This is a genomic window from Pseudoalteromonas galatheae, assembly GCF_005886105.2.
Lineage (GTDB): Bacteria > Pseudomonadota > Gammaproteobacteria > Enterobacterales > Alteromonadaceae > Pseudoalteromonas > Pseudoalteromonas galatheae.
The window spans coordinates 2,249,116-2,306,786 of the sequence record NZ_PNCO02000001.1; the positions used below are offsets into that span (position 1 = coordinate 2,249,116).

The window sequence follows — 57,671 nt, forward strand, 5'->3', positions numbered from 1 at the left end:
CAAACTCATCCCACTCTGGTGGTGAAAATAGAAAGTCATTATCTTCACCATGGACAAAACTCTTTAAGCCATGGTGTGTAGCAACCGCGGCGCAGCACGAATCAGCAGTGTCATGAGAAAGAATAGCGTAACCCAGTATTTCATCTTTACGATGTTTGGCACGGCTGGCAGAAAAAGATTCGCTCGCAGCAGCTGCAATCATTTTTGATAATTTATCCACGTCTAACATGTGAATCCTTGAGTAATTTAGTATCAAAAGGTTTATCAAGGCAAAGGGATGGAGTTGAGAATAGGAATTAGATGCCCACGAGGGGGATATAAAATGAGAAACAACGGTAAGGAAGAAGCTGCGCTAAAATGTGCATACAGCCTCCACACTTTAAGCCCTTACCTTATTCGTTGGCCATATCTTCTGAGTAAACCGTTACTCGATTTCTTCCACCTTCTTTCGACACGTACAAAGCGCTGTCTGCCGCCTCAATCCATTGCTCATGTTTTTCAAAAGACTCTTCGTACACGGCAACACCAAGGCTAACCGTTATCTTAATTTGTTGCTCATCGTAATAAATCGATGAATTTTCTATTAGCGAACGTAGTCTTTCAGCAAATGTGATTGCACCTTTTACATCCGTGTCGAGCAAAGTTACTGCAAACTCTTCACCACCGTAGCGACCTGCGGTATCTGTTTCTCGCAGTGTTTTACGCAACAAATCTGAAATATGGCGAATAGCCTCATCCCCTCCGCTGTGACCATATTCATCATTAATACGCTTAAAGTGGTCAATATCAAACATAAGCAATGCACTTTGACCTTGATTACGCTTTAAACGCTTAAACTCTTGTTTTAAAGTTTCTTCCCAAAACCCACGATTATGTAACTGAGTTAAACTGTCTGTGCGGCTGATCTTCTCTAATTGTTTATTCAGAGACTCAAGTTCTAGCTTATTAATTGCTTCATCGGTTACATCATAAATAATCACACAGATATGCCCAACATCGCCTGTTACGGTAGTTAGTGGGATAAACGTTGCGTTCTGATACATATAATCCGCTTTACCCGTGATAGGTCGATAGTTTTTGAAACGGAAAATATACGGCTGCTGCTCCCAAATAGTAAATGAGCGATTTTTTAACACAAATACAGGCTCAGCTTTTGACCTAAACCATTGCTCATCAATACTTGGAAACAAATCAAAAATATCTTTGTCTTTGACGGCACTTGGTAATAAACCAGAATGATTTTCCATAAAGCCGTTCCAAATGCAGACCTTATAATCGCGATCAAGCACCACTAAGCCTACATCTACGGTGTTAAACATATCCATTAACCAATGGATTTCATTCATATCAAAATCGGCTGCAGGCATAGTTAATCATCCAATAAATAGGCTACTTTATATTTTAAGGTTTTAAGCGAGTCTTCCGTGAATAACAGCATAAGGTCACAATTAATGTTGTGATGCTCTATGCCATAGCTAATCTCAATCGCGAGTGTTCTTTGCCATCTCGCCTTGTTAGCTTTCACAAGCTCTGCAACATCGCAATGCTGACCAAGCACAACTGGGTGACCTTGGCTAAACGACATATCAAGCTGCCGTGATAGCCCTGTTAATATTGCACCGATCAAGATATTGCTAATATCCATTAATAGCTCAAGCTCAACCTTGGTATTAAGTTCGCCATGATAATTCATCAAAGACGCGATTTCTTTAAAACTTGAGTCATTGAGTAAGAGCAACGCCTCTCCAGAAACACCACCGCCAATAAAACCTTGGCAAACACCCGACGTAGTTGCACTAGCATCAATGGCTTGCAGTGCCATATGTAACTCGTTGACTTCGAGTACGTTAACGTTTGGAATGGGTAATTCGACAAATACGTTGAGTAACCGTGCCAGCAAATCGCCGGCTTGTCCCATAGCTACGTTGGTAAGTTCTTGATAGATATCACGGATCTCTGGGTCTAGCTGCTCACCAAGTTTATGAACTAAGCTTTCTCGAATAGCTTTATCTTTTATCCCATGATGTTCGATAATTTCAGCAAGCTTAGCTGCATCGCAAGGCTTTCGAATAAAGTCTATAGCGCCGAGCTCAATCACTCGTTGATGTGCGTTGGGCTGAATATCCCCGGAAACAACGACGGTAAGTACCGACAACCCCTGCTCAGTAATGGCTTGCAGCACTTCATAGCCATCCATTTGTGGCATGTTAAGGTCGAGAAATAGAATCTCTGGAGAGAGTGCTTTTATTTGCTTGATACAATCGAGTCCATTCTCTGCAAATTCTACTTTAATATCCCAGTCGTCCGGCAGTGAACGCGCCAGCTGCCGACGGGCAAGTTTTGAATCGTCACAAATTAGGACTAATGTTGACATACAAGCTCTCTTTCTGTTTCCCATGCGTATCGGCACGATGCCGGGAAGTTTTAGTTATAATTATGAGATAAAAGCTTAAAATTGCGACACATGGTAGTAAAACAACGCCACATTTACAATCTAAATGTCACTTAAGCTTGGTTAGTTACTGTCAGTATAATACACTCGAAACAATTAAGTTAACCTCAAAAGGAATACATTATGCTGAAAACTTTAGTTTTGGTGGGTGGATTGTTTAGCGCAGTATCTGTGGCTTACGATTTACCAGAGAATACGCTGGATATAGGTAAAGTAAAAGCAGACGGAAAAGCGGTAGTACTACTTGGAAAAGGTGTAAAGCAAGGTCAAGCCGCCCCAGATTTTAAGGTTGCCGACGCCGATTTCACTCCGGTTTCACTAAAAGATTTTGAGCATCGCGCCGTTTTAATCAGCGTTGTACCTAGCCTAGACACTGGCACTTGCAGCCTACAAACAAAGCACTTTAATGAAAAAGTAGCGAGTCAATTTCCAGATGTCGCTATGTTAACTATCAGTGCAGACTTACCTTTCGCGCAAAAACGCTTCTGTAAAGCTGAAAATATCGACAAAGTTAAAACACTATCAGACGCCGTGTGGCATTCTTTCGGTGAAAATTATGGTTTGTTGATTAAAGATATGGGCTTGCTTAGCCGAGCGATTTTTGTATTAGATAAAGAACACAAGGTTGTTTACAAGCAGCTGGTAGAAAACTTAGCAAAAGAGCCAGACTACAAAGAAGTCGTTGGCGCACTGAAGCGTCTATAATATATCTCTATGCGCTCGTAGATAAACACAAAAAAGCCGGTCACTTAACCATGACCGGCTTTTTCAATTCGTTATACCAATTTACTTAATTGATTTTACTTTTGTAGATCTAGCATTAGCTTGTTAAGACGACTTACAAAGCCTGCTGGATCTTTCAGGCTACCACGCTCTGCAAGCATTGCTTGGTCTAGTAGCACTTCTGCCCACTGTCCAAACTTGTCTTCGTCTTGCTCGTTATTTAAATGCTTAACCAATTGGTGCTCTGGGTTTAGCTCAAATACCGGCTTAGACTCGGGCACGGCTTGACCTACCTGCTCCATTAGCTTTTGCATTTGCGAGCTCATGTCATGATCGTCTGCAACCACACACGCTGGAGAGTCTGTTAGGCGGTGCGTAAAGCGTACTTCTTTCACTTTATCGCCAAGTGCTGTTTTCACGCGCTCAACTAAGCCTTCAACTTCTTTCTCACTTTCTTCGTGCGCTTTCTTCGTTTCTTCGTCATCCATATCACCTAAGTCAAGATCACCACGCGTGATTGACTGAAGTGGCTTCTCGTTGAATTCAGTGAGGTGGCTCATCATCCACTCGTCAACGCGATCTGACAGTAACAGAACTTCAATACCTTTCTTACGGAAGATTTCAAGATGCGGAGAGCTCTTTGCTGCTTCAAAGCTATCAGCCACAACATAGTAAATCTTATCTTGGCCTTCTTTCATGCGCTCAATGTACTGCTCAAGAGAAACATTTTGCGTTTTCTCATCAGTATGCGTAGAGCTAAAGCGCAATAGTTTCGCAATAGCATCTTTGTTTGCGAAATCTTCAGCTGGACCTTCTTTGATCACATTACCAAATTCATTCCAGAATGCTTGGTAATCTTCTGGTTTGTTTTTGCCCATGCGCTCAAGCATTTTAAGTACGCGAGACGTACAGCCTTTACGAATAGCTTGAGTGATCTTGTTATCTTGTAAGATCTCACGAGATACGTTGAGTGGTAGATCGTTAGAATCTAGTAAGCCTTTAACAAAGCGCAGGTAGCTCGGCATAAACTGCTCTGCGTCATCCATAATAAATACGCGTTGTACATAAAGCTTAAGCCCAGCTTGACGTTCACGATTATATAAATCGAAAGGTGCCTTTTTAGGGATGTAAAGTAAGCTGGTGTATTCAGTTTTACCTTCTACTTTATTGTGTGCCCAAGTGAGTGGCTCTTCCCAATCATGACCAACATGCTTATAAAACTCTTTATATTCCTCTTCGCTGATCTCTGATTTATCGCGAGTCCAAAGTGCAGTGGCTTTGTTGATAGCTTCCCACTCGCCAGGTTGCGCTTCAATTTTCTCGCCATCTGGGCCTTCAGATTCAGGAACTGGGTCTTTATAAAGTTCAACAGGAATTGAAATGTGATCCGAGTATTTAGTCACAATACCGCGAAGACGGTAAGTTTCAAGGAACTCACTTTCCTCTTCACGAAGATGTAGTGTGATCTCTGTACCACGCTCTGCTTTTTCAATTTCAGCAATTGTGAAATCGCCTTCACCTTGCGATTCCCATTCAACTGCTTCTGACTCACCCGCTTTACGCGTACGAACCGTTACTTTATCAGCAACAATGAATGCAGAATAGAAACCAACACCGAATTGACCAATCAGCTGCGAGTCTTTTGCTTGGTCGCCTGTTAGGTTTTTAAAGAAATCAGCTGTACCAGATTTTGCGATAGTACCAAGTGAACTGATCACTTCGTCACGCGTCATACCAATACCATTGTCAGAAATGGTGATGGTTTTTGCATCTTTGTTTACGCTTAAGCGAACACGTAGCTCTGCATCGCCTTCATAAAGATCGCCATTTTGCAAAGCTAGGTAACGTAGTTTGTCAGCTGCGTCTGAAGCGTTAGATACTAACTCGCGTAAAAAGATCTCTTTATTTGAGTATAAAGAGTGGATCATTAGGTTTAGTAATTGTTTGACTTCTGTTTGAAAGCCTAATGTTTCTTTTTGAGCTGCGGACATTGTTCTCTCCAATATAAGCAATTAATGCAGTGTTCTTACCAATATGCTAGGTATATGGGGGAGGAGAGAAAACTTTCAAGAGACTGAACAAAATTTTTAACAAGCCGCCCTGCTTTTTGGGTTAAACGATCAAAAATCAGGGCTTTTGACAACAAGAGCTAGATTAGAGTTTCTTCCGCCCACTAAACGCATGCATCAGCGTCATACCGTCTACCAGATCTAACTCACCGCCAACTGGCATACCGTGAGCAATACGAGACGCTTCAACTTGATATTTGTGACATAACTCGGAAATATAATGCGCCGTTGCCTCACCTTCTACCGTTGGGTTGGTCGCTAAGATAACTTCGTTAATATTGCCAGCACTTAGTTTACGCTCAAGAACATCAAGGCCAATTTCATTGGGACCAATGCCATCCAAAGGTGATAAATGTCCCATCAGCACAAAATATAAGCCGTTAAATTGCCCTGTTTGCTCTATCGCCAATACGTCCGTTGGTGATTCAACTACGCAAAGCAGTCCTGTGTCTTGGCGCTTGATACTTTGACAAATATCACACACCTCAACTTCACTAAATGTTCGGCAGCTTGAACAGTGACCAATAGCTTGCATCGCATGAGTCAGGCTCTGCCCTAGTTGACTGCCACCCTCTCTGTCTCGCTCTAATAAATGAAAGGCAATACGCTGCGCAGACTTAGGCCCAATGCCAGGTAAACAACGCAGCGCTTCAATAAGCGCCGTTAAACTTGGTGATAATTGCATAAATTCGTTTCTTGTGGTCAATACAGTACAACAGCACTGATAATAATGCCGAAATGATAAGGGATATTGCTATTGATTTAAAGCCTGATCCTATTTCACTCTCTGCTATACATTTTTCCTTTTGAAAGCACATTCTTCGTGAATTTCCCAACAATTCGACTCAAATGCTTGCAGCAAAAGCGTATTCACTCGACAATAGTTAAATTCCCGATAGTAAGTACAATAAGACAACTGTCGGGCCCACTTCTCGAACTAGGTAGAGACTACATAATGAAAAAAACGATAATAGCAAGTGCGCTTACAGCCATCATGCTGACGGCTTGCTCTGAGCCACAAGTAACAACAAGTGAAACCAAACAAGCAGAAAATGTGGCAGTAGCTACAGGTAAGGCAGAACTTGGTAGTTTTGGTGTTGACCTCAGTGCACGTGACGAAAGTGTAAAACCTGGCGATGATTTCTTTATGTACGCCAGCGGCACTTGGTACAAAAACTACGAAATGCCAGCAGACAAAACGCGTTTTGGTGCATTCTCAGCACTTGCTGAACGCAGCGAAGAACAAGTAAAAACCATTATCGAAGAAATAGCTAACGGTAAAAATCTAAATGCCGAAGAGCAGCTGATCGCCGATTTTTACAATGCTTATATGGATGTGGAAACCCTAAATAAGCTGGGTATTACACCTATTCAACCACTACTCGCTGACATTGACGCCATTAGTAACACTGACGGTCTCACCAAAGCATTTGGTCAATCTTGGTTAACTGGCGTAAAAGCGCCGATCGGTGGCGGTATGTGGTTTAACCGTCTAGATCCAAATAAATATGAGATGTCGATGGGTGCTGGCGGACTTGGACTACCAGACCGCTCTTACTATTTAGAACAAGCTGAACGTTTTGTTAAAACTCGCGAAGCATACGTTGCACATATTGCAGATATGCTTAAATTTGCGGGTAAAGACAAGCCGACTGAGCGCGCAGAAGCCATTCTAGCCCTAGAAACCAAAATTGCTGAGGGCCATTGGCCACGTGAAAAACGCAGAAACCGCGACCTCACATTAAATCAAGTCAAACGTGACGAGCTAGCAACACAGTACCCAGGCTTTAATTGGGATCTATATTTTACTGAAACGGGCTATAAAGTACCTCAACTAAATATCTCTCAGCCTGAGCCGATTAAAGCGATGATTGCACTTATCAACTCTGAAGACTTGGCCGTTTGGAAAGACTACCTAACCTATCATGCCATTAGCGGCAACGCATCGCTGCTGTCTGAAGATATCTTCAATACTAACTTTGAATTTTATGGCAAGCATTTAAGTGGTCAGCAAGAGCCGCGCGCTCGTTGGAAACGCGCAATCAGCGAAATGTCTGGTACTACTTCGCTTGGCTTTGCAATTGGTAAGGTTTACGTTGCCCGTTACTTCCCTGAGTCTTCTAAAAAACAAATGTCAGAATTGGTTGAAAATCTACGCACCGCCCTTGGTGAAAGGATTGAAAGCTTAGACTGGATGGGCGAAGAAACGAAAGTAAATGCTCAGGCAAAACTTGCCGCATTTACGCCTAAGATTGGCTACCCTGACAACTGGCAATCATTTGATGGGTTAACCTTAAGCCGTGATAACTTAATGACGAATGTGAAAAGCCTACGTGAGTTTTTCCGTAATGATAGCATCGCTAAAGAGCTTGAAAAAACCGATCGTAACCGCTGGGGCATGACACCACAACGCGTTAACGCTTACTACAACAGCTCGTTTAATGAAATCGTTTTCCCAGCGGCAATTTTACAACCGCCATTCTTCGACCCAAATGCAGATCCTGCAGTAAACTACGGCGGTATTGGCGCGGTGATAGGCCATGAAATGGGCCACGGCTTTGACGACCAAGGTTCTAAATCAGATGCCAAGGGTATTCAGCGTAACTGGTGGACCGATGCCGATCGCGCTGCTTTCGAAGAAAAAGCAGACAAGCTCGCAGCACAATACAACAAATATGAGCCTATTGAAGGTAACTTTGTAAATGGTCGTAACAGCCTTGGTGAAAACATCGGTGATGTGGGTGGCCTTGCGATGGCTTACCATGCCTATAAACTGAGTCTAAACGGCAAAGAAGCACCTGTGATTGATGGCCTGACAGGCGACCAACGTTTCTTCCTTGCTTGGGCACAAGTATGGAAAGAAAAGCGTACTGAGCAAAGTATGCTAAACCAGCTGCGCGCAGGTACACACGCACCGGGTCAATTTAGAGCCCTTGCGCCTCGCAACCATGATGCATGGTACAAAGCGTTTGACGTAAAACCGGGCGACAAACTTTACCTTGCACCAGAAGAGCGCGTTCGTATCTGGTAGTAACTTAAATCCCAGAGCATAACCTGCCGTCACTGGCAGGTTATGCTGTTTTAACGTCGCGTAATACGCTTTTGCTTGGTTAGGTATGCACCGCACAATCCGCTCAAAAACCCAAAAATATGACTTGAACTACTCGTCTGTGCAGAAAAATCAAGTAGCGTCGCTAAAAAGCTAATATTGGCATAGTAAGTCAAGACCAACAGCGCCATAAAACTAACGATGCCAAGCACATCGCGATTAAAAAGTGCAGCCCCAAGCAGTAAACCAAAATACCCCATCACAATACCTGACGCACCAATGTGATTAGCGTGCCCAGCAAATAGCCACACCAAAAGCCCCGTAGCAACTACAATAAAGAGCGTTGCTCGCTTGAACCTCGGTAATCTCGCTGCCAAATAACCGCTAATACTTAAGCCGAGCAAATTACTCAGCAAATGTCCCCAGCTGCCATGTATAAAAGGTGCAGTTAATACCCCACTTAAATGATCGACATTGTGCGGTACAATTCCAAATCGATAAACTGGTAAACCAAAAATACCACCTAACACCTGTACGAGGCACATCACCACCATGGCGTACAAAACCAGCTTAAAATTGTCAGGGAAGAGTAGCGCTCGCTTACTCATATTACTTCCTTATAACAGATAAAAAAATAGCGCCTTATTAAGCGCTATTTCGAATAGATTTGCAAACTCAGCCCCAGTGAACTTTAAATACTTAGTTTGTAGTTACGATCCGTCAGCTTTCATAGGATTAAGATGCGACCTTTGGGAGAAATGAAATATCCACATGGTATTTGCTCGGGTTTCCTTCTTCAATTAACACCGTTATCTCTTCTCGGTCTATGTGGTTGCTTGGATCAAACCATATATTATCACTATTAAAAATATGCAATTGCGATGTTGCGGGGTTTCTCCATTGTGCACAAATTTGGTAAGGATTTTTGCCGTTAAACTCTATTCTGCGGTTAACTTCAACACGCTGAAACTTAGCCACCACAGGTGTTCCTTTTTCTTTTAGATACTTCACTTTCTTATTTTTTGACGCGCCAAATAAGATAATTGAAAGTCCAATAAGAAAAAATACGGAGCCCATTCCTGCCAAAATCATAACCCCGCCCCATAGCGAGAACGTATCGTTAATTTCAGCTTTATCGATTGAATCTTCTAGATAAGCGACACTAACAACCTCTCCTATTGAGTAACTGTTCGGGCCGCCCCCGGTAGAGGACACAAACTCCACTATTTCGCCATTTTTAGTGCGGAATTTAACGAACGGAGTATAGGTATCCGAGTCTTCAGACTGGGAACGAATAAGGTCTATCACTGTGCCTTCGGTAATAACTGCACGGTCTAGAAAGTCTTGTGTACTGTTGTACATTACAAGTGACCCGATTAACAGTGCGGCCCCTATTAGAGTGAAGATATATTTGACTATCATGAGCAATTCCTTTTTGCTTGAATGTTTGTAAATCATATATGCATAGCATGCACAACACGTTTTTGGATCAGACTAAACTAGTTTGACCTAGAGGGTAGATGTTATTTACGTGGCGAGAATAGATTGAAGCAAGCGACTTCACTTGGATTGATTTACAAGTTATATCGTTACGGCGATGCTCATTCCCTGACCAAACATCGTATCTTTTGCGGCCTATTAGACCGTTTTTTATCATCAAATACAAGTGTCTTTGACAACGTTTTCGGTGATACAAATAAAACTTAAACCTAACACCCATTGCGGTTTCAACAGCATTGCTATCCGCTCATATAATTATTTAATCCAAGATAACCAATAAAATCTCACCATGGCGTACGGGCAAAATAGAGAGACAAATAATCTATCAATGCCCTCACGGTTGGAGACATATACTTTCTCGAAGAATAGAGCACGTATATATTCATATCGTTTGGCTTCCAATCAGGTAGTACCTGCTTAAGCTCACCAGATTTGATGTAGCGGTTAACCAAATAAGTGGGTTGAATTGCCAGACCAGCACCATTTAACGCTGCATGCAATAACGCGGTCGCCTCGTTCGCAGTTAAACGGCAGTTTACCGCTACCGACTGCTGTGAGTTACCTTTGCGCAAATGCCAGATATGCTGCTGAAAGTTCTTATACCCGAGACACAAGTGCTCAGCTAGGTCATCTGGTTTTTTGATTTCACTTGCATTCGCAAGGTACTGTGGGGACGCCACGATAACTGAGCTACATACTGCAATTGATTTACCAATCAAAGAAGGGTCCGGTGCAGAGGCAATACGAATAGCAAGATCTATCTGACTCTCAGTGAGATCGGCCACAGAGTCTTGCAAATCAATGTCAATATTTACGTCAGGATGTGCTGACATAAACTGTTGAATAGCGGGCACGAGTTGAGAAAAGCCAAAAGACATACTGGTTGCTAGTCGAACCGTACCAGACAGTTTGCCGCTGGTATCCGCCAGGCCGGTTATGGTGTCGGCTTGCCTTAGCCACTGTCTCACTTCTTCCAAGCAGGACTCCCCTGCTGTCGTTAAAGACACCTTTCTTGTGGTGCGGTGCAACAAACGAATGTTTAGCCAGCTTTCCATTGCTTCAATGTACCGAGTTACCATAGGGCGAGACATATCTAGCCTGTCAGCCGTCGCGGTAAAGCTACCCGTGATTGCAACGTCGGCAAATACCTTAGCAGCGATGAGTCTATCCATATATTTGCTCGATTTATGAAACAATGATGTTTAGTTTGGCATGTTTTTCTGAACCTATCAATTTCATATCATCTGCTCCGTACTAAACCTAAAGAGGCAAAAGAATATGAAACACCTAACGTTGATAGCAGCATCAATTTTATTAGCAAGCAATGCGATTGCAGCAAACACCGCCCCACTTACACTGGATGTTTATAACGCTGACAAAAACAGCTTCCACGTTAACTCAACGCTAGTGATTGGTGAGAGTGAAGTGATGGTCGTAGATACGGGTTTTACCAAAGCGGATGCACTACGCATAGCTGCCAAAGTGCTCGACAGCGGCAAAACCCTAAAAACGATTTTTATCAGCCAAGCTGATCCGGACTATTATTTTGGCGCGGAAGTACTACACACTTTGTTCCCAGAAGCTAAGATCCTAACCACAGCGGCCGTAAAAGCAGTGATTGAAGAAAAACTCGCGGGTAAATTAGCATTCTGGACACCAAAAATGGGGGAAAATGCACCTGTTAAGCCATACATCCCAACAGTTGTAGAAGGAAATACACTCTTTGTTGATGGGCACAAAATAGAGATCCACGGCACGCAATCTGAGCTGGCACACCGCCCCTACTTATGGATCCCGTCAAGTAAAGCGGTTTTGGGCAATGTTGCAGTCTATGGTAATGTGCACTTATGGATGGCTGATACACAATCCCAACGCAGTCAACAAGCGTGGAGTCGCCAATTAAAAGAGTTAAAAGCACTCAAGCCAGAGGTTGTAATACCTGGTCACATGAAAGCAGGCACCAAACTTGATTCAAGTACCATAAGCTACTCGCAGCAGTATTTAAGCGACTTTAGTCAGGCAAAAAGCAGCAGTAAAAATAGCGCTGAGCTGATTGATAGTATGTCTGCACGCTACCCTGATGCAGGATTACCTATGGCGTTGGGTATTGGTGCTAAGGTACATATGGGAGAGATGAAATGGTAAAAGTGCACTACTTCTTCGACCCCATGTGTGGCTGGTGTTACGGTGCGACTGCACTGTTGGATGCGATTGCAGCCAACAGTGACCTCAAGCTTGAATTGCATCCTGGAGGGATGATTGCCAACCAATCTATAGAGAAAGTGTTCCGCAATCACATTCTCACAAGTGATGCGCGTATAGCCAGCGTAACAGGCGCGCAGTTTGGCAAAGGTTACATTCAAAGGGTGAAGAGTAACGATCCGATGATCCTTGACTCATACATCACCGCTCGTGCCATCATAACCGCTGAGCAATTGGACATAACGCCACTTAACATGCTTAAAACGATTCAGCATGCCCACTATATAGAGGGCAAACAGGTTAACCGAGCTGAAGTCATAGAAGGACTCGCGGTAGAGCTTGGGCTAGATAAAAACCACTGGCAACGAGCTATGCTGGCAAACCAAGGTACTGAGCAAACAAAAATCGCGCAAAGCCGCCTATTAATGCAAAAGCTTCAAGTTACTGGCTTCCCAACCCTTATCCTTGAAAAGCATGAGAAACAGATAAAGCTTCCGCATACTGCCTATTACGGTAAGCCCGATGCTTGGCGCCAGTTGATTGATGACTATATACAGTAGTTACAAGCTTTGGGGTTGATGGATAGAAAAACACCCACCCTGCCAGCGAGTAAAAACAGTCTGAACTTTATTTTCTCCGCAATTAGATACATTTAAGCAAGCAAGATAACAATTTTGATGGGGTAAGGCCTGACATTCATGCTTAACACTGAGCGTTGTGCAAACGGTTAGACTTACCCAACCTATTCGATACTCAATTACACATTTATGTTAATTCTAGGATATATTGCCTCGTTCATTTTCATTGCAAACAGCATTGGGTGGCTATTCACTTTTTCCTCAAGTGTATGATAATCCTGACCAAAGCCCGTATCATGGAATTGGTTTTCGAAGCTTTTACTTAACTCATTCAACCTAATATTGCCATAAAGGTCCTTTGCTTCGATGCCTTGCCGATCTGCACCAGAGAATCGAACAATTTGTGCAAGTCCTTCATGTACCTGTTCATAGGCATTTTTTAGCTTATTGTTTTCGTTAATTATAGACTCAAGATCCTCACGCAATTTATCGTCTACACTTCCACCAACGAGCTTTAGTGTGCCATCTTCCTCTTGCGATAAATCTAAAGAACTCAAATCAATTCCTGGATTTAAGCTAATTTGTTCTTTTTTAAATTTTTCAAACTCGCTTAAGGTGGTTGCAAACGCCTCTTGTGTCTCTTCCATCACTTTATAATTCTGTTTGCTAATCTCAAAAGTTTCTTGTTTTAATTTTTGGATTTCTTCTTCAGTTAATACTGGCGTATTTTCGGCTGACAATGCCGCAGCGTTCATCTCCTTCTCTGGTGCTTGAGGTTCGATGCTATGCGCCTTAGCCTCCTTTTTAGCGGTTAAGTTACTGGCTAAATTGACCTGCGAATTAACTAGTGGTGAATTGATGTTCACTGTTTCAGTCCTTGATAGTGGTAAATACCTAATGTAGAAAACATTAACATTTGTGCTGATTTTCTCAAGGATAAAAGAAAACAACATTTGTAACCGCTTTTAAAAGACTAAAATACTGCATAAGACATGCAGGTATTTTACTTACTTCTTTTTTCTTCTTTTGTATTGGTCTATTGCTGATTTTACTTTTATATAAATTTTAATAGAGGAAATAGGACTGTAAGGGTTATGATTCTTGCCAAGCTTACCCCTTGCGGCTCGTTGCTAATTAGCCTTAATTAACAGTTTTTAGACATAGAAAGCTGAAGAAATTGTCGTAACCAGAAACACATGAGTGCTAAAAATAAAAGCCACGAATGGTTTATAAGATCTTGAAATATAAATTTTTACAAGAAAACGTTCATTTACTCGGTTTTGCAACTTGCTAAAATAGTTCGCTTGCCTAGTTAAGAAGGGAGCAACCATGTAACCTTGATGTGCAAGGTTACATGTGCAATGAGCCGCTTAGTTTACAGCGTCAATTCCAAAAGTATCAGGGCAATTCCCCTGACCGTTACCAACTACGCTAGGCGCAGACAGTAAATCTTTCATTGTATCTGTGCTAGTAACGTCTTTAGGTAATGCAATTTGTAGCTCAGTTAAAATACCTTGTTTACATTGCAGCGCTACGCGGTGATAACTGCCTTCACCAAATTCTTTATCGAACGCGGCTTGAAAGGCACTCCGGTCAGTTTGCTTGCCAATGTTCTGATCAATATAATCACTCACAAAGCTCGACTCATTCACCTGCTGCAATAAATTCATCGCCAACGTAAAGTAACTGTCCTCACTTAATCCAGAGCAAGTGCCATGTTTCCACCACTCGTGTCGTTGCAAACAAGTACCGCTGGCTTCACTTGGCATCACCTTGCCTAATCTCGCTCTCACATCAGCTGCTAAATCCAGTGCAGGATATTCACAGAATGTAGCGGGCTTGGTTTTCACTCGGCCACAGCTACCGTAGTTTCTCCCACATGACTTTTTGTTAGGCCAGTAACCATGCAAGGTAAAATGAGACGCATCCCAGCGCTTTGGTGTCAATGACTTACACTCAGGCTTATTGCGACCAGTAAACTCACAAAATGCTGGTTGCCAACTAATAGCCAAGACATGAGAGTCAAAAATACCTGGGTAATGACACTGTGGATCACCGTCTTGACGCCCCCCTCCTCGGCTATCCACGACTAAATCACTTAAATCTCCACAACTGGCCGACACCCAGCGATCAGGTGAAGGGTTATATGTAGTCTTTACTCTTACCCAATTTACTTGTTGCGCCTCTTGGGCATCAACTTCAATAATGGGGTACGTTTCTCCTGGAGTTGATTCAAGTGAACCCGGGTTGGTTCCTTTACGCTTAGACTGGTACATATCACATGACTGGCTTGCGATAAAACTCCCTTTGGCAGGGGTAGCTGCGGCATAAAGTGATGTTAGCCCTAAGGCCAATGCGGTGGATATAATCATCATTTTCATTTAAGTAGCTCTCATTTATATTCATTCTGCGGCTTTGGGTTGGTCGCCTAGTGCCTTAATTTCGGATGGTATTGCGCGCTGTTCTCAAGTTTGCGCGGTTATAAAGTAGTGAAAGTATTTGTCATTTCCTTAGCAATAAGAGATTTCTAGATTTATTTAGTGACGAGGGCTCAAAATTGCTTACAACCTCCAGAATGGAGGTAATAAAAGCTAGAGCTGAGATTGAGCACAATCTCAAAACCAATAAATTTACATTAAATAAGCTTTTAATTACAAAAGATTGCAAACCGACTGAGATAAAAGAATTACAACTCATTACAGTTATTCAATGACACCATAACTTTTTATTAAATCCGGCTTTAGATAGGTAGCAAAGAGCTCCGTGCCCCCTGACCTTTTATAGCGGTATGTGGTAAAAATTTTTAATCTGCAATCGAGCGATGGACTCCAAGCAGCGGATTACAACTATAAGGAAATGAAATGATTGTTGAACATGTAATTTCAGGGGGACTAACACAGGTTAATAACAACTCACCAAAATATCCGATCCATAGGGCTTGAGAAGCAACTAAGGTCAGATCTTGGCTTTTGCCTTTTGGAAAAATAACTCCTTAAAAAATAGAGTAATTTCCGTGGGCAGCCATTCCAGTTTACTTTTCTCTGACTCAGCAAAGTAGTAGCAAAAGGCACGACTTGACCACAGCCCTCCTCATGCCAAAACCTTGAGTGCTTTGCCTAAACATTAGTTTTAAAAATTATTTAAAATTCTCTGTTCAAGGAGTGAACGACAGGATTAGTAGGTCACACAAATTAGCTAACTATACATTTTTAAACAAATTAATTTTGAGTAATTCAATAATATTTGAGTCTACAGTGGAGCATTAACAACCAACATAAAGGATTTTGCTTTGCTTTTAACAAACTTACAATCATCTTTTAAATTCGCTCATTTAGCGTTATTAACCTTACTATTAAGCGCGTGTGGTTCGGATATAACTCAAACTTCGCCCTTAGTTGATGAAACTGAGCTCCCTAAAGAAGTGGGTATTGCACAAGATGGTGCATTAAAACAGCATTTAGAAAGTATTCGACAGGCATATAATGTACCTGCAATTACGGCTATGACAGTAAAAGATGGCTTAGTGTACGAAATTGCCAGCACTGGCTATCGTGATATACAAAGCCTTGAACCTGTAAGCGATAATGATCGTTGGGCGATCGGCTCTGTCGCAAAATCTATGACCGCTTTGCTCGCCGCTCGTTTAGTGGAACAAGGCCTCATTACTTTTGACACTACCGTCATAGATATATTTCCTGAACTTAAAGGCCAAATTCGACCAGAACATGAGACAATCACTTTACAGAATCTGTTGAGCATGACATCCGGATTAAAAAAGGACATAGGTGCAAAAAATCAGCAGTGGTACGACAATACCAAGCCTTTAACCGAATTAAGATATGAGCTAACAAAAGAGGTGCTTAATACCGCTGCAGTGAAAACCCGAAGTGAGTTTTGGTATAGTAATGTTGGTTACGTGATAGCAGGACATATGTTAGAGCGAGTCAGCAATCAGACTTGGGAGTGGCTTATTGGCGAAGAAGTCTTTGGGCAATTAGGCATCACTAATTATGGTTTTGGTGAACCGAGCTTTGAGAGCGCAAATCAGCCTAAAGGGCATATTTACGAAAATGGTCACTGGCATGGGGTAACTGAAGAAAAAAAGCTTGCTCCAAAAGTATATGGTCCGGCCGGTACGGTGAATATAAGTTTACCTGACCTTGCTGTTTATTTTTCGTCGGTATTAGAGGGAATGCAGGGAGGTGACAATATTGTGAGTAAAGAGAGTTACAAAATGTTGCTCTCGCCTTATAGTAAAATTCAAGACAGCCATTCTGAGTATGCGATGGGCTGGTTTGTCAAGTCAGATAAAACGGCTTTTGGTCATGACGGTTTTACGGTCGCATTTTCGGTCAGTAGCCTGCTTTATCCTAGTCAAAATAGCGCTTATTTTGCGGCAGTGAATGGCGATACAGATAACGCACCCAAAGCACTCTCGCAAGCGTTAGAAGTGCTTATGAAAAGAAACTCTATAGAATAGTCAATTTGATAGCTTAGGCAAATGAAGCATCGACGTTATATTCTATTAGGGCCTGAAACCCATCGCGCTTGGTATTCGACGCTGATGCCACACCTTAAGGCAGAGGGTCAATCTTGTAGTAATTATTAGAGTCAGATCTTGCTTATTGCCTTCATGTTCTTTTCTAAACGAACAACTGCCGTAAATAAGGTTAGGTATGCGCGAGTTTCGACCACAGATCCGTCTTTAGGTTTACAAGTAGCCAAACTTGAGGAAGCGGATTACGACAAAGTATTTATTAATATGACTTACTTTGTTGATTTGTAGGTCGAATAAAGCGTGCAACGCCGCCATCCGACAAACCTTTTGCACAGCAGTTACACTTTTTTCATAACTCAGTTGGAAAGCGCCTACGACTTTTCCAACCTATGGGAACACGCTAATAAAGTGTGATCTAACGAGCGAAGAATAAGTGTTTTATTTGATTTAGTTTTTAAATTTAGAAAGATAGGAATTAGTATGTTTTAGTATAGTTTTGGTAACTATTAATAAGACTTACACTACAAACAACAAATATTGCTGTTTGAAGTGTAAGTTTGCATAAACAACGGTAAAACTTCACTCACTTAAAAGCACATTTGAAGTGTAAGTTGACATAAATTTGAAACATAACCTTGCAAAGGGTGGTTCGACTATGAGGATTTACTCAGATTCAGCTTTGTGCTGTGGCTGACATGTACTAGCTCATTAAGCCAATTTCATCAAAAAGTTATCTATTTCAATCACGCTGTAACTCTCTCCTTAAACTCCTTAAATATTCTAACCCATGTGTAACTCCACCCAATTTAGTACAGCTATTTCATAGAATTTTATGCAGCCTCAAGGTAACCAATTGGTGTCATATCGCCAAGTGAATCATGTGGTCGCTCATAATTGTAAATATCTAACCACTCATCAGTGATTTCACGTACTTCTTGAAGTGACTCAAACAAGTATAAATCTAGCACTTCTTCACGGTAACTCCGATTAAACCTTTCAACAAAACCATTTTGGTAAGGACTGCCAGGCTCTATAAATTCCAACTTGATGTCATTTTTCATTGCCCAATCTTCGAGTGCCGTTGAAGTAAATTCTGGGCCATTGTCCGCTCTAATCTGCTTTGGTTTTCCTCGCCAAGCAATAATTTGTTGTAGCGTTCTAATAACGCGTTCAGAAGTTAAGCTTGTATCGACCTCAATCGCCAGTGCTTGTCGGTTGAAATCATCCAGCACATTCAGTGTTCTAAAGCGATGTCCATAGCTTAATGCGTCACTCATAAAGTCCATTGACCACGATTCATTATGTTGTGTCGGTGCACTTAATGGTTCAGGTGTTCTTGTTGGAACACGGCGCTTCCCCTTACGTCTCAAGTTTAGTTTTAGCATGTTGTAAACGCGTTCAACACGCTTTTTATTCCACGGCTTACCTTTATTGCGAAGCCTTTTGAATAGCTTAGGCAGCCCCCACCTAGGATGGCGCTCTACCAGCGCAAGTAATGCGTCGATAACTTCATCATCTAACGGCCGTTTATGTTTGTAATAAAAAACTGAGCGGCTTAGCCCTGCCACTTCACAAGCAAATGCGACGCTGACGTTAAATTGAGCTCTTAAATGCTCTACCCAAGCTCTGCGCCTACTTGTTTTTACAGCTTTTTTGCGATGATATCCTCAAGCATCGAGTGCTTTAGGCTAAGCGTTGCAAACATATCTTTTAGCTTACGGTTTTCTTCTTCAAGCTCTTTGAGGCGTTTAATATCAGACGCTTCCATACCGCCATATTTTGAGCGCCATTTGTAAAATGTACTTTGGCCGATGCCATGTTTACGGCAGATTTCTGGTACAGGAATACCTGACTCAGCTTCTTTGATCATGCTGACAATTTGGGTTTCGGTGAACTTGCTTTTTCTCATCGTAAATTTTCCTATTTTAGTTAATGGAAAATTCTACTTATAAACTGTTTCATTTTTTGGGGGAGTTACACATGCCTTGCAAACTCGTTATGTGGCTCAACATAAGTCCAAAATGCAAACTTTCCTTGTAACGAGTCTAAATAATTAGGTTTTTTTATCTTTAGTTTTGATATGTGTGAAATTAACCCATACTTTTTTATATAAAAGAGCTCTTGCTTTAATGTTCTTCTAGTTTTCCTAGGTAACTGAAGCCTGCTATTTTTTACAGATATACCAGTAACTATTTTTTGCTTATTTCCAATAATTAGTTTCGTTTTTTGCTTATTAACATTTAACCCAAAGTCAACTATGATTTCATTGACTATTTCTATGAATGTATGAGGAATATAATTACCGGAAAAAGTCAGGTCATCTGCATAACGAGTATAAGTGAGGGAATATTTTTTCGCTAATCTATAAATTCTCATATCTAGATGCACAAGAAGAATATTACTTAATGCAGGGCTTGTTGCGGCTCCTTGAGGTAAAGCGCCATTAAAGCAGCATAATGATGCTAAAATATAAGAAACATTATTTGCATAGCCTAGCTTTGAGAATAGATTAATTACCCAATTAATGGTAATTGTGTCAAAAAAATCCTGCAAATCCATTTTTAAAACAACTCGTTCATTCAAATGAGCTTTTGCGTTACTAACAATAGATTTGCTTTTTATATACCCATGAGCACAGTAATGGGTCTTCAAGCCCATTAATATATTTTCATATATCCATTTCTGACATATTAATAGTGATGGATATGGTGAAGAAATCCTTCTTTTTCCACCTTTCTTTTTTGAGATATCGAAACTTCTATAGAAAGAACTGGGGGACGAAACCATCTTATATAAAATTACAGGTTTAATCCCTAAAAGGTTGGACAAGTGCTCTGCTTCAAATACAACAGGAAGATTCTGACTTTCTAAATATTCGATATACGGTAGATAAATATTAATTAAATCAGTGGAAACACCTTTATTTTTAAAGAAAAGTTCCCACTCTTGCATTCTTAAAGATATTTTTTTCATCAATGTAAGCTTGTAGAAGCTACCTTCATTACTATGCACAAGTATTTAAAACTTTCATGTTTCGCTCGCGAAACATTCAAGTTTTAAATACAGAACTAGAATAGCGAAGCTATTCAGGGTTTTTTATATTTGATGTGGCTAAAGCTCACCTTAACCAAAGAGCGACTTCACTCTAATGTACTAGCTTCTACAAGCCAATGACAATTTAGCGCACTTTCAAGATTTTTAAAAGCTTTTTATCCAGTAAATTTACGCTAGGTATATAAAAATCATTTTTTAAAGGGGGACTGTTCAAAAATTCGGAAGGTATTGCTCTCCAGTTTTTATCTTCTTTCAGCTTGTTATTAAAAAGTACAGTCTCAAACCCAAGCTTCGTAATAATAAAAAAGTATTCCTTTTTCTTTTCGATCATTTCTTTGTTTTCTAATTGATTCATTACTTTTAAGTAATCAGAAAAGGAACCTCTGAACTTTTTAAACAAAGTAAAAGCACTTAATCCATGAGCCGAACTATAAAGTTGTCTTAACAAAATAAGCTGATGTATTGTTAAATCACTTTTACGCATCCTGCATAGCCCTTGTTAATATAGGTTTTCTTCTTGAATTATCACTATAGATTGGCCACCAAAAAATAGGGAAAACACTATTTGGAGTATTACCATTTTCCCTTGTGTAAAGTGATTCAGTTTCTCCATAACCTAAACTAGGAAGTTGTCTATCTTTATAAGACTCAGCTAAAATTTTTTCTAAATCTTTCATTAACTTTAAATTTTCATCCACCTCAATATTTGAGTAAAACTCAGATATGCCTTTATCTATATCTAAAAGTGAATGTATTTCTATGTCAGCATCATGTATTGCTTGTTTACCTACAGTTGATGCTGCAACAACAACAACTTTAAAAGTAACCTTACTTAGTAAGTCACTATAGCTATTTTTTAAGGTTTTTATCCTTCCCAAGACCGTTTGACCACTACCAACAAACTCGTCAACTAATACAATATTAACGTGTTGTGAACCTTCATCGTTAAACTTTTTTCTAGACCTATTAAAGTTTTTTGAAGAAATATGATCAGTCCATCCATTTTCTTGAAGTGGCATCTTTAAATTGTACAAAATCATATCTGCACTATCTGGGTCTGAGTTTGCAGACATTCCTAAAATTTGAGTATTACTGTCTTCAGCTCCAGGTAGATTTGTTATGTAATCAGCCATTGCTCTTATACGTTTAGGAAAATCCAGATCAGATATATATGTGAATCGACTAAGAAGATCTATTACCAATTTTCTTTGTTCATCGCTCGCGCAGTCTTTAAAGATTAAATTACTCACTTTATCTATTTTCTTATTAAGCCACGGTTGTTTTTCGTTAAGTTTAAATAAAATTTTAAAGCTTTTTTCATCTAAGGTTATGTCTAGCATGAGAGTTTACTTATAAGTTTATTGATTTTTTCTATTTGTGAAAAAAGAAGTTACTTCCCGTCCCAAATATTCATCTAAATTATTCCAATCACGTATCAATATTGCAATAGAAATATGCAACTGGGACCTCCACTAGGTCTGAAATACATTTTAGCGTCAAAAAGTCAGGTAAATGTTTTCCTTTTTCATACTGATTCATTCTTGCACTGGTAGTACTTGGTTCCATTCCTTACTCAATTCCTAATTTCTGATGAGTATAACTTGCTGCTATTCTTGCTTCTTTGAGGCGTGGATGTAACTACCCCAGATTTTTTACAGTTCATTAGTAGAATAATGCTGCCTCAATTGATCTCTTAGTGCATCATGAGGCCGTTTATAATTTTAAATATCCAATCATTCATCCATGATATCGCGAACTTGCTGTAGTGGCCCAACTAAATATTAGTTTTATTTCTTGGGGAGCTTTACAGTCAGTGAGGCGCATCCATTCTCCAATAACCAGTATTTACCCAATTTAACTTTTAGCATTTGCTCTTTGTTTAAACAACTCATAGTCGTCCAGAAAAAAGTGCATTGGGAGTGGATATCGGTAGTGCCTGCAAGCAATCGTCACTAGAGGTTCCAAACCTTCTGAAACAGCCGTCAAACCTTCAAAGTAGTCGGTATTCACACATTCAGAGAATACCTGTTCTAGAAGTAATTCATTCTTGCGTACAAGATCTATAGGATGAAGTACCCCACCATGCCTGCCTTTATTGGTGTATAAGAACTTCTCGGTATCAGCTAAAGGATACCAATACTGCATTTCACAATGTTTTAATGAGTTTTCACAAAAGTCGGACAGCACTTCTTTTATTTCATCCATTTCTAGTAATGACGCTATTACTCCAATAAGCGGATATGAAATACTACTCCGCGTAAGCTCCTCAAGTTGCTCTTTAGTCTTACTTTCTTCGATGTTTATCAATTGTGCATAGTCAAGATTGACTGTGGGAAACGCTCTCCCACCCTGATACGAGTGGCGTAAAATGTAAACCATTTCACCAAGCCAGTCTTTGATGAATTGAATATTCTCTTCATCTAGTGATAAACAATAAATAGCGATAGATAAATCAATTGCTTGATCATCTTTAAAGGGAGCCATTAATACTGGGTTATTTACGATTAACTGTTTAATGGCTTCAAAGGCTTGATGAAGGCTGGAAATCAACTCTTCTCTTTTCCCCTCATCTTCGCTTCCTTGCTTTCTTATTTCATTCGATAACCATATTCCTTGAACACCCAGTCGACTCAAAATATCAAATAGCTTCAGGCTCACATCAAATTTACAATTGGCACGCACTGCATTTGAGATTGAATGTTTTTTCCCGACATGAGGAGTAACACATTTTTCGAGAAATTCATTGGTAATTGTATGATATGTATTAAGACATAAAGAAAACGTATTAAGTATCTCACGAGGAACTTTTGACTTTGAACTAGTATAAGGTTTTGCTATTTCCCAAGCATTCAACAATGCAACTTCACTGGCTAAATAAGCTGCGTCAACGTTATTTGCCTCTCGACACCAAGAAAAGAGAATCCACAAGGATATATTTAGCTGTCGTATGTGAGTTAAAGCTTCCTTATCACTTTTAAATGTCTTGCCACATAACCACCTCACCAACTTAGCATATGATTCGTATGACAGTTCAGGATCTTCAATTAGTGCTATTGACTTCCTGAGTAAAAATCGTTTTTCTTTTGGCATTAGCTCTTCCGCCAAGAAGTGCTCGCTTATCAAGTTAGATAGTTTTTCACCGTCCCATTCCTCAAAACTGACTTGCTCAGTTTGAAAAAATTTTTCATAGCTGCTAACCGTCTGCCTTACGTCTTGCTTTATCTCTCCACCTATACAAATACACACCTTTACAGGCAACTCTCCAAGTTCACTGGGTAGATGTGTAGGAATATATGTTTGCAATATATCATCTAGCGATTGCTTAATGCCTTGAGAGCTAGAGTCACTCCAGTCACTTCTTTTTATATCTCCTGGCTTAACCGTAAAAAGATAAACTGAATTCTCCATTTCACCTAGCTGTCCTACTGCAGCAACATCTACTCCATATTGCCTCGGACCAATCATTGGGGTAGAAAACACTCTTAGTCCCATTTGAGATAATAAATCAGGCAATAAAGAGTCTAGCTCGTTACGCTCTTTCAAAGCTAATAGGTATTCCCTTAATATCAATTTCATTGTTCACTTCCTTCGTACTTAAACTGCGAGAGTTGAAGTTCTAGACCATATGGGTCCAATGATTCCTGCCTTGGAAATTCATAACGATACTCGATCGACTGGGGCTGTAATTCTGCTCTTTTTTGCTCTCCATCTCCATGGTAAATTTGATGAATAGAACCATTTCCATAGAGCAATGTTACACTTTTAAATAGCTCTGAAAGCCCACCTTTGTCGCTTTCTTTGTACGACCTCTCTGACTGTTGGTCGAAATTTTTATACCAAGTTTCGTAATGTGACTGCGGACAACATAACTCTTTTGTACCCCAAGCAGATTCAAGGCCCTCGTCATAAACCGCTAAACGATCTAAAACTCTATGTACTGAGGTCGTAATGTGAGTACGTTCATCGTCTTTCAATGACTCTAAGTATCTTTTTACTTTACCCGGATAGTTAATCAATAAAGGCTCGTATATCAAACCTTCTAACTGCTCCGCTTCCTCATCTGTTGCCGTTTCGAGTAAAGAAACTAGAAAGCTTGTAGCTGTGACGGGTATGTGAAATAGCCACCCAACAGCCTTTCTAGCCGTATACATTTTAATGCCAGTATCACTAATTAAAAGCATCTCATCTGCGTGTAAGGAGCTTTCCTCTCCATGAATGTGATCAAATAAATCTTGAACAGCTGAATGCAAAGCAACTTTTTTAGACATTAACCATTTAGTTACTATGAAGTTAAACTTCTCATTTTCTGGTTTTATTATTTCATGCACCACAGAACTAAAGTCATTGAGAGTGACATGTCTTAAGTTTGCTATTAAATATGACTCAATAAAGGCCAATGAATTATCAATAGCTCCATTTTGAATTTGTTTTCTCAATCCGTAAGAAAAGTTGCGAATAATCGCTTTGTTTTGAGGATTAACAGAGCTTAGGCAACAAAGTAATTTCTTAAAAGTTTCTTCTGAAACAACTCCTTCGTTAAACATAACAATTTTCGAAATTTCTAGTAAAACCCTATCATCTGTTAGCGCAATAATTTTCTCCACACTATCATCAATACTTAGTGACCCATTTGCTCTCTTTAACCATGTAAGCGAGTTTACTGCTGGGACATAAAGCTCTGCTGTGGGTTCAGACGAAACTATATTAGAGATGTGCATAAACGCGGTATAAGTGTCATCAAGTCGATTTGAATAGTTGAACCTACCCAAGGCGTGTATTGCTTCAGCCCTAACACATAAAATACCACTAGCCGAAAGTAATAACGCTTCTGAGAAATACTTTTGGAAGTGTATTTTGGAACCAGCTAACAGTGAATATGAAATAAACTGAGATATTGAATCACTGTTTTCTATTGAATACTCGAGACTTTTGATAACTCTTATTTCATCTTTTGCGCAGAATTCTATATAAGATTCAAATAAGTCATGAGAAGCGACATTATTTACGCTTAATCCATTCAGGTGATTAATAACTTCGATAACTTCAACTTCAATCTCTGGTAGAAGTCTAGAGAAGAGCCCACGAATTGAGTATTTGTCATATTCATCTGTTACGTTGACAGAAGAAAATATCTTAAATACATCGAGCTGCGAACTTTGATGTAATTGTGTCAGTGCTTCTACAACTGACTCCGTATCTAAACCACGCTCAGTGAGTTCTAAGATTTCTTCGACAAAGTTATCTTGAGCAGCAGAATCTAAAATTCTTGTTTCTAAATTAGTCACTTGTATGTGCAGTCCTGTTATCGTTTATATATCCATACATAAAGCTGTTTGGGCAACTATGTTAAAAATCATACACATATTTCTGTTTATTTGAACAAAAAGCCCCAGTAAATTCAGGGGCTTTTAAATTGGCCTCTGCCTTTGCATTTCCAGCTGCCTATGCGGCAGGTCACTATTAAAGTTAGTCTAAAACTTTATAAATTCCATATAATTACCCTAACTTTTAACAAATAACCTTTGTTTTACCGACAGCTCGTAACTCTTTGATATACAGCGCTCCAAAAGCGATCGATATTTAAAAGGCTAATAGCGGAACACTGCCTTTGTGCTCTTCGTTTGTTGCAAAGCCATAACTGTTATATGTGCTTTGTATTGAGTCTGTTGGCTCTAACCTTAGATAAAGAACAAAATCGTTTTGATTGCTTCTGCTGGCGATGGGGATTTTATGAAGTGCGCTAACCTCAGTATCACTCGGCAGTTACTGTGGAATGTACTCCTCACCTCTGGCTTCGGCTCTGCGTTTTACGCGTTCCATTCGGCGGCGTTCTTCGCCCATACAGAACTTACCTAAGTTTGATCGCGAATAATGGAAACTTTAGGAGCATCAGCAGAAACTAGTTTGATAACAGAGGTATTAAAATCTTATCAAGGGTCATCCCTTCATAGTATTTTTAGAGTTAGCCTATGATATGCATGTTGTCTTCACAGAATTGACTTAGTTGCCTAATAAAATAAGCGTGAAAAGCTAAAGAAACAGAAAAATTCTCAGACTTTTAATTAATCTTGCAGGGTTATATTTCAATTTTTATGCGGGGTTTTACTACAAATTTGCAGACTTACACTTCAAACAACAGTATTGGAGTTTGTAGTATAAGTTTGCATAAAGGCGTCATTTTTACTTCAATGACTTAGCACTTTGATGGAAGTATAACTTGGCATAAAAGTGAAGTCTAAGGTTGCAAAAAATCCCCCTTTCTAACCTAAGTAATTTGGCCATGCTCTAACTCTCACTATCAGGTAGTATTTCCAATTCAGTGGCTCCTGCTTTTCGATAAATTTTCAGTGGAATGTTTGGCGATTCATTAGCTAGTGTATTGAGTGATTTTAGTAAATCAGCTAACTGTTCATCACTTACAGTCCCACCGTTTGAAAGGTAGCATTCTAACTCTCGCCCAAGAGCCCCATACTTAGCCGCAGCAATTCTGTGTTTTTCACTACGTTCCGCATCACCTAAAAAAGTCTGTAACGCGGAGAGTAAAGCTGCTGTCACACTCGCTAGCCCCATAAGTATTTGCAACCAAATAGCAGGCGTATTTTGCAAGGCAGCAAAAACTGAAGTGCCAACTAATGTTGTTAAAATCACAGATGGAACACCAAGGTAATATTTCCGTGTTCCAAACTTACCAGCAGAATAATAATGTGCGGCTTGCGTTACAGAAGCTCTTTTATACCACTCTTTCAACAAGTCGAGACGGGTTTTCATATTGTGCCTAAATAACTTTCTGTTGATTTTTATTGTCTTCAGCTATCCCCGCAAGATGCTTCCTAAAGCTCTGATTCGAGAACTGCACATTTACTCCATCTAGGAAGTGGTGTGGTTTACTAAAATTGTGTAAGTCACAATTAAAATCACAGTGGATTGTGATTGCAGAGCTATGTTCTGAATAGTTTGCAATGTCATCTGCATTTGACTCAGAAATCTCACCTTCAACATAGAAGCTCCCGACTTCCCCTGATTTAAACTTTGTTTTCCTTATGTGATTAGCCTTTAATCGAAATCCAGAGCATGTAAACTCTATTTCCGATCTATCGAGCTCAATCTCAAAAGGTGACATGTTAATTACCTGAAAGTAAATATAAAAGCTAGGTGATTTACATAGATTAACTTGAATAGAATTGTGCCTAGGCCGTATATCTACATAGGTCATTCCCGCTAAGCGTTCTTGTGTAAAAATTTTCTTCATTATGAACTTAGGTAACCACCGGAAATAGCGCCAAACTTGGCTTAATGTCAAAGTTTCCATATATTCCTTTAAAGTAAATGAATTAAACAAACCATCTTGTTCAGTTAAAACCGAGATTTTCAGTTAACGTAGGTAAGACCATTTTTATTTTATCTAGCTACTCGCGCTATCTGAAAAATTTAATCAGCCTTATCAATATCGCCGAGACGAATGGTTATTTTGTCTAAGCTACGATCAATCTCATTCTTCAATTTCTGTAGTGAGCCAATTTTAAGCCGCCCATTTAATTTAATTTCTTCCATGCCTTCACTGAGTATCTTCAACCCATCTAAATCATCTTTGAAATAATCTTCTACATTGCTCATTCTATACCTATTTTCCCAATAATCAGCCATACACAACAAAGCTCTGTGAGACCAGTTTGGCATCTCTTTTAGGAAAAAGGCTGGTTCAATATTCGTCAGAAGCGGCGTAGTTTGATAATGCAGCTTAAACTCTCTGCTAGTCATAGCTGAGACTGGGTCAGCCCTAAATGCTTCTTTGAACTCTGCAATTTTATTACTCTGAACTTGAGCATAGAACCTTTTTTTTGCCTTTTTAAACAAGGGCATTAGTAAACTTTTGTTGGTATCAGGCGCTCTTAGTCTTCCATTATTTAACGTAAAATAAATATTAGAAATGTGTTCATCTATTTCTTTAACTGTACATTGGATTTCATTACAGTCCAAAAACCCATCTTGATGCAACTCAATATAAGACTCTACAGCAGCAAACCAAGTAGAAAATGGCACTGGCTCAGTCGTAGAAAAAACAATGTTCTTTAAAGCTTGAACACTCCTTTCAAACTCATCTTCGTCTTCGATTGCGCTTAAATCATACCTAAGCAAATTAAACGCTGGGTCAGACAGTGAGACTACATTACTTTTAAAGATATCGTCTTCAATATCCGCGTCACCATAATAAATATAATCAAAAATTTCATTGGAAGGGTAATGAGTGCCTAATAATAGGCTCTGTAATGCTTCTTCATGCTCAGGCAAAGTTTGTGTTTCATCTTCTACACCTGGTAATCGCAAGTCGAGCCAATCATTTTCTAAAGCATATTTTTTTATATCATCATATGTTGCTTTCAATTCGTAGTGAGCTTGGCAGATTGAAGTTACTTGCTCTGTTATTATTTTCAATGTCGCATTTAAGTTTATGTTTTCTAACTGAGTCGCTCGCTGATAAATAGGTAATATCCTATGCAATACTCTCTTTAAAACCCTAATATTGGTTATACCAACATCGTTAACAACTTTTTCTATGATCTGAAGAGCATTCTCACCGAAAGAATCACTATATTGCTCAGTAGCAACTTTGAATGCTTGTTCATCAGACAAACAAAATGACACTACATCCACGAATGACTTTTCAATCAATGGTTTATTTTTTAACTGCTCAGAGTTGCATACTATAACGACTTTGATCTTTTGTTTTTCAGCTAACTCCAAACACTCTCCCAATATTTCAGTGACCAAAGAATCCTTCTCAATTCTTTCCAGGTCATCAATTATCAACGTCATATTAGGAAGGTTTTGCAAATAAGTTTGTTTTATCGCCCCAGCGAACCCACCTACAATACGGCTAAAGCTAGAGTTCCCATCGGACAATAATTTCTCTATGAAGGGTGATGATTTTTTAACCCCTTCAAACCATGAACTTCCGCTCTCTTGCCCAGTCAGAGCTTTCGATAGAAGTTTGTCCTTAAAGTCTTCAAGTGTAGACACACCATATACTGAGAAAAACAGACATTTTTCTTCTTTTCTAACTACATTAATATGCGGAATATAATGCTCATTTATGAAGTAAGTTTTTCCTGAGCCCCACTTACCATCAAGCATTACCATTGGAGGCATCGAACTATCTTTCAGCAAGTTGTCAATTCTAGTGATGTAATGATTCACCTCTCACTCCTTTTGATAGGTTAAACAGTTAGCTTTTTTGTAGGCGTTCAGCTAACTTTCGTGCAATTTCCTCTGCATTATTATTGAAACTTTCAAACAACTTATCACCTAATAACGGTAGCTGTTTCAGTAATGCATCACCATCACCAACCATCAATGGTAACAACTTGGTATTTTCTTCTCCTATCTCCAGAGACAATACTGCATTGATTTCTTTCATTGGCCATGATTTGTTTATCGACTCTTCCGAAATCACGGCAACAACATACTTTGACTTCTTAAGCGCTGTGTTTATTTTTGAAACCAGCGAATCACCCCACTTTATTGCTTCGCTATCAATGAAAGTATTTATTCCAAGCTTGGTTAAAGATTCATAAAGAGGTGTTGCAACAGCTTCCTTATCTTCACTTGCGTGGCAAATAAAAACATCGTACATATTAAATATTCCTTTTAGCTTTTTAACAAAATCGGGAGGGTTGCCATCTAACTCAAGAACTTGCTTGCAAAGTGTCAAGTAAGGGGAATGCTCTTCGCCTTTGACCATTCGAATAAAACTAAGATGCCCATAAACAGCGCGTTTCAAAATAGACCCATCTAACTTTGATACATCTATTTCAGCCTCATCCGCGTGATATCTTTCTTTGATAAATCTAATCTCAGCAGCAAGAATATCTTTGCGCCATTCATTTATCATCGCTCGGGTCTTACGTATAAACTTTCGATTTACATTCACACCATCGTTTACAACTAAACCTGTCACTTCTTGTCTTTGAGATTTGTGCTGGACTCTTGTTTTACTATGGTTGATTTTAAAGCCCGAGTCTTCTACTGCTTGATCGATTAACTTTCCTGCTCGATATTTATAGGTTCCATCCTCAAGAATCTCCCTATCAACTAGCATTGTAGAAAAGGGCTTATTACTTGAAAAAGTTATATCATCAGCATATCGGGTGTAGGTTAAATGGTGCCTCTTAGCTATTTTTACAAGCTTTTTATCCAGACTTGCTGCTGCTAAATTCGATAAAACGGGAGAGGTGCTTGCACCTTGTGGTAGCCTTTGATTATATGTGCACAATTGGGCTAATACTGTAGCTGCCGATTTTCCCATATTGAAAGGAGTATTTCTAAAAATTCCTTGTACACGCCCAAAATTAACTGAGTGAAAAAAATCCTGTAAATCAATATTGAGAAGATAGTTCTTTTTTTTATGCTGTTCAGCATTTGAAACAATGCCTTTGCCACCCCCAACAAAACCATGTACTGGCTTCTTAACTCTATAGTGTGCCTCAATCAGTGGACGAACTTTATTTTGTAATATCCGAATTGAATTTCGAGGGCTTTCAATCAGCCGGCTTTTACCCGATTTTTTCTTTACTTCAAAGGAAGTGTATTGATTATTCTGCGCATATAATATATGCAACAACTGACCGACAGGGACTTCTAATATACTAGCTAAGTCAGCGCTTGTTTTAAGGCCAATAAATTGCTGAATTGCATTGTCAATATCTCCAGCCAATTCATGACTCAAACTAGGGTTTACCCAATATTGGTTCCCACTATAGGAGAACTTTTTGGGTTCAAAATCTCTAAAAACAAAGTTAGCCTGATTCATTTAATCATTTCCCTGTCATAGTGGCTTCAACCCAATCACTTTGCGCAGGCTTGCGACACATCCAATATTATTGGAGTAAAGCGCCCCTCTTACATCGAGCGTATGCTACCCTGATTTCCAAGTCCAAAGCAGTAACAACTTCAGACATTTTGGGTTGAAGCCAACGATAATCATACACATATTTTTATTTGTGTGAACCAAAAAGCCCCAGTAAATTTTGGGGCTTTTGAATTGGCCTCTGCCTTTTCGGCAGGTGTATGTCATACGATGTGGTTGTTTACTTCCAGGCCTAATTTCAGCTGCCTATGCGGCAGGTCACATTTTCATGCACACAGATTTACATCGATACCAATTTCCAGCTGCCTATGCGGCAGGTCACTATTAAAGTTAGTCTAAAACTTTATAAATTCCATATGATTACCCTAACTTTTAACAAATAACCTTTGTTTTACCGACAGCTCGTAACTCTTTGATATACAGCGCTCCAAAAGCGATCGATATTTAAAAGGCTAATAGTGGAACACTGCCTTTGTGCTCTTTGTTTGTTGCAAAGCCGTAGCTGTTAAAAGTGTTTTGTATTGAGTCTGTTGGCTCTAACCTTAGATGCAGTACAAAGTCGTTTTGATTGCTCTTGCTGGCGATGGGGATTTTATGAAATGCGCTAATTTCTTTATCGTCCGGTACGTACTGTGGTATGTATTCTTCACCTCTGGCTTCGGCTCTGCGTTTTGCGCGTTCCATTCGACGGCGTTTTTCACCTATACATAACTTACCTAAGCTTTGATCGCGGATAATGCAAATTTCAGTGGCATCAGCAGGTACTAGCTTTATGGCAGATATTTCAAATAGTTTGTCGTGGGCCATCATTTCAAAGTAGTTTTGCTGACTTAGTTTTTTAAGTGCGGCTCTATCTTCACTTACAAAAGCTATCTGATTGCCTAAGTGTTTGTCGGTCCATTTGGGAAAGCTTACGCCAATGTGGTTGCAGCTTCGTTTGTTCATAAAACCATGCAAAATGCCAATGCAGCGGCCTGCTAATAGGGTTACATCACAATTTGTTGGTAGGTAAGTAATGGTGAAATATGCTCGGCTCATTCTTTGGTCCTTTGGAATAACCCGCCTTTGATTAAAACTGCTGCTATGTAGTGAATATGGCTGGCTTGCTCTTGGTTTTTTAGCCCGTTTTGCTCCATTTCTTTTACGTATAGCGCGACTTTTTGTAGTAGTGAATAAAAGTCTAAACGGTTGCTTGGTGCGCGTCTGGCTATCACGTTTTTGTAGTCTGCTCCGTATTCGTGAATTCTTAACCGCTTGTTTGCGCCTTCATCGTACCAGTCATCAATCATTTGAATGGCAGCCCCTACCTTTTGAGAGTGAAAACAGGCTGCGTCTTTACCCGCTACTTGGGTATAAGCGTAAGTTCTTGCTACGTCATCGTTTTCTGCGAATGATTGGCTTGGGTAAATCTCTTGCCCAAAGTAGGTGTCGAGCTTGGCGGTTACTTCTAAAAAGCAAAAACTATATGGGTCTTCTAGCCCTGTTTGGATCACTTCTGTGAGTGTATGCAGTGCATCTTCAGCCTCGCGCCATTTGCCATCCCAGCGTAAACGGTTGGCTTTGCTAATGCTGATAGGTTCAAACCCTTCGCCAATTATCTCTAAATCTACATTGGGTGATGTTTTGTTTCGCCATAGCCACTCGCACATGAGGGTATTTTTGGCATAGCGCTTTGCCAACTCCCCAAAGCCACCGTGTTGCTTATAGGTGCTCATAAACCGCGTTAGCCAGTAACTTACTTTTGGCTCACCACATACGTTAGGTTCTAGGCTGTTTGCTTCTACTCTGAGTGAAAACCGGCAATAGAGTTGTTGCACGGTGGGCGGCACATAACAAAGCTCTATGGTGTGCGGATTACCAAAGGCTAAGTCTTGCGGAGCAAGTTCTTTGGGTGTGACTTCATTTTTATAGGCTTCGGCGAAGCCTGACTTTTGACCTCGGATCTTTTGCCGTTCAATTTGTAGTGGTTCAAAATCGCTTTCAGTCGTTTTATAAAAAAACACCGCCTTACCTGGGGAGAGCGAGCGGGTATATGATAGCTGGCGCGGGAGTTTCATTAGTCGTACTCAAACTTGGCTTTTTTCATAAGCATAGATGCTTTTTTGCAATGCATGGCCCAAAACCCATGATTAAAAAAATGCCGAACGCCAGATAGCCGAACCGTGACCGCATCTACACATTCAAGCAACCCAATAACAGGCTCAACATAGCAATGTAACTGGGTGATTGAGCCTTGCCTTGGTTTTGGTTCTTCAAGAGCTAAGTAACCCAGTGCAGCTGGCCGCATAGTAGGTCGCAGCGTTAACTGCTCAGCCAGTTCCTCAAAACTGCTTACCTCGATCGAGGTTGGATAAAGCCACGAACCACCTTTAGGTAACGAGCGGATGCGCTCAAACAATGCCAGTGGTTTTGCATAGACTTGGCACCAATCAACTTGATCATATAACGATGGCGGATGGAGCGTGCCACCCGCATAGCGCGATGGAAATGCCGCTTTCAGCAGGTTTTCAGACAAGTCGTTGGCAACAGCTTGATTGTTGGTTTGCACCCTAAACACCAAGTCAAAACATATATCGCACTTAGGTATTTGCATAATTGCTGAACGAAGCGGCACACGCTTTTGACCGTCTTTTTTGAGTTTGTTGGGCTCTGGCAACTGCTTGTTGTTGTGCAATTGGTACGAGCGAACATACACGGCCACACCAATCACATGTACGCCACTGCCTAACAGCTTTTGCAGCTTGCGTTGAAATTGATGCCCCAAACCTTCAAGCGCGGTGATTGACGGCATACCCATTAAGTAAGCATTCGGCATTGCCTCGGCGTTGTAGACTCGCAAATTCTGACAATGCACGTACTGAATATGCTCCGCCTCAAGCTCGTCCTCTTGGTTATTTTGATGCGATAGCACATAACTAAGTTGCGCTTTTAAGATAGGCATTAGTTCTGGGTGATAAGCGTAACTCTTTAAGTATTTAAGCCCATTCATTTGCCTGTTTAACTCTTGGCTTAAAACAAGCTCTAACTGCTTGTATTCTTGCGTAGCTAAAAGCTTTACTGGCTCTGGACCAGAGTCATTTATCGCTCCACTTTGCGCTAGTTTGATAAGCTTTTCTAACCATCCGTGAAGCGCTGTTCTTAACGCCTTTGTTGCAGCAATACGTGCCAAGCGCTTTTGCCTCAGCGTATTAAACGGCTTAGACTTTGATAGCACCAGCAAAGCCTCACTTACTGTTTTACTATTTAATGCCGCCACATTAAAAAGCCGTTGCTCGCCTTGGCTGTAGTAGTCGTTAACGGTTGTCACACAGTAAGTTTTGGCAAAGTATTTAAGCACGTTCACTCTACCCCCCAATGCGCTTGGCAGCTCTCCCACATTTGCAGGTCGATTGTGTTCAATGATCCCGCGTTTAAGCAAACCGCTGCGCGTTGCCATTTGCAGCGCAGCTAAAACGGCATGACTTACAACGGGCGATACACTCAGGTAGTCATGTTCAATTGGAATGAGTAACTGAAGGGTGTAATTACTAATTTGCTCGGGCAGCTCTTCATGAGGGAGCTGCGCGGCTATTTGCTCACACACTGCAATCACATCTCTTTTTAGCAACCCTAGATCTTTAAACTGTGCTACCCAAAAACCCTCTTGCTTTGCAAGCAGCTGCGCCAAACACATATATTCACCACGCCAAACAAAGCCAGTTAAAAACAACTTAGCATGATTAATTTTAGCGCTGTCGTGCGACCAGCCAAATTGCCTTGGATAACTGCTACTACTGACTACCCTAAGCCCATCATCAACCACTTGCGCCATTAGCCTTTGGTGGCTAACTCGAATATCGGGGTATTTTAAATTATGGGTGTGATACCACTTTACTTCATCAATACAGGTTTTAAGGTGTTGCTCATCGCGTAGCGCAGCTTTGGCACTACTCACACTAGTTAAATCTTTGATGTCTTTTCGCTTGTAGGTGAGGTTAATTAAAATCACCAATGCTTGAGGTTCACTCCCTGTAATATCAACATGTTCAGAGTATGGTGCAAATGCGGCTCGTAGCGTTTGGGTAAGCTCTTTACTTGGCGTATTTTGTAGTAGTGTGTGCAGTTCCATTGATCACCATGGTGGTACAAATTGTTGTTGGTTATTAGGCATGTTCGGTGCAAAAGACTGTTGTAGTTCAATGACCTGTCTGAGGTAAAACACGCTATCGCTCGGCTTTAAAAACGTATTCTTTTTAGGTGGCTGAGCAGCAGCTAAAAAGCCCTCTTCGTATAACCTAAACACTTGTTCGGTACTTGTGCCAAGAATTACTGCGGCATCGAGCATAGAGAGTAGTAGATCACCTAAGTTTGGGTGTTTTTTCTTAGGGTTTTGCTCAACAAGCTTGGTTAAAAATGCAATGATGGCCAACTGCACCGTGTTGTAGCCTTGCGAGCCAGCGCAGGCTAATTTGCTGTCTTTAAGCAAACTACCGAATACTTCATTAAATGGTGTGTGGTTAAACGGCCTAAGCTGCTTTACTTTCGCAAGTTCAGCGATGTTACTTAGTTCATCCGCAAAGCCACTGGGCCAGTTAGAAAAGTAGCTTACAAACAGCTCGCTGAACTCATGGTCATCATAGCTGATAGCTCGCCAATGACTAAACCAAGCCATAAGCCCAACGAGCTTTGCAACAGCGTTACCTGCAAGGGCATTTGCCAATTTAAAATCCGCTTGGTTTGCGTTTGGGCCTTGCTTGATCGCAGCACCACACTCACACTCTAAAAACGCCTCAGACGCTCTGTAATCAATTTCAGAATTACATTGCTCACATATTCTAGTTAACTGCTGATTATGCTTATGGCAGGCTTTATAGGCTCTTAAATGCCAAAGGTAAGGTATGTGCGCATCTTGCCTTAAACATTCGATGCAAACAGGAATCCCAGACTTACGAAGCAACTGACGAGGCACCAATAACCCACCACGAGAAACCGCCATGATAGCACCAAACTGTGTATTACTACGAAGCCAGCACAGGTTAAGCAACACAGACGCCTCAACCCCAGCTAACTGCGCAACCAACCGCAGCGCCCGAACCCGAAAATTACTTGATTGCGATGCCTTATACACATCAACCGATTGCAACTCGTTTGGAAAAGCCCCTTCAAGCTCATGGTCTTGCGTAACCAGCCAATCCCACAAAATATCGGCCATATCAGCAAAACCAAGATAGCCATTGTCTTGTGACAGGCGAAGCAAGTAGCTTTCAATGGTTTCATCTGGGTAAGGAGTTGTTTGAGAAAGGAATTGCATTTAAAACCCAAACTAAGGAAAACTTAGTTTAGGTTTAGCTGAAAGAAAACCAGTTGTCAAAAGACCATTATTGACTTAGATCACCTCCAAATTATTTACATAGTAGTAATATAGCTATAACTTAGCTATCTCTAAGGATGTATTGAAAGCGGTTGAAACTAGTGAAAACTCATAGATCAAAATAAGGAGGTCTAGATGGCCTGCAATTGTTGTGGAAAGAAACTAAATAGTGGAATGATCCACGTAAACGACCAAAATGGTCAAAAATTTAAATCATGTCCGCATTGCTCAGATGCTAATGGTTCTGAACACGTATACCACCCTTACCCAAATAACTTCGGAAAAACTCCGGCGAGAAAAACAGCTCGTAATCCGGATGGCGATCAAAGCTACTGTATCGATTGTCGACACCTAGCTAAAGGTAAAGCATCAATCGCATTCACAAATGGGCGAACATGCGGATCGTTCAATTGAAATCATCACTAAAAGTTTATCAAAACGACTCAGTGAAATGGTTATCGACACTTTCAAACGAAAGTGTCGATTTAATTATCACTGACCCACCCTATGAGTCGCTAGAAAAACACCGCAAAGTTGGAACAACTACAAGGCTCAAACATAGCAAAGCATCCAGCAATTCTTGGTTTGCGATATTTCCTAATTCACGCTTTGAAGAGTTACTTGTCGAAATATACCGCGTGCTTAAGAAAAACTCTCATTTTTATTTGTTTTGTGATCAAGAAACTATGTTTGTTATCAAGCCAATAGCTGAAAAAGTCGGCTTTAAATTTTGGAAACCAATCATCTGGGATAAGGTATCCATTGGTATGGGGTATCACTATAGAGCCCGTCACGAATACATCCTTTTTTTCGAAAAAGGAAAACGAAAGTTAAATGACTTAAGCATCCCTGACATACTTTGTCATAAAAGGGTTTTTAAAGGTTACCCTACCGAAAAACCCGTTTCTTTATTTGAAGTATTGGTTTCACAAAGCAGTGTTGAAGGCCAACTTGTTGCTGATCCTTTCTTTGGCTCTGGCGCATCCTTAATTGCAGCAAATAATCTCAATAGAAACAGTGTAGGGTGCGATATTTCTGATGACGCTCATGCCTATCTGCTGGATAGAAAGGAACGCAAATAATCTGGCGATTAGCGTTCCTCATTTCTATTTAATCTAATGTGCTCTAAGAGCGCTTTACGAGAGTCTGAATTGAGCTTACCTAACTCACAAATCAATTCAGCCAAATCATCTTCTTCACAATAAAAATAAGCCACAGGCACGCCCAACTCATCTGCAATACGCTTCATAGTTGTAAAGTCTGGTGCATGTTTGCCTTTTTCGTACTGGTTCATTCTTGCGCTGGCCGTGTTGGGCTCCATGCCTAAAGCAATGCCTAACTGCTGTTGCGTGTAACCAGCTACTTTGCGGGCTTCTTTAAGGCGTAAGGGCGTTGGTGATTCCATGAGTACCTTAGCTACTAACTTTAATAGCTAAGATTCTCTTAGTATAGCGCCCACTTTGGTACTAAGGAATACTTAGTTGGGTGTTAAAAAACAACATGACCATGTAATTATCTGCTTGCCAAATATAAGTATCATCAATACCTTACCTTCTATTAAAACCCCAAACCACAATGGAAATAGTTAGTAGAATCACAAATGCTAAAAAAATGGATACAATTGGACTTTCAATCGCGTTTAATAAAGGCCAATAGTTTTTAACTATCGGATGTAGAACAAAATCGGCAAGACTCGCAGCACCTACTAGACCAAACGTCAAAGCGAGCCACCTATCATTGCTATTTCGTGCCATATCAGATTTATATTTGAGCTCATCAAGGCGGAACTTAGCGGCCTCTTTACTAGGCTCGATTAATGACTTGGTTCCAAAGGCTTCCATCAGATAGGTGTGCGAATCATTAACTTCTCCCGATATACTACTGTAATGAATTGATGTATCAAAGCTGGCTAATATCTCGTAAGCAGATAACAAATAATTACTATTGATAGGTGATTGCGCCCAAGAACATGCTCTAGAAGCTTCCATATTAAGATGCTCGATAATCTCTGTTCTTGCTTGGTTTTCAAATATTTTGGATGCTGTGTCAGATTCATCCCAAACATTTTCACTACTCTTTTTAGGCTTAAGCCAAGTCCACAGTAATAATGCTCTGTTAGCATGGAAGCAATAATCGTCAAAGACTCTTAAATCGGGAGGTAACTCGTGCTGAAAAACATCGGTACTTGTTCTCATAAGAATTTTGGATAAAGAGCGAGAGAAAGTATCAGTTAACTCTTCTTTTGTCGCTGGCTGTCCGTCAAACCTCAATAGAGTAATCGATGGTCGGCCATTCCAAATATAACCATAATAGTTGTTCCGAACTTTGTTACCAGCTTTTACTAGCAAGCTTTGGAGGCTATTAATATACATTGACTGACATAACTCAAAGGTTGACTCCCATTTGTCACTATCTTCTGTACAAGCGACTTTATGTAATGACCAATCATCACCACCTATAGAAAACTCTTCACCTTGAGTATCCAATGACTTATTCAGCTTTGCTAAGCTCTTGGCTTTAAGCTTTTTTTTCAATTTCCATACTTTAAACCCTCTAACTGACTGACCAGCAACAGAAAAATCATTTTCATATGCACTTTTCAACACTTCTTGAGCATCAAGCCGTTGTAACTCAGAAGAAACCCATATTGACTTACAGTAACGCTTGAAAATATTAACGTAGTCATTTATAAATTCATTCTCTTCTATTTGGTCCCATGTACAATCAAGTTGAAAACTCAGAATAGCGATACCATCCGAAAAAATTTTAACTGATGAATGCAGAGGAAGTATATGATCATCAAATTCAAGAACTACTGGAGGGAGGCTCGCTCGCAAATAAAGTGAATTATACTTTTGTAACTTACTTTCATGAAACGAGATCTGACAAGCTATCATTAAATCCGTAACAATACTTTTCGGTACTTTCTCACTAAATTTCGCTTTCCATGTACTATCCCAGTGACGGCCTTCTAGCTGTATTTTCTCGTATTCCAATGTCCCTTCAGAATTAGTATATAGACAATTGTAATCTGAAAAAAAGACTGACCTAGATATACCTGAATTTAATAGACTTTTAGCTACTTTAACTAAGTCTAGCGTAAGGTAATTAAAGCCAATGGCACAGTTATAATAAATATTAGCTTGGTTGATCTTCAGCAAGCTCATACTTTGAAAACTACTAACCTGATTCATTCGATACACCTGTATCTTATAAGACTAAATTCCAAAAAATATTTGCTCATTAGAATGCAAATTCTACATATACAAATTATCACCTAACAATAATAATCCTAACTCTTAGTGTAAATTTTCCTACCAAAAACTACTCGGTAGAAACTACATATAAGTAATTAAAGAACAATACTACGTTCACTTCTTCAACAACTGCACCAGTGGTACTTGTTTACAAAACTGGGTATCTATAAATGGGTCTTCATCTTGAGGCCCGTCGGGTTTAAAAGTGGAGTACTGTTCCACCTCACATCCCTCAATTTCATTAACATTCATCTCAAATACATTGTCGAGCTCAGGCCGCCAAGCCTTAAACGCAGAACTTAAACATTGCTTGTCGAGGGTTACAGCATCGCTTATTAGCGCTTCAGTAAGTGCTGAGTCTAAGAAGTTTTTCAGCTTTCTAAGGCAGCCATTTGAAATGGCAAAAAGTGATAATGCGATATCCAAATCCTCAAAACGAGGCTTGTCTGAAAATGGTAGTCGATTTGCAAACCCTTTAAGCACACGAATAAAAAGTTGAAGCTCTTTTTTCTCTGATATTTTAAAGTAAGGAATAAAGCGGCGAATAAAAATACGTGATGACCACTGGGGCTCATCGGCTATTTGATCTATCCAAGGCATACCGACTAATACGATGGAGATCCCCGCTTTTTCATTGATGTATTTAAACTGATTCGCAATGTCTCGGCGCTTTTTACCGAGATTGTTTTCAACAAGCTCTTGAAACTCATCAATAATAATTAACTCTGTACCAGAGCGCTTTAATTGCTCAACTAAACTTTCAGCCAGCGCTATCTCATTACCATTTCTAACTCGCTTGCTAGATTTAGCACCAAACTGTCCAAGGTCGTGTAGCAACTGCTTTAAGGTGGATTCAATTGATGGGTTACTCGGTATTCGGCTCAGCAATACAGGTACTTTTCGCCGACCATCCGCAAAGTGCGGTGGATTGTTATCGTAATAATGTTTAATCAATGCCGATTTACCACACCCAGTATCACCACTTAACATCATGCATGGCTTTTCACCTGCAAGGTCGTGATGCAAACGCAGTTTGTCGAAATCATTTATGATGGTCTTTGGTACGGTATATTCAATAAACACCGCTTTGAATTGATTGAGTTTTGCCTTTTTAGCCTCGGTAAGCATAACTAAAATGCCTCAAGATCTGAGACAAAGTCATCCCAGTTATCATCGTCTTTTTTAGGCTTAGTGTCAGCGGCGGTTGGCTCGACTTGCTTTGTTTCAGGCGTTTTAGCAATAGATTTGACTTGAGTATTATCTACGCCCTGCGCTCTAGCAATTGCTTTGGTGCCAGTGACTTTGGTTTTTGACCCTACGTTTTTAAGCTGCCGGGCTTCTTCTTTCACTCGCTCATCAATAAATTGCCGCGCCTTGGCAAGCCCCAATAGATCTACTTTGCCCTGAATATAGTCTCTGTGAAACTTAAGATGGATTTTATGCCTGATCAGAGACAAACCCATTGTATAGCCCTCTGAATCAATGCTTGGCACTTTTATATAGTGCTCTAACGCATCTAGGTAGACGTATACATACGACAGATCATCTGGGTTTATTTTAACCTTAACCTTTATGCTCTTTTTGGGGCTGTATCGCTTACGGTATAAAGAGAGTTCGTCACTGTCGTAGTTAATATGTAGATTCTTAATGCCTCTTTTGCGCAATGTTTTCTCTTTCGCCATGCACATAACAACATCCAGCTTGTCTGTATCTTGTTCCGTTAACTGTGCAGGAGGCAGTGCAGCAAACCCTTTGTTCCAGTCTTCATGGGGGATGTATCGAAACCTCGCATCAGCTGATTGATGATAAACATCAACAATCCACTTATGAAACAACATAGTGAAGGTGCCAAAACGCAATATGGCATCTTTTTTCGGGTTATAATCATGCCTCGCGAGCATGTTTGAGAATGTTTTACCGGGAAATGGCGAAAGCATCATTTCGTTAATGGTTTTAAAAAACTGCTCAACGAAGGGCTTAAGCCAAGGTTTGCCAACCGGGTTATAGCTAATATTTATCCCAACCTCTTCACAAGCAAGCTCTAATGACTGACACCAAAATTCGGCACCATTATCAACCACTAAAGTTTCTATCTTTCCACAACACGTCCATTCATTTACGATCTCTGGATAGGTACTTTTAAGATAGCTCTTAGGCTTCATCGCATGACTTATCGCTCTGCGCACAGCATCGTAACCAGGACTCTGAAAACCAAGGTAAAAGCCAACAACGCAGTGGCTATAAACATCAAGGAGCAAGGTTAAGGTTGGTCTTCCCAATGGCACATCAAGTCCATCGTCCAATAGAATGAGGTCCAGTGGTGTATGGTCTATTTCAACACGCTCAAGTGCTCTAGTGGGCCTTTTATGGCTCATCACTTTGTTGTATTCAATGTCGGCTAAGCGTTTACCATAACGTGCAAGCATCACCTCATACTGGGGCAAGTTATCAATGCGGTTTTTAAACGCTTTATAGGTAAGTGGTTTTAGTGGCTCACCTAACACTTTTTCATTCTCTAAAACGATTTGGTCGCAATAGTATTGATATGCTGACGCAACGGACGGCATTTCTCTGGTTAAATAACGAGTTAGAGCTAGCTCAAAGAATTTGTCTGTGTCGGTGCGGGCTTGGCGGTTGCCCTTGCGATGATGCTTTGGGATCAAAGCATGAATGTCTTCTTCGGCTTTAATATAGTCAGCGTGCCACCCAGCAACCGTGCGCCACTTTGGTTTTTCTTGCCCTAGGAATTCAGGCATTTCAGCCAGTAGTGGTGCTAAGTTTTTCTGTGTCCAACCACCTACTAAGCGCTGTTTTAGCCACTTGATGTATTTAAGTCGTGCAAGCGTAGCATCTTGCACTTCCTTGGGCAGTGACTCTAAATCACGAGGTTGAGGGTTAGGCTCTTCCGCTTTAGCGGTTTCAGCTAGCTTTTGCGGTGCTTCCTCAAAGTTAAACTCGTCTTCAAACTCCATCAGCCCAAATCACCGACTCTAAAGTAAGTTCTGTGTTTAAGTCTGAATTAACACTACCTAAAGACAATAAACGATATACCGAGGCAAGCACCTCACCGATAGAGGCTTTTAGGGTCATTACCAAATCTTGAATGGTTAGTTTTCGCCACTGATTAAGTAACTGAATAATGGAAAGCTGAAGATCGGTTAAAGACTGAAAGCCAGAGTAACGATGAAGCAACTTTAAATTATCTAAGGTTGGGTAAACACGAATTTGTTTATCAGTGACTAATATCAGTTCAATGCCTATTTGTTCTTTGGCAACCAACTGTTTTTGCACAAAGCGTGCTCTAAATTCAGGGTTTGCGACTTTACTGTAAGGCTTAATTTCTATATATTTTTGCGGCTTTTTATGGTGCGTTATCAAAAAATCAGGCGTGTAGCGGCAAGTTCTATCGTCAAACTCATACTCAAACCCTAATGGTTGTGCTTCAAAGGTTTTAATTTCGCGAGAGTATTCAAAGTGAAAGCACGCATCGAACTCTAAGGATGATTCAACTAAGCAAGTGGCTTTGTTCTTTTGACTTGCAAACTTATATAGATTTTTGACTCTGGAATGTTTGAGTTTACGCCTGATCATAACCATCACCGAATATGTGAGACGATTTAAAAGTAGGCTATGCAGGATTATATTTCAATTTTTATGCAGGGTTTTACTACAAATTTGCAGACTTATACTTCAAACAACAAGTATGGAGGTTTGGGTGGCAGTCTTACCAGCCACATCCCGGCACACAAGTCATACGCTGTGGCTGCTTCGTTCCCGACCTGACCAGATTCACGTACTATTGTTGCGAGAGGACCAATAAGACTACCATTGAGGGCCTTGTTTGGCGCGGGAAGAATTATCTCGAAGATTGCAGGGGGATGCAAGGGAAAAGTCAAAAAGCTTGGCTAACTGAGTGATGTTTAAACAGTTTGCCAAGCTTTTGTAGATTTTATGAGGCTGTGTGCTTATTTGTTCAACGCAATTTTAATTTCTTCTAGGCGCTTTTTCACTTTTTTCATGTTTTCAGGACCCATTCTTAAAAACTGTTTTTGCGCCGGAGAAAGTTGCTCCCATTCTGCATAAGCATATTTATAGGTAACTGAGTCTTTTACCAAAGGCAATGCGGTGTCTGGAATGGGTGTTGCCAACAACTCGTCGATTGCGTCAGTTAACGTGCCGTTGAATGCATCTCCTTCGTAGCCTATTTCTTCGTATGCTTCTTCAAATAAAGGTTTGTATTGGGCGTATAATCTAACCACTTGCGCGGTACTCATGGTGTCGAACATAGCGACATAAGGTGTGTAACGCTCGTAGCTGTTAGGATCGGTAATAATAATGTCGTCATCAATTACGCTAAAGTCATCTTGCGGCTTCACCACTGGTGAGTGGTTTTCTGCCACTTTACCCTTTGATAGGTTATCTACATAAACTACCGTGCGGCGAATCACGTCATCGTCTGCCAGCAATTTTACCGCTTGATTAGAAAGATAATTCGATACCGCTTCTTTAATTTCTGTATCACTTTGTGAAAGCGGCGGTAGTGTTACTTCAGGTTCAACCGGTTCTACTTGCTCTGGCTCGATTTGCTCTCGTTGCGGTGGCAAGGTTACTTCAGGCTCAACCACTTGCTCAGGTGGTGTTTCTCTTGCGGTATTGACCAGTGGCGTTTCTGATTGTTCAGGCACAACAATATCTTGCTTTACCTTTTGGTTTTCCGTCGATGAGGTGTCTTTTTGTGCTAGCACAAATACAGCCACAATAATCAACGCTAGTACAACTACCGCGGCAAATAACAACTGGCTGTTAGAAGGTCTTTTATTACCTTCTTGATGATTCTCTGACATGGGGACTCCCTCTTCGTCATTGTTGATACGCGTTATTGTAAAACTATCACCAAATACTTGACTAATAACTTAATGCGCGCTGAAACCCTAAAAAAATGCGTTGTGGTGCAGACTCTGGCTACACCTTGTTCAAACATTTGATCTTAATAAAAATACTTGAGCACCGAACTTAAGTTCAGTACATTGAAGTTAAGCTAAATTGCCACTTTATTAAATACAAAATCGCGCCAATTAGCGACTAAATTAAATCGCTAGTTTGTTAAAATTTGTTTGTGCCACCATAGCGCTTTAGTGCTTAAATTTCAAAATAATAGCCTAATATATTGCGCGGGTATGTGCACTCAGGCAACTTGGGTTTTAGCTAGGTTCAACTAGAATAAATAAAACAACCTATAAGCGGCTTAAGGGCAAAGTGGCACTTTACTACTAAAAATAACGCATTTACTGGAGTTATCAACTCTTTGCACCTAAAGCATTACAACATCAACAAAGATAAATAACGCATAAAAAGACCAAATTTAAATTAAGCAAATTTAACAGCAGGATGGCCTCTTTTGAGAAAGCACAGAACGAGTGATAAAAAAATTGCCTTACTACTGACTGGAGGTGGTGCAAGGGCCGCTTATCAAGTTGGGGTATTAAAGGCGCTTGCGCAAAGTATGCCTCGTACTTCTCCCCTCCCCTTTGAAATCATTACTGGCACCTCTGCCGGCGCAATTAACTCGGCAGGGATTGCCTGTTACGCCTCTTGCTTTCACCTTGCGGTGAAAAAAGTGGAATATATTTGGAAGAACTTTAGCACCGATATGGTGTACAAAAGCTCGTTTACCGGTGCATACGGCCATTTATTTGCCAATATGATGCGCAGCTTTCAAGCGCAGTATCTTAATCAGCCACCAGCCAGCTTGTTAAATAACTCGCCACTTCGAAAGCTGCTGGCTAATGTGCTTGATTTAAATCGCATCGATCACAATCTACACCGCCATTATCTTGATGCCATCGCGATTACGGTTTCGAGCTATTCTACTGGTAAGTCTGTGGCGTTTTATCAGGCGAACAATGCTGAGCCTTGGCAGCGCTCAAAGCGCGAAGGTGTTCCGGGCACGATTTCGCTCGACTTACTCATGGCGAGTTCGGCTATACCAATGGTGTTTCCAAGCGTGCGCGTTAAGCATCATTACTATGGTGATGGCTCTATCCACCAGCTCTCCCCGCTAAGCCCTGCCATTCATTTAGGTGCGGATAAAATCTTTGTGATCGGTGTTGAGCAGCCTAAACTACCACAGCCGCTCGGTTATGAGCCGCATTTTCCGGGAATGTCTGTGGTCGCCGGTCACCTACTAGACAGTGTGTTTAGCGATACCTTAAATTCAGACATCGAACGGCTCGATCGCGTCAATCGCACGGTAAGTTTGCTACCGGCCAGAGAAAAGCACAAAGAGCTTAGGCGAGTAGATCATATGCTCATCAAGCCAACGGTTAATTTTAATGAAGTCGCAGATCATTATTACGAAGATATGCCATTGGCAATCAAGCTGTTGCTCAGAACCATGGGGGTTAAAAAGCATTCTCCGTCGAGTTTAACGAGTTACTTGCTGTTTGAGCGTACTTATACACAAAAACTCATCGAGCTTGGGTTTGAAGACGGCATGAACCGCTTGGACGAAATGAGAGAGTTTTTGGAACTCAAGTAAGATTTAAACCATACTCAAAATAAGGAAGTAGTAACGCATGTGGCCAACTGATAAACCACTGATAGGACAACATGTCACCCTTGAACCATTATCAACAACACATATTAATGCGCTGCAACAAGCAGTAAAAGATGGTGAAGCTTGGAAGCTTTGGTATGCCAATGTTCCCAATCCAGACGATATGGAACGCTATGTTAACACTGCGATAAGTCAAGCATCTGAAGGCAACCTTGCCTATGCGGTAAGGCTAAATAGCAGCAACGAAATCGTGGGAACCACCCGCTATTACAATGCAGATATAGCCAACCGCCGTGCCATGCTAGGCTATACGTGGTACAGCGATAAAGTGCGTCGAACAGCGGTTAACACGGAGTGTAAGTTTTTGCTGCTACAGCAACTTTTTGAAGATTTTGACGCCATTGCCGTAGAGTTTAGAACCCATTTTTTTAATCATGCTTCTCGAAGTGCCATTGAGCGGCTTGGCGCTAAGCTCGATGGTGTCTTGCGTAACCACCAGATTGGTAAAAACGGCGAGCTAAGAGACACCGTTGTGTATTCGATTATCGCCTCAGAATGGCCCACCGTTAAGCAGCATTTATTGAGCAAGCTCGACAGGGAGTAAAAGCATAAAAGATCGCAGGGTGAACCTGCTCCTACTCTGTGTTGTAGGAGACGCTTTACGCGGCAAGCTGTAGCAACAAAAACAGAACGGAGCACAAGATCGCAGGGTGAACCTGCTCCTACTCTGTGTTGTAGGAGACGCTTTACGCGGCGAGCTGTAACAACAAAAACAGCGCACAAGATCGCAGGATGAACCTGCTCCTACTTTGTGTTGTAGGTGACGCTTTACGCGGCGAGCTCTGACAACAAAAACTGTACTCAATATCGCAGGATGAACCTGCTCTTACTTTGTGTTGTAGGAGACGCTTTACGCGGCGATCTGTTAAAAAGGCACAGATTAAAGAAACATTATTACGGTAGGCCATCGAGTAAAAACTGCTCCGCACGTTCAACGCGGCGAGGTTTCCCCTTTAAGAGTAAAACATCATTAACGCGTAAAACGGTTTGCTCATCTGGCTGAGCAATTTCTTCGCCGTCGCGTCTTAGTGCAGTAATATCAACGCGCTTGACCTTGAGTTCAAGCTCAGCAATTGACTTGTTAACAGCAAACGCATTGTCAGGTAAAGCAATGGCATGCAAATACTCTAATCGCTCGCCAGTGACTTCATGCAGATCACTGCTGTCTCCAGCAAAAAAACCATGTAAATACGGATAACGATTTTCTCGCTCTTTACTGACGCGACGAAAAATCCTGCGCATTGGCACGCCAGACATGTACAGCACATGAGAAACTAACATCAAACTTGCCTCTAAAGTTTCTGGCACAACTTCTGCGACCCCCATGGCTTTTAACTGCTCCATATAGCTGTCATCTTTCATTCGTACCAAGATCTTCACTTCGTGGGTGCGCCGACGAATGGCATCAACAACTACTTGCGTTTGTTCAAAATCATCAAAAGTAATAATAACCAAGCGCGCTTTATCAATATTTGCTGATTTTAACAGCGTTTTTTGTGCCGCATGACCAAATAACACAGGCTCACCCGCAATTTGCGCGTCTTGTACAATTTGCGGGTTACGCTCTACCGCAATATAAGGAATAGCCTCTGGACGTAAAAATCGTGCAATGGTTTGACCAACACGCGCATAACCGAAAATTACAACATGATTTTTTAAATCAGCTGCGTTATAACCACTTGGAGCTTCCGGTTGCCAGTCTTTTTCAATCCCCAAGATATTGAGGAGATAAGCAGTTTTACTAATGAGATAAGGTGTTAGCGCCATAGACAACACGCCAAGGGTAATCAAAAACGACACTGCATTTTGATCCAACAACTGATGCTTACTGGCAAGCGCGAGTAATACAAAGCCAAACTCCCCCATTTGCCAGATCAAAATACCAGCGCCCCAAGCGTCTTTTTTACGCTCACCCATTAACTGCGCAACGCCAACGATGATCAACACTTTGATCACAAGTACAGCAGCAAGTGCTGCAACAATATAAACAAACTGGTCAAGCACATAAGGAATATTTAGCTGCATACCCACTGTGACAAAAAAGAGCCCCATTAAAATATCTCTAAATGGTCTAATTTCTGCCTCAAGCTGATGTCGATATTGGCTTTCTCCTAACATCATGCCCGCTAAAAATGCACCGAGTGCCATTGAGAGTCCAAACGCGTAAGTGAGCGAGCCCGCGCAAAGAGCAACGACCAAGGTAGACAAAACAAAGAGCTCGTCTGTTCTCACCAATGCGATTTCATTAAATATTCTTGGTAGTAACCACTTACCTATTGCCCATAAGACAAGACACACGACCGCACCCTTTGCAAACGCAAAAAACAGCGCCGATGCCAGCTCTGAGTTACTCGCAGAGGAAATAAGCGGAAATGCGATAAGCAGCGGCACAACGGCAATATCTTGGAATAACAATATACCGATACCAAGCTGACCATGACGTGTATTGAGCATCCCTAGTTCTTTTAATAGCTTGACCACCACCGCCGTAGAAGAGAGTGCAATGAGGCTCGCAATCACAAATGCCCCCTCCCACTCATATTGCATAAAACGCAACACTAGCATACCGATAATCGTGGTCACAATGACCTGTAAACTCCCCAGCCCGAATACCACGTTTCGCATCGCCATTAATTTTGGCACGGAAAATTCAAGTCCTAAACTGAACAGCAAGAATACTATCCCAAGCTCGGCCATAAAGTGAATTTCTTGGCTGTCACTCATCCATCCAATGCCGTGGCTGCCCGCAATTACTCCAGTGAGCAAATAAGCCAAAATAGGCGGTAAGCCAATCCGCTTAAAGGACCAGACTAAAATCACTGCACATAATAGCAAGGCAAAAACCTGCGCGAAGATACTTTGCAATCTGCCTCCTGAGCGAAAAATTGACGGGAAATAAAGGTGGATTTCTTTTTCTTTCTTTTAAATATAGCAAGCGTTTGTTTTTAAGCCAGTTTAAATTTTTGGCATAAAGTTCGCATATTAAACATGTATTGTTGTATTTAAGGGGAAGAAATATGGAAAACGTCCATATTTTGACACAGAGGTTGCCGACCAGAGGCGATTACTTGCCGTTCAATTCTGAACAGTATAGTACGCAAGGCGGTGAACACTACGCACGATTAGTCGACAAACTTCAGACAACGCTCAACATTAATGAGCTGTTGACTATTTACGCGGAGCATGTGGCAAGAATTTCAAAAATTTCGGGACTTCAGTTCCATTGCAGCCTTGGTGTCTTTCAAATGAAGGACTGCGATAGCCAATTTCCAGCCAGTACGTTTGATCTTGAGCTCGAAAAAGAGCACTTAGGCCAGTTGGTGTATTTCAGTGAGTTTCCTTTTAGTGAAGCGATCAAGGCGAAACTATCAAAGTTACACGCTTGTTTAATTTACCCAATGCGTAATGCCTTGATGTACAACCGTGTATTGCAATTAGCAACCAAGGACTCACTAACTGGACTTTATAATCGCAGTCAATTTACTGACAATTTAGAAGAAAAGCTCGAGCGTTGTCGTCGTCAACATCGTAATTTTAGCCTAATGCTTTTAGATTTAGATAACTTTAAACAAGTGAACGATGTTCATGGTCATAAAGCTGGTGATGAAGTATTGGTTGAATTTGCGCGCATTTTGCAAACCTCAACGCGTGCGACAGACTCGGTATTTCGGTTCGGTGGCGATGAGTTTGCCATTTTGATTGACGATCCTGCGTTTACCACCAACAAAGTAATTGCAGAGAGAATAATGGAAACCGTAAGAAAATCGAGCATGTTGGCTAAATACACGGTGACCACAAGCATAGGCTTTACACTGGCATCGAGCCATGACACTGCTGACAATATATTTGCTCGTTCGGATAGCGGCCTATACCGCGCCAAAGCAGCCGGACGAAACTGCGCTCGCGCAGTATAAAAAACCACTTCCCCTTTTGCTCAGTGTTATGCGTTAACGCTGAGCACCTTTTCCTAAGTATAGATATGCCATCAGGGCAAGCGCCGCGCCGTTAAAAAATCCATTTATTACCCATGCAAGCGCGAGGAAATCGGGTAACTCTGAAAACATCACTGCAAGCATTGGCGCAAGTAGGCCAAGAATAAAATACATTCCGCCCTTACCATGCCAATACAGAAGTAAAAATACGATACTGATAATGCCAGATGCAGAAGCAAATACTTGATTCAGCCACACCACTTCACTCAGCATAAAGAGTACAATAAACACCACCACAGTGAACACCACCGCATAAGGCGACTTTTGCGCTAACTGTTGGCCAATCTTTTTACTTTCAGTCATCTTTTACTACCCAAATAATGCCAATGTCTTCAGCGTGCTCGGCACTCACAAACAGGCCGTTCACCGCAACCGGAGTATCATTGTAATAGACAACCGCAATAGAATCACGCTCCCAGCTTGGAACGTGCAAATCCTTTAGCCAATGTTTCAAGGTATTAGAGCCAGGTTTGCCCTGTGGTTTGATTTTATCTTTAAGTCTGCCGTAGCGAATGCTAACGATTTCGTCCAAGAAAGGTTTACGGATCCCCTTCCCCATTTGTATAGAAACAGGTGTACTTTTCCCGCTTAGTTCGTTGAGATTAACGGTCTCAATATCATGCTTTTGGCTAGTTTCTGTTACCCAATAAAGTGCATCACGATAACGCCTCACTGCACCTTGCTTAAAACGAATTTCAAGTTGACTGTCTTGGCGTGATGAAAATGCCTGCAGTACGATTTCATCCAACTGTTTTTGACTCGGCATCTCTATGCCCTGCTTTGAAAGCCACAGTCTGATGACATTATCTCTTCTCGCATGCGAAAGTTGCTGTAGTGCCGTAATATTCAACGCAGTCCGACAACAGCATTTTTTTAAGTCTTCTTCACTCACCTCATCAATTATGGCTTGTTGGCGCTGTAAAATATCAATACTACGCAGTGTGTTACCTACAAAACCATTGAATCGAGAGGTAAGTAACGGGATCACCTGATTGCGCAAAAAGTTGCGATCAAACGCATCGTCTGCATTGGACTCATCTGTAATATGCTCAAGACCAAACTGCTGTGCAAATGCTTCAATATCACTGCGACTAACGGCAAGTAACGGACGAATACAATCACGCCCAGATGGCAGCTGAGTTGTCGCTTTCATCGCTCCAAGCCCGAGTAACCCAGAGCCGCGCTTTAATCTCAGTAAGAAAGTTTCTACTTGGTCATCGGCATGTTGTCCAAGCACGATTGCAAAACCAGCTTTGGCCGCGTCATCTAACGCTTGATAGCGAGCTTCGCGTGCTTGCGCTTCGAGGCTAGTTCGGGCTTTCCGAGTAATGGCAACCTGTTTTGCAATAAAGGGAACATTAAGTGTTTCACAAAGTGATTGGCAAAATTGCTGCCACTGCGTAGCGTGCTGTGACAAGCCATGATTAACATAAACCGCCTGGAGTGCAACGTTATGCTTATTTGCATATTCTCGACAAAGATGGAGCAACACAACCGAATCCACACCGCCAGATAAAGCAATACACAACCCTTTGGCGTCAAGGCTGGAGCTCAATACTGTTAAACTTGACTCTACTTGTTGGTAAATCTGACTATTAATCATTTTTCTACAATCAATAAAAAAGCCGCTCTATAGCGGCTTTTTAACTTAAATTAGCATTGATATCAATACGAGCAGAAACCCGTATTAACAATAACCAAATGACATCAGGCGCTTATAACGCTGATCTAACATCTCTTCGGTGCCTAGCGCTTCAAGATCTGCCAAGTCACGCTTAAGTTGAACTTTCAGGTTTTTCGCCATCGCATCGTAGTTGCGGTGCGCGCCACCTAGCGGCTCTTCGATGATGTTATTGATAAGGTCTAGCTCTTTTACGCGAGAAGCTGATACGCCCATAGCTTCTGCTGCAAGTGACGCTTTGTCTGCACTCTTCCAAAGAATCGAAGCACACCCTTCAGGTGAAATTACAGAATAGGTGCTGTATTGCAGCATGTTCACTCTGTCACCAACTCCAATAGCTAATGCCCCACCAGAGCCACCTTCACCAATTACGGTACAAATGGTTGGTACTTTGAGCGCCGCCATCACCTTAAGATTACGTGCAATCGCTTCACTTTGACCGCGCTCTTCAGCGCCTACGCCCGGATAGGCTCCCGGAGTGTCGATAAAGGTGATGATTGGCATCTTAAAGCGTTCAGCCATTTCCATTAAGCGTAATGCTTTACGGTAACCTTCTGGCTTTGGCATACCAAAGTTACGCTTGATTTTTTCAGCCGTATCACGACCTTTTTGCTGACCGATAATCATTACTGGCTTGTCGTCAAGTCGTGCAACACCACCAAGAATAGCCGGATCGTTAGCAAAAGTACGGTCGCCCGCGAACTCGTCAAACTCGGTAAAAATGCGTTCAATATAATCGCGAGTATATGGACGAAGCGGATGACGCGCTAATTGAGACACTTGCCAAGCGCCCAAGTCGTCAAAAATTTTCTTGGTTAGCTCAACATTTTTGTCTTTTAAGCGGCTGATCTCTTCTTCAAGGCTAAGATCTAAATCGCCAGAGCGGCTAACGTTTTGTAATTCTTTGATCTTTGCTTCCAATTCAGCGATTGGAAGTTCAAATTCAAGATAATTGAGGCTCATGCTCTAAACTACCTGTTTAGTTAAATTCTAATTCTAATTCCTGCGCCGCCAATAGTGATAAACGAGTTAAAAGCTCATCACTCGGCGTCACACACCATTGTGTTCCTAATGTTAACTCTGCTAATGCATCAGGACGCTGATATTTAATTTTTACCGGACACGTTCCAAATTTATATGGTTCTAGCACTTTTTTGAAATTATCAAAGAAGTTCGCGTCAATTTGAGCCATATTTAGCGTCATTTTTATTGCACTAATACGCTTTTCTCGCGCCTGAGCAATGGTAGAGATTTCTCTTGCGGTCATTGTAATGCCACCAGAGAAGTTATCAAAGCTGACCTGTCCAGATATTACCAAGATTTGGTTAATTTGCAGCATTTCTTGGTACATTTCAAACTGTTCAGGAAATAAGCGTACATCAATTCGGGCACTTTTGTCATCTAAAGTGATAAGTCCCCAACGCGCTCCTTTTTTGTTTATCAAGGTACGAGCATTGATAACCAGTCCCGCCGCGGTTGCTACCGTATCACGATTACCGGGTTGTAAGTCAACTAACTTGCCAGAGGTATAATATTTTAATTCTTTGCGATATTGATTAATTGGGTGACCAGTTAGGTAGAGACCTAACGTCTCTTTTTCCCCGTTTAACCATTCTTTATCGCTGAGCGGCGTGGCTTTGATAAAGGCTTGTTCAACCTCCTCTGGCTCAACCGCAAGCAAACCAAATAAGTCGCTCTGTCCAAGTGATTCAGCTTTGTGATGCTGCTCTGCCGACTTCATGGCATCCTTTAGGCTTGCCAGTAAAGTCGCACGCCCTGGCTGATCTCCATCAGGGCCAAGCTTATCAAGCGCTCCTGCGTATATTAGCTTTTCAATCACGCGTTTATTTAGGCGCTTTAAATCAACTCGCGCACAGAAGTCGAATAAATCTTTAAATTCTCCTCCCTTAGCTCGCGCTTCAAGAATAGCTTCAACAGGACCTTCACCTACGCCTTTTATCGCCCCTATACCATAGACGATCTCACCTTGACGATTTACAGTAAATTTATAAACACCGGCATTCACATCTGGTGGTAGCAGCGTCAACTTCATGTTTTCGCATTCATCGACCAAGGTTACGATTTTGTCGGTGTTATCCATATCCGCTGACATTACCGCCGCCATAAACTCGGCAGGGAAATGGGTTTTCATCCATAGCGTTTGGTAAGACACCAACGCGTAAGCAGCAGAGTGTGATTTGTTAAAGCCGTAACCCGCGAATTTCTCTACCAAGTCGAAGATTTTCATGGCAAGTTCGCCTTCGACGCCATTGTTTTTGGCACCATCTTCGAACGTTGCACGTTGCTTTGCCATTTCTTCTGGCTTTTTCTTACCCATTGCACGACGAAGCAAATCTGCGCCGCCTAGGCTATAACCTGCAAGCACCTGCGCTATCTGCATTACCTGTTCTTGGTAAAGGATGATCCCGTAGGTCGGCTCCAGTATAGGTTGTAGGCTTTCGTGCTGATATTGCGCATCAGGATACGATACTTCCTCGCGACCATGCTTACGGTCGATAAAGTTATCTACCATGCCTGATTGCAACGGGCCTGGACGGAATAGTGCAACCAGTGCGATCATGTCTTCGAAACAGTCTGGCTTCAAGCGACGGATCAAGTCTTTCATACCACGAGATTCCAACTGGAATACCGCAGTTGTTTGTGCGTCTAGTAACACTTTAAAACTTGCAGGGTCATCCAGTGGGATGGCGGCAATATCAATCGGTTCACGACTTTCTCTGCCAAGGCGTTCGTTCGCCATGTCGAGCGCCCATTGCAAAATGGTTAGCGTTCTTAAACCGAGGAAGTCAAACTTAACCAGACCTGCAGTTTCTACGTCATTCTTATCAAACTGGGTAACTGGGAATTTACCTTCTTCGTCGCAATACAGTGCTGCAAAGTCGGTAATAGTGGTAGGCGAGATAACAACACCACCGGCGTGTTTACCCGCGTTACGTGTACAGCCTTCAAGAATACGACATTTATCGATCAGTTCACGGACTTCTTCATCACTGTCATAAGCTTCAGGCAAGCGAGGCTCAACATCAAACGCTTTGGCAAGTGTCATACCAGGGTCGCCAGGTACAAGCTTGGAAATCCTATCTACGAAGCCATAAGGGTGGCCAAGCACACGGCCGACGTCTCGAATTACCGCTTTTGCCGCCATCGTACCAAAAGTGATGATCTGAGATACTGCGTCACGACCGTAGAGTTTAGCTACGTGGTCAATTACCTCATCCCGCCTATCCATACAGAAGTCGACGTCAAAGTCTGGCATCGAAACCCGTTCTGGGTTAAGGAATCGTTCGAATAGGAGATCGAATTCAAGTGGGTCAAGATCTGTGATCTTAAGCGCATATGCCACCAAAGAGCCGGCACCGGAGCCACGACCAGGACCTACAGGGATGCCGTTATCCTTACTCCACTGAATGAACTCCATTACGATTAAGAAGTAACCTGGAAATCCCATTTGGTTAATAACGTCAAGCTCAACCTGCAGACGGTCGTCATACTCACCACGCTTTTCTTTGCGGTCATTTTCGTCAGGAAATAAAAACTGCAAACGTTCTTCTAGACCATCTTTCGACACTTTTACCAAGAAATCTTCAATCGCCAGATCGCCCGTTGGATAATCTGGTAGGAAATATGTGCCAAGCTGTACCGTCACGTTACAGCGTTTGGCGATTTCTACGGTGTTTTCTAAAGCTTCTGGAATGTCGCTAAAGAGCGCTTGCATTTGCTCAGAAGTCTTTAAATATTGCTCTTTAGAAAATCGCTTTGGTCTATTTTTATCTTCTAATGTGTAACCGTCGTGAATAGCAACGCGAATTTCATGGGCATCAAAGTCTTTTTCATGTAAAAACACCACTTCATTCGTCGCCACAACGGGTATATTACGCGCCGCCGCCACCTCCACAGCACCGTGGAGATATTCTTCTTCTTGTGCACGTGAGGTGCGTTGCAACTCGATATAAAAATGGTCGCTAAAATGCTGTTCGTAAAACGCTAGAGTCTCCTCAATGAGCTTAGGATTACCTTTTAAGATAGCTTTACCTAAGTCGCCATCTTTCGCGCCGGAAATAAGGATCAGACCTTCTTTATATTTTGCTAGCCACTCTTTATCAATAACAGGACGATGGAAAACATGGCCGCGAAGATAAGCATCGGAGATCAACAAAGTCAGGTTTTTATAACCCTGATTGTTCTTAGCGAGAACGAGAATTCGGCTTGGCTCATCAGGAAATTGATCTGACTTAAGCCAAAAGTCCGCTCCAATTATTGGCTTAATCCCTGCCCCGTGGGCGCCGCTATAGAAGCGCACCAAACCACATAAGTTCATTTGATCGGTGATGGCAAGGGCAGGCATTGCAAGCTCTTCGGCCCTTGCCACAATTGGTTTAGTCTTAGCTAGACCGTCCACCATTGAGAAGTCACTGTGTACACGCAAATGGACAAACTGCGGGGCTGGCATGCTTACTCCTTCTCGGCCAAAATTCGTTGCACAGGCTTAAAGCTTGTACGATGATGCGGAGTAACCCCATGTGCTGCGAGTGCAGCAAAGTGGGCTTTGGTTGGATAACCTTTGTGGCCTGCAAAACCAAACTCAGGATATTCCGCATCCAGTGCTAACATCTCATTGTCTCGAGTGACTTTCGCCAATATGGATGCCGCACTTATCTCGGCAACTAGGCTATCCCCTTTTACAACTGCAGTAGCCGCAACGCTCAGCTTAGGTAAACGATTACCATCAACAAATACATGATTTGGTTGAATTTCCAATCCTTCAACTGCGCGTGTCATCGCCAACATCGTTGCGTGAAGAATATTCAGATCGTCAATTTCTGCAACTGACGCTCTTGCAATACAGTAACACAACGCTTTTTCTTTTATTTCTTCTGCCAATGCAAGGCGTTTTTTCTCTGACAGCTTTTTTGAGTCGGTTAAACCAATAATCGGTTTGCTTGGATCTAAAATGACGGCTGCGGTCACAACGTCACCCACCAACGGGCCACGTCCTACCTCGTCAACGCCTGCAATATACTGCACATCAGGACGTTCAATTTGCATCTATCAACTCCATTACAGCCTGAGCCGCTTGTTTGCTGGCATTTAGGCGAATGTTCTCATGTATCTCGTAAAACTTTCTAACAAGCTTACTATTATTGCCTTTTAACATCGGGAAAAGCGCATCAGCAAGTGCGTCAGGGTTACACTCTGCCTGTAAAAACTCAGGTACTAGTGGTGCGTCGGCCAATAAATTCGGCAAGGCAAAGTATTTGATGTTAAAGGTAAAAAAGGTATTAAAAATCCAATAACTCTTAGGATTCAGCTTATACCCTACCACCATTGGTTTCTTATATAGCATTGCCTCAAGTGTGGCAGTACCCGAGGCCAGTAAAACGGTATCCGCCGCTTGCATTGCAAGTGCTGATTGGCCATCAAGCATAATCGGGTTCAATTCCGGCGCAACTTCTTTCAAGGCTTCCAAAAACTGCGCTCTGCGCTTTTCGTTTACCAAAGGCACGACGATTTTTAAGTCGGGAATTTTATCGATTAGTTTTTTTGCGGTAGCAAGATAAGTGCGGCTCAATAAGCCAACTTCAGAGCCTCGGCTACCTGGAAGCAGTGCTAAAACCGTATCATTTTGACTTAAGTTCAGCTGTGCACGCGCACCTGCGGTATCCGGTTCAAGTGGAATTTCATCCGCCAGCGTATGACCCACAAATGTACAAGGCACTTCATGTTTATCATAAAAGGCTTTTTCGAATGGCAGCAAAGACAGCACT

At 41.3% G+C, this 57,671-nt stretch carries 46 protein-coding genes, 1 other RNA gene and 1 pseudogene (2 of these 48 only partly in view); 9 read left to right on the top strand and 39 right to left on the bottom strand.

Annotated features, from left to right (window positions below):
• The 3 genes from CWC29_RS09860 to CWC29_RS09870 form a co-directional block, all read right to left on the bottom strand.
• Positions 1-229: the 5' portion of a DUF4303 domain-containing protein gene (locus CWC29_RS09860; protein WP_138524301.1), read on the bottom strand. Its footprint begins 317 nt before the window's first position; 229 of the gene's 546 nt are visible here — the first part of the coding sequence; it begins with the start codon at positions 227-229; the stop codon falls past the left edge of the window.
• A gap of 163 nt (positions 230-392) precedes the next feature.
• Positions 393-1,367, bottom strand: coding sequence for a sensor domain-containing diguanylate cyclase (locus CWC29_RS09865; protein ID WP_128726508.1), 975 nt, complete (start codon positions 1,365-1,367; stop codon positions 393-395).
• Between the two features lie 2 nt (positions 1,368-1,369).
• A complete protein-coding gene (locus tag CWC29_RS09870; protein ID WP_128726507.1) occupies positions 1,370-2,374 on the bottom strand; it encodes a response regulator in 1,005 nt (334 codons plus the stop codon).
• A 201-nt stretch (positions 2,375-2,575) separates the two neighbouring features.
• Between CWC29_RS09870 and tpx the strand changes: the two genes are divergently transcribed.
• Positions 2,576-3,157, top strand: a complete 582-nt coding sequence (gene tpx / locus CWC29_RS09875; protein WP_138524299.1) for a thiol peroxidase — start codon at positions 2,576-2,578, stop codon at positions 3,155-3,157.
• Between the two features lie 95 nt (positions 3,158-3,252).
• Here tpx and htpG read toward each other — a convergent pair whose 3' ends face one another.
• Both htpG and recR read right to left on the bottom strand, forming a co-directional pair.
• Positions 3,253-5,166, bottom strand: a complete 1,914-nt coding sequence (htpG, locus tag CWC29_RS09880; RefSeq protein WP_010606422.1) for a molecular chaperone HtpG — start codon at positions 5,164-5,166, stop codon at positions 3,253-3,255.
• Positions 5,167-5,329: 163 nt separating this feature from the next.
• The gene (gene recR / locus CWC29_RS09885; RefSeq protein WP_010606421.1) at positions 5,330-5,929 is read right to left on the bottom strand and encodes a recombination mediator RecR; all 600 of its coding nucleotides are present in this window, start codon (positions 5,927-5,929) and stop codon (positions 5,330-5,332) included.
• A gap of 270 nt (positions 5,930-6,199) precedes the next feature.
• On the opposite strand from recR, the gene CWC29_RS09890 reads away from it, so the two are divergent.
• On the top strand, positions 6,200-8,275 hold the full coding sequence (locus CWC29_RS09890) for a M13 family metallopeptidase (protein ID WP_138524297.1): 2,076 nt from the start codon (positions 6,200-6,202) through the stop codon (positions 8,273-8,275).
• A 50-nt stretch (positions 8,276-8,325) separates the two neighbouring features.
• Here CWC29_RS09890 and CWC29_RS09895 read toward each other — a convergent pair whose 3' ends face one another.
• The 3 genes from CWC29_RS09895 to CWC29_RS09905 form a co-directional block, all read right to left on the bottom strand.
• On the bottom strand, positions 8,326-8,901 hold the full coding sequence (locus CWC29_RS09895) for a rhomboid family intramembrane serine protease (RefSeq protein WP_138524295.1): 576 nt from the start codon (positions 8,899-8,901) through the stop codon (positions 8,326-8,328).
• A 127-nt stretch (positions 8,902-9,028) separates the two neighbouring features.
• Entirely contained in the window at positions 9,029-9,715 is a 687-nt protein-coding gene (locus CWC29_RS09900; RefSeq protein WP_138524293.1) for a DUF3592 domain-containing protein, read from the bottom strand.
• Between the two features lie 362 nt (positions 9,716-10,077).
• Positions 10,078-10,965, bottom strand: a complete 888-nt coding sequence (locus CWC29_RS09905) for a LysR family transcriptional regulator (protein WP_138524291.1) — start codon at positions 10,963-10,965, stop codon at positions 10,078-10,080.
• Between the two features lie 106 nt (positions 10,966-11,071).
• On the opposite strand from CWC29_RS09905, the gene CWC29_RS09910 reads away from it, so the two are divergent.
• Positions 11,072-11,938, top strand: coding sequence for an MBL fold metallo-hydrolase (locus CWC29_RS09910; protein WP_138524289.1), 867 nt, complete (start codon positions 11,072-11,074; stop codon positions 11,936-11,938).
• Entirely contained in the window at positions 11,932-12,555 is a 624-nt protein-coding gene (locus CWC29_RS09915; RefSeq protein WP_138524288.1) for a DsbA family protein, read from the top strand. Before CWC29_RS09910 ends, CWC29_RS09915 begins: the two co-directional genes overlap by 7 nt.
• A 197-nt stretch (positions 12,556-12,752) precedes the next feature.
• On the opposite strand, the gene CWC29_RS09920 is transcribed toward CWC29_RS09915, so the two are convergent.
• Together CWC29_RS09920 and CWC29_RS09925 are read right to left on the bottom strand one after the other, a co-directional pair.
• A complete protein-coding gene (locus tag CWC29_RS09920) occupies positions 12,753-13,439 on the bottom strand; it encodes a hypothetical protein (RefSeq protein WP_138524286.1) in 687 nt (228 codons plus the stop codon).
• 504 nt (positions 13,440-13,943) lie between these two features.
• Entirely contained in the window at positions 13,944-14,954 is a 1,011-nt protein-coding gene (locus CWC29_RS09925) for a ribonuclease T2 family protein (protein WP_138524284.1), read from the bottom strand.
• Between the two features lie 908 nt (positions 14,955-15,862).
• Between CWC29_RS09925 and CWC29_RS09930 the strand changes: the two genes are divergently transcribed.
• Positions 15,863-17,053 (top strand): serine hydrolase domain-containing protein, encoded by a 1,191-nt coding sequence (locus CWC29_RS09930; RefSeq protein WP_167815423.1) that lies wholly within the window; start codon positions 15,863-15,865, stop codon positions 17,051-17,053.
• Between the two features lie 848 nt (positions 17,054-17,901).
• On the opposite strand, the gene CWC29_RS09935 is transcribed toward CWC29_RS09930, so the two are convergent.
• From CWC29_RS09935 to CWC29_RS10000, 15 genes and pseudogenes are all read right to left on the bottom strand, one after another.
• Positions 17,902-18,980 (bottom strand): IS3 family transposase gene (locus tag CWC29_RS09935; RefSeq protein ID WP_138524894.1). Its coding sequence is split into 2 segments (ribosomal slippage): positions 17,902-18,728 and positions 18,728-18,980, totalling 1,080 coding nucleotides; the frame shifts between segments, so codons are not numbered across the junction.
• A gap of 65 nt (positions 18,981-19,045) precedes the next feature.
• Entirely contained in the window at positions 19,046-20,044 is a 999-nt protein-coding gene (locus CWC29_RS09940) for a reverse transcriptase family protein (RefSeq protein ID WP_138523488.1), read from the bottom strand.
• A 205-nt stretch (positions 20,045-20,249) separates the two neighbouring features.
• Positions 20,250-20,609, bottom strand: a complete 360-nt coding sequence (locus CWC29_RS09945) for a hypothetical protein (protein WP_138523486.1) — start codon at positions 20,607-20,609, stop codon at positions 20,250-20,252.
• Positions 20,602-21,465, bottom strand: coding sequence for a phosphoribosyltransferase-like protein (locus CWC29_RS09950; protein ID WP_138523484.1), 864 nt, complete (start codon positions 21,463-21,465; stop codon positions 20,602-20,604). The genes CWC29_RS09945 and CWC29_RS09950 overlap by 8 nt, the downstream gene beginning before the upstream one ends.
• A 94-nt stretch (positions 21,466-21,559) precedes the next feature.
• Positions 21,560-21,736 (bottom strand): annotated as a pseudogene (locus tag CWC29_RS23720) (helix-turn-helix domain-containing protein); the annotation flags it as partial.
• Between the two features lie 243 nt (positions 21,737-21,979).
• Positions 21,980-23,701: a hypothetical protein gene (locus CWC29_RS09955; RefSeq protein ID WP_138523482.1), complete on the bottom strand. Its 1,722-nt coding sequence runs from the start codon at positions 23,699-23,701 to the stop codon at positions 21,980-21,982.
• Complete coding sequence (locus CWC29_RS09960) at positions 23,698-25,410, bottom strand: hypothetical protein (RefSeq protein ID WP_138523480.1); 1,713 nt, start codon at positions 25,408-25,410, stop codon at positions 23,698-23,700. Before CWC29_RS09960 ends, CWC29_RS09955 begins: the two co-directional genes overlap by 4 nt.
• 1,000 nt (positions 25,411-26,410) lie before the next feature.
• Positions 26,411-26,893, bottom strand: coding sequence for an SLATT domain-containing protein (locus CWC29_RS09965; protein ID WP_138523478.1), 483 nt, complete (start codon positions 26,891-26,893; stop codon positions 26,411-26,413).
• 7 nt (positions 26,894-26,900) lie between these two features.
• Positions 26,901-27,245: a hypothetical protein gene (locus CWC29_RS09970; protein ID WP_138523476.1), complete on the bottom strand. Its 345-nt coding sequence runs from the start codon at positions 27,243-27,245 to the stop codon at positions 26,901-26,903.
• Positions 27,246-27,553: 308 nt separating this feature from the next.
• Positions 27,554-29,320 carry a P-loop NTPase fold protein gene (locus CWC29_RS09975; protein ID WP_138523474.1) on the bottom strand — a complete coding sequence of 589 codons (1,767 nt, stop codon included), beginning with the start codon at positions 29,318-29,320 and terminating at the stop codon, positions 27,554-27,556.
• A 28-nt stretch (positions 29,321-29,348) separates the two neighbouring features.
• Positions 29,349-30,932: a TIR domain-containing anti-phage reverse transcriptase gene (locus CWC29_RS09980; RefSeq protein ID WP_138523472.1), complete on the bottom strand. Its 1,584-nt coding sequence runs from the start codon at positions 30,930-30,932 to the stop codon at positions 29,349-29,351.
• 501 nt (positions 30,933-31,433) lie between these two features.
• Complete coding sequence (gene cas6f, locus CWC29_RS09985) at positions 31,434-32,027, bottom strand: type I-F CRISPR-associated endoribonuclease Cas6/Csy4 (protein WP_138523470.1); 594 nt, start codon at positions 32,025-32,027, stop codon at positions 31,434-31,436.
• On the bottom strand, positions 32,024-33,046 hold the full coding sequence (gene csy3, locus CWC29_RS09990; protein ID WP_138523468.1) for a type I-F CRISPR-associated protein Csy3: 1,023 nt from the start codon (positions 33,044-33,046) through the stop codon (positions 32,024-32,026). Before csy3 ends, cas6f begins: the two co-directional genes overlap by 4 nt.
• Entirely contained in the window at positions 33,046-35,097 is a 2,052-nt protein-coding gene (locus tag CWC29_RS09995) for a type I-F CRISPR-associated protein Csy2 (protein WP_138523466.1), read from the bottom strand. The genes csy3 and CWC29_RS09995 overlap by 1 nt, the downstream gene beginning before the upstream one ends.
• Before the next feature lie 3 nt (positions 35,098-35,100).
• On the bottom strand, positions 35,101-36,279 hold the full coding sequence (locus CWC29_RS10000; RefSeq protein ID WP_138523464.1) for a TniQ family protein: 1,179 nt from the start codon (positions 36,277-36,279) through the stop codon (positions 35,101-35,103).
• 455 nt (positions 36,280-36,734) lie between these two features.
• Between CWC29_RS10000 and CWC29_RS10005 the strand changes: the two genes are divergently transcribed.
• Positions 36,735-37,421, top strand: a complete 687-nt coding sequence (locus CWC29_RS10005; RefSeq protein WP_138523462.1) for a DNA-methyltransferase — start codon at positions 36,735-36,737, stop codon at positions 37,419-37,421.
• 8 nt (positions 37,422-37,429) lie between these two features.
• Here the strand turns inward: CWC29_RS10005 and CWC29_RS10010 are convergent, their stop codons facing one another.
• The 7 genes from CWC29_RS10010 to CWC29_RS10040 form a co-directional block, all read right to left on the bottom strand.
• On the bottom strand, positions 37,430-37,744 hold the full coding sequence (locus CWC29_RS10010; protein WP_138523460.1) for a helix-turn-helix domain-containing protein: 315 nt from the start codon (positions 37,742-37,744) through the stop codon (positions 37,430-37,432).
• A gap of 142 nt (positions 37,745-37,886) precedes the next feature.
• A complete protein-coding gene (locus CWC29_RS10015; protein WP_138523458.1) occupies positions 37,887-39,533 on the bottom strand; it encodes a hypothetical protein in 1,647 nt (548 codons plus the stop codon).
• Positions 39,534-39,710: 177 nt separating this feature from the next.
• Positions 39,711-40,724: a TniB family NTP-binding protein gene (locus tag CWC29_RS10020; RefSeq protein ID WP_138523456.1), complete on the bottom strand. Its 1,014-nt coding sequence runs from the start codon at positions 40,722-40,724 to the stop codon at positions 39,711-39,713.
• Between the two features lie 2 nt (positions 40,725-40,726).
• Positions 40,727-42,568: a Mu transposase C-terminal domain-containing protein gene (locus CWC29_RS10025; RefSeq protein ID WP_138523455.1), complete on the bottom strand. Its 1,842-nt coding sequence runs from the start codon at positions 42,566-42,568 to the stop codon at positions 40,727-40,729.
• Positions 42,558-43,187, bottom strand: coding sequence for a TnsA endonuclease N-terminal domain-containing protein (locus tag CWC29_RS10030; protein ID WP_138523453.1), 630 nt, complete (start codon positions 43,185-43,187; stop codon positions 42,558-42,560). Before CWC29_RS10030 ends, CWC29_RS10025 begins: the two co-directional genes overlap by 11 nt.
• A 131-nt stretch (positions 43,188-43,318) precedes the next feature.
• Positions 43,319-43,415, bottom strand: an RNA gene (gene ffs / locus CWC29_RS10035) — signal recognition particle sRNA small type.
• Positions 43,416-43,561: 146 nt separating this feature from the next.
• Positions 43,562-44,440 carry a DUF3014 domain-containing protein gene (locus CWC29_RS10040; protein WP_138523451.1) on the bottom strand — a complete coding sequence of 293 codons (879 nt, stop codon included), beginning with the start codon at positions 44,438-44,440 and terminating at the stop codon, positions 43,562-43,564.
• A 554-nt stretch (positions 44,441-44,994) separates the two neighbouring features.
• On the opposite strand from CWC29_RS10040, the gene CWC29_RS10045 reads away from it, so the two are divergent.
• A complete protein-coding gene (locus tag CWC29_RS10045) occupies positions 44,995-46,134 on the top strand; it encodes a patatin-like phospholipase family protein (protein WP_045964207.1) in 1,140 nt (379 codons plus the stop codon).
• Positions 46,135-46,171: 37 nt separating this feature from the next.
• Positions 46,172-46,756, top strand: coding sequence for a GNAT family N-acetyltransferase (locus CWC29_RS10050; protein WP_138523449.1), 585 nt, complete (start codon positions 46,172-46,174; stop codon positions 46,754-46,756).
• A gap of 350 nt (positions 46,757-47,106) precedes the next feature.
• Here the strand turns inward: CWC29_RS10050 and CWC29_RS10055 are convergent, their stop codons facing one another.
• A complete protein-coding gene (locus tag CWC29_RS10055) occupies positions 47,107-49,077 on the bottom strand; it encodes a monovalent cation:proton antiporter-2 (CPA2) family protein (protein ID WP_138523116.1) in 1,971 nt (656 codons plus the stop codon).
• 152 nt (positions 49,078-49,229) lie between these two features.
• Between CWC29_RS10055 and CWC29_RS10060 the strand changes: the two genes are divergently transcribed.
• Entirely contained in the window at positions 49,230-50,126 is an 897-nt protein-coding gene (locus tag CWC29_RS10060) for a GGDEF domain-containing protein (RefSeq protein ID WP_128726477.1), read from the top strand.
• A gap of 33 nt (positions 50,127-50,159) precedes the next feature.
• On the opposite strand, the gene CWC29_RS10065 is transcribed toward CWC29_RS10060, so the two are convergent.
• From CWC29_RS10065 to lpxB, 6 genes are all read right to left on the bottom strand, one after another.
• Positions 50,160-50,507: a hypothetical protein gene (locus CWC29_RS10065; protein WP_128726476.1), complete on the bottom strand. Its 348-nt coding sequence runs from the start codon at positions 50,505-50,507 to the stop codon at positions 50,160-50,162.
• Positions 50,500-51,807 carry a tRNA lysidine(34) synthetase TilS gene (tilS, locus tag CWC29_RS10070; protein WP_138523118.1) on the bottom strand — a complete coding sequence of 436 codons (1,308 nt, stop codon included), beginning with the start codon at positions 51,805-51,807 and terminating at the stop codon, positions 50,500-50,502. The genes CWC29_RS10065 and tilS overlap by 8 nt, the downstream gene beginning before the upstream one ends.
• Positions 51,808-51,891: 84 nt before the next feature.
• Positions 51,892-52,848 (bottom strand): acetyl-CoA carboxylase carboxyl transferase subunit alpha, encoded by a 957-nt coding sequence (accA, locus tag CWC29_RS10075; protein ID WP_128726474.1) that lies wholly within the window; start codon positions 52,846-52,848, stop codon positions 51,892-51,894.
• A 16-nt stretch (positions 52,849-52,864) separates the two neighbouring features.
• Complete coding sequence (gene dnaE / locus CWC29_RS10080) at positions 52,865-56,356, bottom strand: DNA polymerase III subunit alpha (protein ID WP_128726473.1); 3,492 nt, start codon at positions 56,354-56,356, stop codon at positions 52,865-52,867.
• 2 nt (positions 56,357-56,358) lie between these two features.
• Complete coding sequence (rnhB, locus tag CWC29_RS10085) at positions 56,359-56,952, bottom strand: ribonuclease HII (RefSeq protein WP_138523120.1); 594 nt, start codon at positions 56,950-56,952, stop codon at positions 56,359-56,361.
• Positions 56,942-57,671, bottom strand: the 3' portion of a protein-coding gene (lpxB, locus tag CWC29_RS10090; RefSeq protein ID WP_138523122.1) for a lipid-A-disaccharide synthase. Its footprint extends 425 nt past the window's final position; the window shows 730 of its 1,155 coding nt (coding positions 426-1,155); its start codon lies beyond the right edge, outside the window; the stop codon is at positions 56,942-56,944. Before lpxB ends, rnhB begins: the two co-directional genes overlap by 11 nt.

What these genes read in the sequence shown, in the direction of transcription:
- CWC29_RS09995 (WP_138523466.1), bottom strand. Translation starts at nt 35,097, where the DNA reads ATGGAACTGCACACACTACTACAAAATACGCCAAGTAAAGAGCTTACC.
- CWC29_RS09965 (WP_138523478.1), bottom strand. Translation starts at nt 26,893, where the DNA reads ATGAAAACCCGTCTCGACTTGTTGAAAGAGTGGTATAAAAGAGCTTCT.
- CWC29_RS10040 (WP_138523451.1), bottom strand. Translation starts at nt 44,440, where the DNA reads ATGTCAGAGAATCATCAAGAAGGTAATAAAAGACCTTCTAACAGCCAG.
- CWC29_RS10000 (WP_138523464.1), bottom strand. Translation starts at nt 36,279, where the DNA reads ATGCAATTCCTTTCTCAAACAACTCCTTACCCAGATGAAACCATTGAA.
- CWC29_RS09895 (WP_138524295.1), bottom strand. Translation starts at nt 8,901, where the DNA reads ATGAGTAAGCGAGCGCTACTCTTCCCTGACAATTTTAAGCTGGTTTTG.
- CWC29_RS09980 (WP_138523472.1), bottom strand. Translation starts at nt 30,932, where the DNA reads ATGAATCAGGCTAACTTTGTTTTTAGAGATTTTGAACCCAAAAAGTTC.
- CWC29_RS09950 (WP_138523484.1), bottom strand. Translation starts at nt 21,465, where the DNA reads ATGCTAGACATAACCTTAGATGAAAAAAGCTTTAAAATTTTATTTAAA.
- CWC29_RS10065 (WP_128726476.1), bottom strand. Translation starts at nt 50,507, where the DNA reads ATGACTGAAAGTAAAAAGATTGGCCAACAGTTAGCGCAAAAGTCGCCT.
- CWC29_RS09910 (WP_138524289.1), top strand. Translation starts at nt 11,072, where the DNA reads ATGAAACACCTAACGTTGATAGCAGCATCAATTTTATTAGCAAGCAAT.
- htpG (WP_010606422.1), bottom strand. Translation starts at nt 5,166, where the DNA reads ATGTCCGCAGCTCAAAAAGAAACATTAGGCTTTCAAACAGAAGTCAAA.
- CWC29_RS09915 (WP_138524288.1), top strand. Translation starts at nt 11,932, where the DNA reads ATGGTAAAAGTGCACTACTTCTTCGACCCCATGTGTGGCTGGTGTTAC.
- CWC29_RS10015 (WP_138523458.1), bottom strand. Translation starts at nt 39,533, where the DNA reads ATGAATCAGGTTAGTAGTTTTCAAAGTATGAGCTTGCTGAAGATCAAC.
- CWC29_RS09945 (WP_138523486.1), bottom strand. Translation starts at nt 20,609, where the DNA reads ATGCGTAAAAGTGATTTAACAATACATCAGCTTATTTTGTTAAGACAA.
- tpx (WP_138524299.1), top strand. Translation starts at nt 2,576, where the DNA reads ATGCTGAAAACTTTAGTTTTGGTGGGTGGATTGTTTAGCGCAGTATCT.
- dnaE (WP_128726473.1), bottom strand. Translation starts at nt 56,356, where the DNA reads ATGCCAGCCCCGCAGTTTGTCCATTTGCGTGTACACAGTGACTTCTCA.
- CWC29_RS09970 (WP_138523476.1), bottom strand. Translation starts at nt 27,245, where the DNA reads ATGTCACCTTTTGAGATTGAGCTCGATAGATCGGAAATAGAGTTTACA.
- CWC29_RS10050 (WP_138523449.1), top strand. Translation starts at nt 46,172, where the DNA reads ATGTGGCCAACTGATAAACCACTGATAGGACAACATGTCACCCTTGAA.
- CWC29_RS10025 (WP_138523455.1), bottom strand. Translation starts at nt 42,568, where the DNA reads ATGGAGTTTGAAGACGAGTTTAACTTTGAGGAAGCACCGCAAAAGCTA.
- cas6f (WP_138523470.1), bottom strand. Translation starts at nt 32,027, where the DNA reads ATGAGCCGAGCATATTTCACCATTACTTACCTACCAACAAATTGTGAT.
- CWC29_RS09890 (WP_138524297.1), top strand. Translation starts at nt 6,200, where the DNA reads ATGAAAAAAACGATAATAGCAAGTGCGCTTACAGCCATCATGCTGACG.
- CWC29_RS10005 (WP_138523462.1), top strand. Translation starts at nt 36,735, where the DNA reads ATGCGGATCGTTCAATTGAAATCATCACTAAAAGTTTATCAAAACGAC.
- accA (WP_128726474.1), bottom strand. Translation starts at nt 52,848, where the DNA reads ATGAGCCTCAATTATCTTGAATTTGAACTTCCAATCGCTGAATTGGAA.
- tilS (WP_138523118.1), bottom strand. Translation starts at nt 51,807, where the DNA reads ATGATTAATAGTCAGATTTACCAACAAGTAGAGTCAAGTTTAACAGTA.
- CWC29_RS09940 (WP_138523488.1), bottom strand. Translation starts at nt 20,044, where the DNA reads ATGAAAAAAATATCTTTAAGAATGCAAGAGTGGGAACTTTTCTTTAAA.
- CWC29_RS10020 (WP_138523456.1), bottom strand. Translation starts at nt 40,724, where the DNA reads ATGCTTACCGAGGCTAAAAAGGCAAAACTCAATCAATTCAAAGCGGTG.
- rnhB (WP_138523120.1), bottom strand. Translation starts at nt 56,952, where the DNA reads ATGCAAATTGAACGTCCTGATGTGCAGTATATTGCAGGCGTTGACGAG.
- CWC29_RS09870 (WP_128726507.1), bottom strand. Translation starts at nt 2,374, where the DNA reads ATGTCAACATTAGTCCTAATTTGTGACGATTCAAAACTTGCCCGTCGG.
- CWC29_RS10030 (WP_138523453.1), bottom strand. Translation starts at nt 43,187, where the DNA reads ATGATCAGGCGTAAACTCAAACATTCCAGAGTCAAAAATCTATATAAG.
- recR (WP_010606421.1), bottom strand. Translation starts at nt 5,929, where the DNA reads ATGCAATTATCACCAAGTTTAACGGCGCTTATTGAAGCGCTGCGTTGT.
- CWC29_RS10010 (WP_138523460.1), bottom strand. Translation starts at nt 37,744, where the DNA reads ATGGAATCACCAACGCCCTTACGCCTTAAAGAAGCCCGCAAAGTAGCT.
- CWC29_RS09900 (WP_138524293.1), bottom strand. Translation starts at nt 9,715, where the DNA reads ATGATAGTCAAATATATCTTCACTCTAATAGGGGCCGCACTGTTAATC.
- CWC29_RS09955 (WP_138523482.1), bottom strand. Translation starts at nt 23,701, where the DNA reads ATGAAATTGATATTAAGGGAATACCTATTAGCTTTGAAAGAGCGTAAC.
- CWC29_RS10060 (WP_128726477.1), top strand. Translation starts at nt 49,230, where the DNA reads ATGGAAAACGTCCATATTTTGACACAGAGGTTGCCGACCAGAGGCGAT.
- csy3 (WP_138523468.1), bottom strand. Translation starts at nt 33,046, where the DNA reads ATGAAACTCCCGCGCCAGCTATCATATACCCGCTCGCTCTCCCCAGGT.
- CWC29_RS09925 (WP_138524284.1), bottom strand. Translation starts at nt 14,954, where the DNA reads ATGAAAATGATGATTATATCCACCGCATTGGCCTTAGGGCTAACATCA.
- CWC29_RS09905 (WP_138524291.1), bottom strand. Translation starts at nt 10,965, where the DNA reads ATGGATAGACTCATCGCTGCTAAGGTATTTGCCGACGTTGCAATCACG.
- CWC29_RS09865 (WP_128726508.1), bottom strand. Translation starts at nt 1,367, where the DNA reads ATGCCTGCAGCCGATTTTGATATGAATGAAATCCATTGGTTAATGGAT.